The sequence below is a fragment of the Streptomyces sp. NPDC047002 genome (genome assembly GCF_040704505.1).
Lineage (GTDB): Bacteria > Actinomycetota > Actinomycetes > Streptomycetales > Streptomycetaceae > Streptomyces.
The window spans coordinates 1-54238 of the sequence record NZ_JBEYWC010000017.1; the positions used below are offsets into that span (position 1 = coordinate 1).

54 protein-coding genes, 1 rRNA gene and 1 riboswitch (1 of these 56 cut by a window edge) are annotated in these 54238 nt (G+C 74.1%); of the genes, 34 read left to right on the forward strand and 21 right to left on the reverse strand.

Annotated features, from left to right (window positions below; translation table 11 throughout):
• From rrf to AB0910_RS17430, 10 genes are all read left to right on the forward strand, one after another.
• Positions 1-91, forward strand: a 5S ribosomal RNA gene (rrf, locus tag AB0910_RS17385); the annotation flags it as partial.
• A 109-nt stretch (positions 92-200) separates the two neighbouring features.
• Positions 201-845: an HAD family hydrolase gene (locus AB0910_RS17390; protein ID WP_366745460.1), complete on the forward strand. Its 645-nt coding sequence runs from the start codon at positions 201-203 to the stop codon at positions 843-845.
• A gap of 99 nt (positions 846-944) precedes the next feature.
• Positions 945-2159: an MFS transporter gene (locus AB0910_RS17395; protein ID WP_366745461.1), complete on the forward strand. Its 1215-nt coding sequence runs from the start codon at positions 945-947 to the stop codon at positions 2157-2159.
• Positions 2119-3300, forward strand: a complete 1182-nt coding sequence (locus AB0910_RS17400) for an acetoin utilization protein AcuC (protein ID WP_366745462.1) — start codon at positions 2119-2121, stop codon at positions 3298-3300. The genes AB0910_RS17395 and AB0910_RS17400 overlap by 41 nt, the downstream gene beginning before the upstream one ends.
• Before the next feature lie 110 nt (positions 3301-3410).
• Positions 3411-4148, forward strand: coding sequence for a 5-formyltetrahydrofolate cyclo-ligase (locus AB0910_RS17405; RefSeq protein ID WP_366745463.1), 738 nt, complete (start codon positions 3411-3413; stop codon positions 4146-4148).
• Positions 4149-4234: 86 nt separating this feature from the next.
• The gene (locus AB0910_RS17410) at positions 4235-5050 is read left to right on the forward strand and encodes a phosphatase (RefSeq protein WP_366745464.1); all 816 of its coding nucleotides are present in this window, start codon (positions 4235-4237) and stop codon (positions 5048-5050) included.
• Between the two features lie 128 nt (positions 5051-5178).
• Positions 5179-5391, forward strand: coding sequence for a helix-turn-helix domain-containing protein (locus AB0910_RS17415; protein WP_345655864.1), 213 nt, complete (start codon positions 5179-5181; stop codon positions 5389-5391).
• A gap of 131 nt (positions 5392-5522) precedes the next feature.
• Positions 5523-5621 carry an AURKAIP1/COX24 domain-containing protein gene (locus AB0910_RS17420; RefSeq protein ID WP_003948845.1) on the forward strand — a complete coding sequence of 33 codons (99 nt, stop codon included), beginning with the start codon at positions 5523-5525 and terminating at the stop codon, positions 5619-5621.
• Positions 5622-5786: 165 nt separating this feature from the next.
• Positions 5787-6908: an NAD-dependent epimerase/dehydratase family protein gene (locus AB0910_RS17425; RefSeq protein WP_366745562.1), complete on the forward strand. Its 1122-nt coding sequence runs from the start codon at positions 5787-5789 to the stop codon at positions 6906-6908.
• 1 nt (position 6909) lies between these two features.
• Positions 6910-8010 (forward strand): lysophospholipid acyltransferase family protein, encoded by a 1101-nt coding sequence (locus AB0910_RS17430; RefSeq protein WP_366745465.1) that lies wholly within the window; start codon positions 6910-6912, stop codon positions 8008-8010.
• A gap of 93 nt (positions 8011-8103) precedes the next feature.
• Here AB0910_RS17430 and AB0910_RS17435 read toward each other — a convergent pair whose 3' ends face one another.
• From AB0910_RS17435 to AB0910_RS17445, 3 genes are all read right to left on the reverse strand, one after another.
• The gene (locus AB0910_RS17435) at positions 8104-9360 is read right to left on the reverse strand and encodes a DUF5667 domain-containing protein (RefSeq protein ID WP_366745466.1); all 1257 of its coding nucleotides are present in this window, start codon (positions 9358-9360) and stop codon (positions 8104-8106) included.
• Between the two features lie 256 nt (positions 9361-9616).
• On the reverse strand, positions 9617-10414 hold the full coding sequence (locus tag AB0910_RS17440) for an ECF subfamily RNA polymerase sigma factor, BldN family (RefSeq protein WP_366745467.1): 798 nt from the start codon (positions 10412-10414) through the stop codon (positions 9617-9619).
• A gap of 485 nt (positions 10415-10899) precedes the next feature.
• Positions 10900-11859: an HAD-IB family hydrolase gene (locus tag AB0910_RS17445; RefSeq protein ID WP_366745468.1), complete on the reverse strand. Its 960-nt coding sequence runs from the start codon at positions 11857-11859 to the stop codon at positions 10900-10902.
• 159 nt (positions 11860-12018) lie between these two features.
• Between AB0910_RS17445 and AB0910_RS17450 the strand changes: the two genes are divergently transcribed.
• The 7 genes from AB0910_RS17450 to AB0910_RS17480 all read left to right on the forward strand — a co-directional run bounded on the left by AB0910_RS17450 (position 12019) and on the right by AB0910_RS17480 (position 19357).
• Positions 12019-12324: a glutaredoxin family protein gene (locus tag AB0910_RS17450; RefSeq protein WP_366745469.1), complete on the forward strand. Its 306-nt coding sequence runs from the start codon at positions 12019-12021 to the stop codon at positions 12322-12324.
• Between the two features lie 304 nt (positions 12325-12628).
• On the forward strand, positions 12629-13450 hold the full coding sequence (locus AB0910_RS17455) for a redox-sensing transcriptional repressor Rex (RefSeq protein WP_366745470.1): 822 nt from the start codon (positions 12629-12631) through the stop codon (positions 13448-13450).
• A complete protein-coding gene (locus AB0910_RS17460) occupies positions 13447-14784 on the forward strand; it encodes a glutamyl-tRNA reductase (protein WP_366745471.1) in 1338 nt (445 codons plus the stop codon). Before AB0910_RS17455 ends, AB0910_RS17460 begins: the two co-directional genes overlap by 4 nt.
• Positions 14781-15776: a hydroxymethylbilane synthase gene (gene hemC / locus AB0910_RS17465; protein ID WP_366745472.1), complete on the forward strand. Its 996-nt coding sequence runs from the start codon at positions 14781-14783 to the stop codon at positions 15774-15776. The genes AB0910_RS17460 and hemC overlap by 4 nt, the downstream gene beginning before the upstream one ends.
• Positions 15773-17431 carry a bifunctional uroporphyrinogen-III C-methyltransferase/uroporphyrinogen-III synthase gene (locus AB0910_RS17470; protein WP_366745473.1) on the forward strand — a complete coding sequence of 553 codons (1659 nt, stop codon included), beginning with the start codon at positions 15773-15775 and terminating at the stop codon, positions 17429-17431. Before hemC ends, AB0910_RS17470 begins: the two co-directional genes overlap by 4 nt.
• 272 nt (positions 17432-17703) lie before the next feature.
• Positions 17704-18699 carry a porphobilinogen synthase gene (hemB, locus tag AB0910_RS17475; protein ID WP_366745474.1) on the forward strand — a complete coding sequence of 332 codons (996 nt, stop codon included), beginning with the start codon at positions 17704-17706 and terminating at the stop codon, positions 18697-18699.
• A 73-nt stretch (positions 18700-18772) separates the two neighbouring features.
• Entirely contained in the window at positions 18773-19357 is a 585-nt protein-coding gene (locus tag AB0910_RS17480) for a GNAT family N-acetyltransferase (protein ID WP_366745475.1), read from the forward strand.
• A gap of 32 nt (positions 19358-19389) precedes the next feature.
• On the opposite strand, the gene argS is transcribed toward AB0910_RS17480, so the two are convergent.
• The gene (gene argS / locus AB0910_RS17485; protein WP_366745476.1) at positions 19390-21207 is read right to left on the reverse strand and encodes an arginine--tRNA ligase; all 1818 of its coding nucleotides are present in this window, start codon (positions 21205-21207) and stop codon (positions 19390-19392) included.
• A gap of 137 nt (positions 21208-21344) precedes the next feature.
• Here argS and lysS point away from each other — a divergent pair, with 137 nt between their 5' ends.
• Positions 21345-23120 (forward strand): lysine--tRNA ligase, encoded by a 1776-nt coding sequence (gene lysS / locus AB0910_RS17490; protein WP_366745477.1) that lies wholly within the window; start codon positions 21345-21347, stop codon positions 23118-23120.
• Between the two features lie 33 nt (positions 23121-23153).
• On the opposite strand, the gene AB0910_RS17495 is transcribed toward lysS, so the two are convergent.
• The 3 genes from AB0910_RS17495 to AB0910_RS17505 all read right to left on the reverse strand — a co-directional run bounded on the left by AB0910_RS17495 (position 23154) and on the right by AB0910_RS17505 (position 26955).
• Positions 23154-24710 (reverse strand): DUF2637 domain-containing protein, encoded by a 1557-nt coding sequence (locus AB0910_RS17495; RefSeq protein WP_366745478.1) that lies wholly within the window; start codon positions 24708-24710, stop codon positions 23154-23156.
• A 109-nt stretch (positions 24711-24819) separates the two neighbouring features.
• Positions 24820-25788, reverse strand: a complete 969-nt coding sequence (locus tag AB0910_RS17500) for a DUF3558 domain-containing protein (RefSeq protein WP_366745479.1) — start codon at positions 25786-25788, stop codon at positions 24820-24822.
• 207 nt (positions 25789-25995) lie between these two features.
• Positions 25996-26955 (reverse strand): DUF3558 domain-containing protein, encoded by a 960-nt coding sequence (locus AB0910_RS17505; protein WP_366745480.1) that lies wholly within the window; start codon positions 26953-26955, stop codon positions 25996-25998.
• A gap of 214 nt (positions 26956-27169) precedes the next feature.
• Here AB0910_RS17505 and AB0910_RS17510 point away from each other — a divergent pair, with 214 nt between their 5' ends.
• Positions 27170-28363, forward strand: a complete 1194-nt coding sequence (locus AB0910_RS17510; protein WP_366745481.1) for an RtcB family protein — start codon at positions 27170-27172, stop codon at positions 28361-28363.
• A 375-nt stretch (positions 28364-28738) separates the two neighbouring features.
• On the opposite strand, the gene AB0910_RS17515 is transcribed toward AB0910_RS17510, so the two are convergent.
• The 3 genes from AB0910_RS17515 to AB0910_RS17525 all read right to left on the reverse strand — a co-directional run bounded on the left by AB0910_RS17515 (position 28739) and on the right by AB0910_RS17525 (position 30354).
• Positions 28739-28972: a hypothetical protein gene (locus AB0910_RS17515; RefSeq protein ID WP_366745482.1), complete on the reverse strand. Its 234-nt coding sequence runs from the start codon at positions 28970-28972 to the stop codon at positions 28739-28741.
• Between the two features lie 55 nt (positions 28973-29027).
• Positions 29028-29855, reverse strand: a complete 828-nt coding sequence (locus AB0910_RS17520) for an SDR family NAD(P)-dependent oxidoreductase (RefSeq protein WP_366745483.1) — start codon at positions 29853-29855, stop codon at positions 29028-29030.
• 148 nt (positions 29856-30003) lie between these two features.
• Complete coding sequence (locus tag AB0910_RS17525; RefSeq protein WP_366745484.1) at positions 30004-30354, reverse strand: YnfA family protein; 351 nt, start codon at positions 30352-30354, stop codon at positions 30004-30006.
• 105 nt (positions 30355-30459) lie between these two features.
• On the opposite strand from AB0910_RS17525, the gene AB0910_RS17530 reads away from it, so the two are divergent.
• Positions 30460-30948 (forward strand): MarR family transcriptional regulator, encoded by a 489-nt coding sequence (locus AB0910_RS17530; RefSeq protein ID WP_366745485.1) that lies wholly within the window; start codon positions 30460-30462, stop codon positions 30946-30948.
• Between the two features lie 63 nt (positions 30949-31011).
• Here the strand turns inward: AB0910_RS17530 and AB0910_RS17535 are convergent, their stop codons facing one another.
• Together AB0910_RS17535 and AB0910_RS17540 are read right to left on the reverse strand one after the other, a co-directional pair.
• Positions 31012-31593, reverse strand: coding sequence for a GNAT family N-acetyltransferase (locus tag AB0910_RS17535; protein ID WP_366745486.1), 582 nt, complete (start codon positions 31591-31593; stop codon positions 31012-31014).
• Positions 31594-31646: 53 nt separating this feature from the next.
• A complete protein-coding gene (locus AB0910_RS17540) occupies positions 31647-32546 on the reverse strand; it encodes an AraC family transcriptional regulator (RefSeq protein ID WP_366745487.1) in 900 nt (299 codons plus the stop codon).
• Between the two features lie 402 nt (positions 32547-32948).
• Between AB0910_RS17540 and AB0910_RS17545 the strand changes: the two genes are divergently transcribed.
• The 5 genes from AB0910_RS17545 to cobM all read left to right on the forward strand — a co-directional run bounded on the left by AB0910_RS17545 (position 32949) and on the right by cobM (position 36778).
• Positions 32949-33539, forward strand: a complete 591-nt coding sequence (locus AB0910_RS17545) for a TIGR03086 family metal-binding protein (RefSeq protein WP_366745488.1) — start codon at positions 32949-32951, stop codon at positions 33537-33539.
• 87 nt (positions 33540-33626) lie between these two features.
• Complete coding sequence (locus AB0910_RS17550) at positions 33627-34031, forward strand: DUF1992 domain-containing protein (protein ID WP_366745489.1); 405 nt, start codon at positions 33627-33629, stop codon at positions 34029-34031.
• 152 nt (positions 34032-34183) lie between these two features.
• Positions 34184-34450: a GlsB/YeaQ/YmgE family stress response membrane protein gene (locus AB0910_RS17555; RefSeq protein ID WP_366745490.1), complete on the forward strand. Its 267-nt coding sequence runs from the start codon at positions 34184-34186 to the stop codon at positions 34448-34450.
• A 289-nt stretch (positions 34451-34739) separates the two neighbouring features.
• Positions 34740-36035 carry a precorrin-6y C5,15-methyltransferase (decarboxylating) subunit CbiE gene (gene cbiE, locus AB0910_RS17560; RefSeq protein ID WP_366745491.1) on the forward strand — a complete coding sequence of 432 codons (1296 nt, stop codon included), beginning with the start codon at positions 34740-34742 and terminating at the stop codon, positions 36033-36035.
• Positions 36032-36778 (forward strand): precorrin-4 C(11)-methyltransferase, encoded by a 747-nt coding sequence (gene cobM / locus AB0910_RS17565; RefSeq protein WP_366745492.1) that lies wholly within the window; start codon positions 36032-36034, stop codon positions 36776-36778. Before cbiE ends, cobM begins: the two co-directional genes overlap by 4 nt.
• A gap of 308 nt (positions 36779-37086) precedes the next feature.
• Here cobM and AB0910_RS17570 read toward each other — a convergent pair whose 3' ends face one another.
• On the reverse strand, positions 37087-37842 hold the full coding sequence (locus AB0910_RS17570; RefSeq protein ID WP_366745493.1) for an XRE family transcriptional regulator: 756 nt from the start codon (positions 37840-37842) through the stop codon (positions 37087-37089).
• Between the two features lie 535 nt (positions 37843-38377).
• Between AB0910_RS17570 and AB0910_RS17575 the strand changes: the two genes are divergently transcribed.
• Positions 38378-38722 (forward strand): ATP-binding protein, encoded by a 345-nt coding sequence (locus AB0910_RS17575; protein ID WP_366745494.1) that lies wholly within the window; start codon positions 38378-38380, stop codon positions 38720-38722.
• Positions 38719-38985 carry a hypothetical protein gene (locus tag AB0910_RS17580; protein WP_366745495.1) on the forward strand — a complete coding sequence of 89 codons (267 nt, stop codon included), beginning with the start codon at positions 38719-38721 and terminating at the stop codon, positions 38983-38985. The genes AB0910_RS17575 and AB0910_RS17580 overlap by 4 nt, the downstream gene beginning before the upstream one ends.
• A gap of 73 nt (positions 38986-39058) precedes the next feature.
• On the opposite strand, the gene AB0910_RS17585 is transcribed toward AB0910_RS17580, so the two are convergent.
• Positions 39059-40189, reverse strand: a complete 1131-nt coding sequence (locus AB0910_RS17585; RefSeq protein WP_366745496.1) for a cobalt-precorrin-5B (C(1))-methyltransferase — start codon at positions 40187-40189, stop codon at positions 39059-39061.
• 11 nt (positions 40190-40200) lie between these two features.
• Between AB0910_RS17585 and AB0910_RS17590 the strand changes: the two genes are divergently transcribed.
• Complete coding sequence (locus tag AB0910_RS17590) at positions 40201-41061, forward strand: cobalt-precorrin-6A reductase (protein WP_366745497.1); 861 nt, start codon at positions 40201-40203, stop codon at positions 41059-41061.
• A gap of 57 nt (positions 41062-41118) precedes the next feature.
• Here the strand turns inward: AB0910_RS17590 and AB0910_RS17595 are convergent, their stop codons facing one another.
• The 3 genes from AB0910_RS17595 to cobG are packed head-to-tail and all read right to left on the reverse strand — an operon-like array spanning position 41119 to position 44614.
• Entirely contained in the window at positions 41119-42636 is a 1518-nt protein-coding gene (locus AB0910_RS17595) for a precorrin-2 C(20)-methyltransferase (protein WP_366745498.1), read from the reverse strand.
• Positions 42633-43277 (reverse strand): precorrin-8X methylmutase, encoded by a 645-nt coding sequence (locus tag AB0910_RS17600; RefSeq protein ID WP_366745499.1) that lies wholly within the window; start codon positions 43275-43277, stop codon positions 42633-42635. The genes AB0910_RS17595 and AB0910_RS17600 overlap by 4 nt, the downstream gene beginning before the upstream one ends.
• Positions 43274-44614 (reverse strand): precorrin-3B synthase, encoded by a 1341-nt coding sequence (cobG, locus tag AB0910_RS17605; RefSeq protein ID WP_366745500.1) that lies wholly within the window; start codon positions 44612-44614, stop codon positions 43274-43276. The genes AB0910_RS17600 and cobG overlap by 4 nt, the downstream gene beginning before the upstream one ends.
• Positions 44615-44692: 78 nt before the next feature.
• Positions 44693-44822, forward strand: a riboswitch (cobalamin riboswitch).
• Positions 44823-44856: 34 nt separating this feature from the next.
• On the opposite strand from cobG, the gene cobN reads away from it, so the two are divergent.
• Complete coding sequence (gene cobN / locus AB0910_RS17610; RefSeq protein WP_366745501.1) at positions 44857-48540, forward strand: cobaltochelatase subunit CobN; 3684 nt, start codon at positions 44857-44859, stop codon at positions 48538-48540.
• Between the two features lie 22 nt (positions 48541-48562).
• Here cobN and AB0910_RS17615 read toward each other — a convergent pair whose 3' ends face one another.
• Entirely contained in the window at positions 48563-49702 is a 1140-nt protein-coding gene (locus AB0910_RS17615; RefSeq protein ID WP_366745502.1) for an NAD(P)/FAD-dependent oxidoreductase, read from the reverse strand.
• Between the two features lie 81 nt (positions 49703-49783).
• Here AB0910_RS17615 and AB0910_RS17620 point away from each other — a divergent pair, with 81 nt between their 5' ends.
• On the forward strand, positions 49784-50533 hold the full coding sequence (locus AB0910_RS17620) for a TetR/AcrR family transcriptional regulator C-terminal domain-containing protein (protein WP_366745503.1): 750 nt from the start codon (positions 49784-49786) through the stop codon (positions 50531-50533).
• Positions 50534-50546: 13 nt separating this feature from the next.
• Here AB0910_RS17620 and AB0910_RS17625 read toward each other — a convergent pair whose 3' ends face one another.
• Both AB0910_RS17625 and AB0910_RS17630 read right to left on the reverse strand, forming a co-directional pair.
• Positions 50547-51119, reverse strand: coding sequence for an ATP-binding protein (locus tag AB0910_RS17625; protein WP_366745504.1), 573 nt, complete (start codon positions 51117-51119; stop codon positions 50547-50549).
• Entirely contained in the window at positions 51116-51430 is a 315-nt protein-coding gene (locus AB0910_RS17630; protein WP_366745505.1) for a recombinase family protein, read from the reverse strand. The genes AB0910_RS17625 and AB0910_RS17630 overlap by 4 nt, the downstream gene beginning before the upstream one ends.
• A 140-nt stretch (positions 51431-51570) precedes the next feature.
• Here AB0910_RS17630 and AB0910_RS17635 point away from each other — a divergent pair, with 140 nt between their 5' ends.
• Genes AB0910_RS17635 through AB0910_RS17645 form a run of 3 tightly spaced genes read left to right on the forward strand, consistent with a single transcriptional unit; the run spans position 51571 to position 52864 of the window.
• Complete coding sequence (locus AB0910_RS17635) at positions 51571-52473, forward strand: helix-turn-helix transcriptional regulator (RefSeq protein ID WP_366745506.1); 903 nt, start codon at positions 51571-51573, stop codon at positions 52471-52473.
• 2 nt (positions 52474-52475) lie between these two features.
• Positions 52476-52679 carry a DUF397 domain-containing protein gene (locus tag AB0910_RS17640; protein WP_366745507.1) on the forward strand — a complete coding sequence of 68 codons (204 nt, stop codon included), beginning with the start codon at positions 52476-52478 and terminating at the stop codon, positions 52677-52679.
• Positions 52676-52864, forward strand: a complete 189-nt coding sequence (locus AB0910_RS17645; RefSeq protein ID WP_366745508.1) for a DUF397 domain-containing protein — start codon at positions 52676-52678, stop codon at positions 52862-52864. The genes AB0910_RS17640 and AB0910_RS17645 overlap by 4 nt, the downstream gene beginning before the upstream one ends.
• Positions 52865-52922: 58 nt before the next feature.
• On the opposite strand, the gene AB0910_RS17650 is transcribed toward AB0910_RS17645, so the two are convergent.
• Complete coding sequence (locus AB0910_RS17650; RefSeq protein WP_366745509.1) at positions 52923-53210, reverse strand: hypothetical protein; 288 nt, start codon at positions 53208-53210, stop codon at positions 52923-52925.
• Between the two features lie 414 nt (positions 53211-53624).
• Between AB0910_RS17650 and AB0910_RS17655 the strand changes: the two genes are divergently transcribed.
• Positions 53625-54238: the 5' end (the start) of an MFS transporter gene (locus AB0910_RS17655; protein ID WP_366745510.1), read on the forward strand. Its footprint extends 838 nt past the window's final position; 614 of the gene's 1452 nt are visible here — the first part of the coding sequence; the start codon lies at positions 53625-53627; its stop codon lies beyond the right edge, outside the window.

Here is a 54238-nt window from a genome sequence, read left to right on the forward strand (position 1 = left end):
GCCCGGTTACATTCCGAACCCGGAAGCTAAGCCTTATTGCGCCGATGGTACTGCAAGGGGGACCTTGTGGGAGAGTAGGTCGCCGCCGAACAATTGTTGAATAAAGAGGGAGGGCCCGCGCCGGGTGGTGCGGGCCCTTTCTGCGTTCACGGTACGGTCCGCCGGCTCAGCTGGCGCAGCGCACCTCTACTGTCGGATGCATGCGCTATGACCTGATCATCTTCGACAACGACGGCGTCCTCGTCGACAGCGAGCCGATCTCCAACACGATCCTGGCCGCGTACCTGACGGAGCTCGGCCATCCCACCACGTACGAGGAGTCCGTACGGGACTACATGGGGGCGGCCCTGCACCGCGTGCACGATCTGGTCCTTGAGCGCACCGGGCGCAAGCTGCCCGACGACTTCGACGACACTCTTCACACGCGGGTGTTCGGGGCGTTCGAGCGTGAACTGAAGCCGGTGGACGGGGTGGAGGAAGTGCTCGCGGGGCTGCGCGTGGCGGGGGCCGCGTACTGCGTCGCCTCGTCGGGCCATCACGAGCGTATCCGGGTAGGCCACCGCACGACGGGGCTCGACCGGTGGTTCCCCGAAGAGGTCGTGTTCAGCGCGCAGGACGTGGGGCGCGGGAAGCCGGCGCCCGACCTGTTCCTGTATGCGGCGCGCCGCATGGGCGTGGAGCCCGCGCGGTGCGCGGTGGTCGAGGACAGCCCGCTGGGGGTCGCGGCGGCCCGGGCCGCGGGGATGGACGTGTACGGGTTCACGGCGATGACCCCCGAGGAGCGGCTCGCGGGGGCCGATGGCTGGTTCTCCGTGATGGCGGACCTGCCCGCGCTGCTCGCGTAGCGGCCCAGGCACAGGCGCAGGAACAGCGGCGTAACGGCGGCGGATTGCCGCCGCACTCGCTCTACCCATCGGTAGCCAAGCGCTCTAGTGTGTCGCGGCATGACGGATGCGCGGCTGCGGCGGGGCCGGATATCGCTCGGTGTGAGCTTCTTCGCGCAGGGTGCCGCGTTCGCTCTGCTGGTGACCCGTATCCCGGGGATCCAGGACCGCTACGGGATCTCCGACGCGCTGCTGCCCGCGTTCCTGGTCGCGGTGCCGGTGCTCGCGGGCGTCGGCAGCGTGCTGACCGAGCAGGTCGTGGCCCGGGTGCGGCCCGCGCTGCTGCTGCGGTGGCTCCAGCCGATGGTGCTGCTCGCTCTGCTCGGGGTCGGCGCGGGCCGTGCGCTGTGGCAGGTGGCGGTGGCGCTGGGGGCGTTCGGGCTTGCGGTCGGCGGGCTCGACGCGTCGATGAACATGCTGGGCGTCAGTCTCCAGCGGAGGTACGGGCGCAGCATCATGCTCGGCTTCCACGCCGCTTACAGCCTCGGCGGGATCGTCGGGGCGTCGCTCGCCTGGGTCGGTGCGCACTGGGACCTGGGCCTCTTCGTCTCGTACCTGCCGGCGGTCGCGGTGCTGCTGCCCGCGGCGCTCGTCGGCAGCAGGTGGTACGTGGACATGGACGCGGCGGCCGTGCCCGGTGCGGTGGACGGGGGCGGCGGCGCGTCCGGTGTGGTGTTCCGGGCGCTGCTGCCGCTGTGCCTGGTGATGGCGTTCGCCTACATCGGTGACTCGACGGTCTCCAACTGGTCGGCGAAGTACCTCCAGGACACGCTGGGCAGTTCGGCGGAGCTCGCGACCGTGCCGTACAACGCGTACATGGTGACGACGCTGCTGGGGCGGGCGCTCGGGGACTTCGGGGTGCGGCGGTTCGGGCCCGTGGCGGTGGTGCGGTGCGGGTCGCTGCTCGCGGCAGGCGGCTTCGCGGTGGTGGTGGCGGCGCCCGGCGCGTGGATCGGCATTGTCGGCTTCACGCTGCTCGGCTTCGGTCTCTGCGTGCTGGTGCCGCAGTGTTTCGCGGCGGCAGGCCGGCTGTTCCCCGGGGCGAGCGAGGCGGCCGTGGCGCGCGTCAACATCTTCAACTATGTCGGATTTCTGATCGGTGCGCCGCTGGTGGGCGCGTTGGGCGATGCGTGGAACTACCGGGGGGCGATGCTCGTGCCGCTGGGGATGGTCCTGGTCACGCTCGTGTACGCGCGCTCGTTCGGGTGGGCGGGTGGCGGATACGGTGGCGGGCATGACGGGCAAGAGCGGCCGCGCACTGCTGATGTGGGATGAGGCGGTCACGGGATACAGGTTCAGCGCCTCGCACCCGATGGACCCGGTGCGGCTCGCGCTGACCATGGGGCTGGTGCGGGCGTACGGGCTCGACGGCGCGGTCGACGTGCGGGCCGCGCCCCCGGCGGGCGACTCGACGCTGGGTCTTGTGCACCGGCAGGACTATGTGGACGCGGTGCGGGCCGCGTCGGCCGACCCGCGCTCCGCGGACCCCGCGTACGGGCTCGGTACGGTCGACGACCCGGCGTTCGCCGGGATGCACGAGGCGTCGGCGCTGATCGCCGGGCTCTCGGTGGCGGCCGCCGAGGCGGTCTGGGAGGGCGCGAGCGACCACGCGGTGAACTTCACCGGCGGGCTGCACCACGCGATGCCGGGCGAGGCGTCCGGGTTCTGCGTGTACAACGACGCGGCGCTTGCGATCGCGCGGATGCTGGAGCTGGGGGCCGAGCGGGTCGCGTACGTCGACACGGACGTGCACCACGGGGACGGCGTCCAGGCGGTGTTCTGGGAGGACCCGCGGGTGCTGACGGTCTCGCTGCACGAGCACCCGAGGACGCTGTTCCCGCAGACGGGCTGGCCGGAGGAGACGGGCTTCGGCGCGGGCGAGGGCAGCGCGGTCAATGTGGCGCTGCCCGCGGGCACCGGCGACGCGGGGTGGCTGCGGGCGTTCCACGCGGTGGTGCCCGAACTGCTCGCGGAGTTCAGGCCGCAGGTCCTGGTGTCGCAGCACGGCGCCGACACCCACTTCGAGGACCCGCTCGCGCACCTCGCGGTGTCGCTCGACGCGCAGCGCGCCGCCCAGTCGGCCTGCCACGACCTGGCGCACGAGTACGCGGAGGGCGGCAGGTGGCTGGCGCTCGGCGGCGGCGGGTACGCGGTGGTGGACGTGGTGCCGCGCTCGTGGACGCATCTGGTGGGCATCGCGGCGCACCGCCCGGTCGACCCCGAGTCGGTACTCCCGTCCTCGTGGCGCGACGAAGTCTACGCACGCACGCGACAGTTGGGCCCGGGCCGCATGACGGACGGCCGCACGCCCACCTGGCAGCCGTGGGAGTCGGGCTACGACCCCGCCAACCGCCTCGACCAGGCCATCAGAGCCACCCGCACCGCGGCCTTTCCCCTGCGGGGCCTCCTGCCCTGACGCCCCCTTGGCCGGTCGGGAGCTTCGGCGGTGGCGTGGGGAGCCGTGGGCGCAGGACATCAACGACCGTCTGCTTGCCCTGATGGCCGCGATCTGAGACGGGTGGGTACGTGAGCGACATCGACCGGGCCAAGCAGGCGGTTCGTGAGCGGGCATGGCGTCGGCTCATCGACGGCGGCGGTGCTCCGGGCGACTCGTACGGCAAGATCCCCGGTTTCCACGGCAATGAGCGGACCGCGGAGCGGCTGGCCGAACTGGACATGTGGCAGCGCGCGGGGACGGTGAAGGCCAACCCGGACTGGGCGCAGCTGCCGGTGCGTGTCCGTGCGCTGGAGGACGGCAAGTGCCTGTACATGGCGGTGCCGAGGATGGCGGGCCGCGAGCCGTTCTACGAACTCGACCCGCGAACGCTCACCGTGTCCGCAGAGGAGGCCGCGGAGAAGAAGGGCGCGGCGCGGGTCGCACGTCGGCTCGGGGTCGAGTCCATGCGCCCGGTCGACGTGGTGGTGTGCGGCAGTGTCGCCGTGAACCGGGCGGGCGCCCGCATCGGGAAGGGCGCGGGCTACTCCGACCTCGAAGTCGCCCTCCTGATCGAGGCGGGTCTCGTGACCGGGCGGACGGTGATCGTCGCGCCGGTCCACGGCCTCCAGGTGGTCGACGAGGACATCCCGGAGACCGAGCACGATTTCTCGGTGGACTACATCGTCACGCCCGACGAGGTCATCGAGTGCGGCAACCGGCGCCGTCCACGGGGTCTTGTCTGGGGTGACCTGAGCGCCGAGAAGATCGCCTCCATCCCGGTACTGGCGGACCGCCGCCGTGCGCTGGGCCCGGGTGGGGAGGCGTAGCGTTCGTACTGGCGTGTGTTAGGCCAACCGTGGGGGATGTGGGGGAATCCGGGCGGGGGGCGGCGTGGTGCGGAAGCATCGGGCGGGTGCTGACTACCGGGGCGCTGCGTGCGCATCTGCTGGCGGCCCGGCTTGCCGGGCCCGTGGCCACCTCGCGGGAGGCGAGCCTGCGGGCGTACCGGCTGTTCGCGGCGGGGGATCCGCGGGTCACGCTGGGGCTCGCGTCCGAGCGGGGCTGGCAGGAGGGCGACCTGCTGCGGCTGATGGCCCGGCGGTGCGGGGTCTCGGCCGACCCGGGGCAGGTGACGGGGCCCGATGTGATCGACCCCGAGCGGACGTTGGCGGCGCTGGACGCGCTGGCGCGGCGGCTCGCGGTCGCCGTGGCGCGTGGGGCCGCCGTGCTGTTCGGGACGGGCCATCCGCACCGGCTGCTGGGGTTCTACGGCGAGCTCGCAGACGCCTTGTCGACGGCTGGATGTGATGTCCTCATGCCGGCGCAGGGCAGAAGTGTCGACATAGCGACCCGGTTCGGCCTACGCACGCACCGTCTGGACTACGTGCGGGGCGTGGCGTTGGTGCGTGAACCCGGAGCGCGGTGCGCCGGGAGTGAGACCGGCGCACACTCGCACTCCCCGCTGCCCGTACGGGTCGCCCTCGATGCCGCCGCGGCGTCCGGCGGGCCCCTGCCCGAGCTGGTGGTGGGGGACCACGGATGGGTCTGCGGCGCAGGTCAGCTCGGTGTCGAGGCGATCGGTCTCGCGGACACCGACGACCCGGCCGTCTTCGTCGGCGAAGCGGAGGGGCGGGTCTCCCTCGCGGTGCCGCTGGACGACGGCGCGCGCTCCGCCTACTACCGCCCGCTGGTGCGGTATGTACTCAATCGAGCGCATCTGTACCGGTAAGCAGGGGGGAGGTGCTCCTCTTCCCCACTCGTACCACCCGCCCCTACCCTGGTAGTGAGCGCACAGCGACGAAGAGTCACCGGAGGGGAAGCCGGGGGCCGTTGCAGTGCGGAAGGTGCAGGTGGGTCATGGCTGCTTCAGGCGAGAAGCCTCTCAACGAGGTCAAGTTCCTTACCGTGGCGGAAGTCGCCTCGGTGATGCGAGTGTCGAAGATGACCGTGTACCGCTTGGTGCACAGCGGTCATCTGCCGGCGATCCGGGTGGGCAGGTCCTTCCGGGTGCCGGAGCAGGCGGTTCACGAGTACCTCCGCGAGTCCTATGTGGGGGTGGAAACTGCCTGACGGAAGCAGTCGGTAGCCCCTCGATCCCCTCGGATTACGTCCGTCACGCGGTGGCGGGTAGGCTGGCCCGACGTAGGTCGTGTGGGCCCAGACGCCCCGCACCGAGTGAGAAGAAGTGAGCGAGGGTAGTCGTGGGCTCTGTAATCAAGAAGCGGCGCAAGCGGATGGCCAAGAAGAAGCACCGCAAGCTGCTCAAGCGCACGCGCGTTCAGCGCCGCAACAAGAAGTGAGCGGGCCCCCCGCACCCGCGGGGGCGGTCCTGACACGCTGTACGCCGTGGCGGTCCCTTCCACCGGATTCGGTGGAGGGGCCGCCATGTTGCATGTCCTGAGCCCTGTGCCCGCGCGGACCGGCCGGTCCGCGCGGCGTCGGGCCCGTGAGGGAAGGCGGTGTCCGTGGGCAGAGTGGTGCTCGTCACCGGCGCGGCCCGGCAGCTCGGGGGCCGTCTCGTACGGCGCCTGGTGCGCGAGCCGGGCGTGGAGCGGGTGGTCGCGGTCGACGCGGTCGACCCCGCGCACGCCCTCGACGGCGCGGTGTTCGTCCGCGCCGACATCCGCAGGCCCGCGATAGCGCGGGTCCTCGCCGAGCACCGGGCCGACACCGTCGTCCACATGGACGTGACGGGCACACCCCTGGCCGGGGGCAGCCGCGCCTCCGTCAAGGAGAGCAACGTCATCGGCACCATGCAGCTGCTCGGTGCCTGCCAGAAGTCCCCCGCCGTGCGGCGCCTCGTCGTGAAGTCCAGTACGAGCGTGTACGGCGCCGCGCCGCGCGACCCGGCGGTCTTCACCGAGTCGACCCCGCCGAAGTCCCTGCCGTCCGGCGGCTTCGCGAAGGACGCGGTGGAGGTCGAGGGGTATGTGCGCGGCTTCGCGCGCCGCCGCCCCGACGTCGCGGTCTCGGTGCTGCGGTTCGCGAACATCCTCGGCCCGACCGCCGACACCCCGCTCGGCGAGTACTTCTCGCTGCCGGTGCTGCCCACGGTCTTCGGGTACGACCCCAGACTCCAGTTCGTGCACGAGGACGACGTGCTCGGCGTCCTGCTGCTCGTCGCCGACGAGGAGCGCAGCGGCGCCCTCGGCAGCGGCACGTTCAATGTGGCGGGCGACGGGGTGCTGCTGCTCTCGCAGTGCGCGCGGCGCCTCGGCAGGCCCACGGTCCCCGTGCTGCTGCCCGCGGTGACCTGGATGGGCAGCGCGCTGCGCACGGCGGGGATGACGGACTTCGCGCCGGAGCAGATCCGGCTGCTGACGCACGGCAGGGTCGTCAGCACGGACCGGCTGCGCGAGGCGCTCGGGTTCACGCCCGCGTACACGACGGCGGCGGCGTTCGACGCGTTCGCCGCGGGCCGCGGCGCCGGGCTGCTGCCGCCCGAGGCGGTGGGCGCGGCCGTGGACCGGCTGTCCGCCGGGGCGCTGCGCGCGGCGCGGTTCGCCGGTGAACGCCTCGCGGACGTGGTGGAGTACGGCGGAACCGGGCAGGCGCCCGGTGCGGAAGCGGGCGAGGAGCGCGACTGACATGGCCGATGCCAAGGTGATCCCCTTCGGCGAGGGCGGCGGCAGGCGGCCGCGCGGGCGGAGCGCGGGCCGCGGCGGCCACGAGCGGCAGCCGGGCGCCGACCGCCCGCCGCTGCGGCCGGTCCCCGAGCCGGGCCAGGAGCCGGGCTTCGGCGGCGCGGCGGGCGCGGACAGCGCGGGCGGCCCCGGCGACGGCAACCACGGCTCCGGCGGCGCGGGCGCCCCCGGCGGCACGCAGGAGCCCGGAGACCCGGCGGGCCGCCCCGGCTGGGAGGAGCGCCTGGCGAGCGGCCTCGCCTTTCTGCGGCGCCGGGTGACGGGCGAGTACGAGGTCGACGACTTCGGCTACGACGAGGAGCTCACCGAGCAGGTCCTGATGTCCCTGATCAGGCCCGTGTACGAGAAGTACTTCCGGGTCGAGGTCAAGGGCGTCGAGAACATCCCCGCCGAGGGCGGCGCGCTGGTGGTGGCGAACCACTCGGGCACCCTGCCGCTCGACGGGCTGATGATGCAGGTCGCCGTGCACGACCACCACCCGGCGGGCAGGCATCTGCGGCTGCTCGCCGCCGACCTGGTCTTCATGCTCCCCGTCGTCAACGAGCTGGCCCGCAAGGCCGGCCACACGCTGGCGTGCACCGAGGACGCGGCGGAGCTGCTCGGGCGGGGCGAGGTCGTCGGGGTGATGCCCGAGGGCTTCAAGGGGCTCGGGAAGCCGTTCGGCGAGCGGTACAAGCTCCAGCGCTTCGGCCGGGGCGGCTTCGTGTCGACGGCGCTGCGCACGGGCGTGCCGATCGTGCCGTGCTCGATCGTGGGCGCGGAGGAGATCTACCCGATGCTGGGGAACGCGAAGACACTGGCGCGGCTGCTGGGGATCCCGTACTTCCCGCTGACGCCGACCTTCCCCTGGCTGGGGCCGCTCGGCGCGGTGCCGCTGCCGACGAAGTGGACGATCCAGTTCGGGGCGCCGATCGCGACGGACGGCCATCCGCCGGAGGCGGCGGAGGACCCGATGCTGATGTTCAACCTGACAGACCAGGTGCGGGAGCAGATCCAGCACACCCTGTACAAGCTGCTGGTGCAGCGCAGGTCGGTCTTCTTCTGACGGGGAGCGCGGCCGCGCGAGGGCCGCGGGGACAGGACGGCGAGGAGGGGGTCCCCGGTCAGGGGACCCCCTCCCCGCTTCGTACGGCGTCGGCTACTGTCCCTGGTCGGCGTCGTGCCCCTGGATGCCGAGGCCAGGCAGGAGGCCGGGCAGCAGCGGCGGGAGCGTGACGTCGGGCGCGGGGTCGTCCTGGCCCTGGTCCTGCGGCGGGGACGCCGGGTCGGACGCGCCGGCGGACGGCGGGTCGACGAGGCCGCCGGCCGCGCCGCCGATCAGGCCGCCGTCGTGGGCGCCGCCGATGAGCCCGCCGTCGCCCTTGGACGGGGAGGGCGAGCCGTGGCCCGCGGAACCGTGCTTGCCGCTGCTCTCGTCCGAGCTCGGGGTGGCGGACGAGGGCTTGCGGTGCTTGCCCGTGCCGGGAGTCGCGTCCTGGGCGCTGGGCGCCGAGGCGCCCGACTGCCCGCCCTGGGGCGGCTGGAGCCGGGACTTGAGCGGGGCGACGTCCTCGTCTATGGCGACGAAGACCGAGTTGACCTGGTCGCCGACGTCGGTGAGCTGGACGGGCAGCCGGCCGCGCAGCCCGTCCCACGCCTGCCGGTGGGAGGCGGCGAACGACGACAGGGTCGCCATCGGCGCGAGCGAGCCGTCCCTCTGGTACGCGGCGTGCAGGAGGCGGTGGCCCTCCGACGCGTCGTTCCGCATCCCGGTCAGGGTGCGGCGGATCTCGTTGAGCGACTCGTGGTCGAGGTGTCCGCTGCGGCCGCGCTCCATGAGTCTTCGCGCCTCGGTCAGCCGCGCGGAGGCGTGGTCGAGGTAGAGGCCGCCGCGCGCGGAGTCGTTGTCCGCCAGGTCGAGCCTGATGTCCTCCATCCCGCGCTTGAGGCCGTAGAGCGAATCACCGGGCAGTGCGTCCGAGCTGGCAGCGGCGACTCCGCTGAAGGCGCCCGCCGCCACACCGACCGTGAGGCCGCCCGCTGCGAGACTCTTCGACCAGCGGGACCTCGGCCGCAGCCGCCCGAGGGGGGACGCCCGGTGGGCGCCCCGCGACGTGCGCTGCTCCGGCACCGTAGGGCCCGGGGAGCCCTGGCCTGCGGTGCCTTCCTGAAGCATGGCCTCCATGGCGGCCACGAGCTGGGCTCGCTGCACCACCTTGACCTCGGGGTCCAGCGTGGGTTTCGGCAGTTCGCCGAGACCGCTCACCAGGCCCAACAGCCGCCTCTGGTCGGCTGTTTCGGTCGGTTCGGCGGCCGGCTCGGCCGACTGCGCCGTCGCCGAGCCCCGGTCGGTCCTGTCTTCCAGGGCCTGGGCGAAGGCGTTCGCCCGCCGGTGTGCCGAGACGTTCGCGATCACTGGCGGCACCTCCTCTCGTCATGACGGTCGACTCCCCTGGGGGTCCGGTGAGGATCGGCCCGCGTGCGCGGGGGTCACAGGGAGCCTGCATCCCGCACAACGAGCGGCGCGGCACTTCGGTTACGCGCGGAAAGTGTTCGGACCGCAGCGTGACCACGCTGTCAACACAGCGTGATGAAAAGGGGGTTGAGGACTGTTCTGCCGTGGGGGTGCGGCGGGCGCCGCCCGGTGGGCCCGGGCGGCGTCGGGGGCGGGGTCAGCGGGCGTCGTCGGGCAGCAGCCTGGCGAGTGTCCGTACGGCGCGGTACTGGAGGGTCTTGATCGCGCCCTCGTTCTTGCCCATGACGCGGGCGGTCTCGGCGACCGAGAGGCCCTGCAGGAACCGGAGCGTGACGCACTCCTGCTGCTGCGGGTTGAGCTTGCGGACGGCTTCGAGGAGCGCCGCGTTGGACAGGGACTCCAGGACGGAGTCCTCGGGGCTGCGCTCGACCTCGTTCGCGTCGAGCATCTCGCCGGTGGTGACCTCAAGGCGGAATCTGCTCGACTTGAAGTGGTCGGCGACCAGGTTGCGGGCGATGGTGACGAGCCACGCGCCGAAGTCGCGGCCCTGGTAGGTGAAGGTGGAGATCCGGCGCAGGGCGCGCAGGAAGGTCTCGCTGGTGAGGTCCTCGGCGGTGGCCCGGCCGCCCACCCGGTAGTAGATGTAGCGGTAGACCGTGTCGCTGTACTGGTCGTACAGCTTGCCGAAGGCGTCGGCCTCGCCCGCCTGGGCGCGCTCGACGAGCTCCATCATGCGCGCGCTGTCGCTGTCGGCGGTGGGGCGGCGGGCGGTGGCCTGGCCGGCGGCGGCGCGGGCGCGGCCGCTCCTTCTGCCGACCGCGGCGCCGCCGCTCGCCAGGGCGTAGCAGGGTCCGATCGGGCCGCTCACGGCAGGGGCCGGTGCGGCGAGTGCGGGTACGGCGTACGCGGTGGGGACAAGACCGCGCAAGTGGTCGAGGACCGTTGCGCGCAGCGTAGCCAGGCCCGAGGCGTCAACCCCGACGTGTGAGTACACGGGTCTCCCAGAGGCAGAGCTTCCATCACGTGCAGTGCGGGACCTCTCACCCGCTGTCGCGGTGGGAGGGGTCCGATGTGCGTCTGAGGAGAATAACGCTTCGTACAGGCCGTGCTACACCGAGTTGCTCAAATCATCGATTACGTCGCTTCGGTGATGGCTCGCCGATGGTTCGGATAGCGGATGGTGACCGCTTGTTGATCGTATGGCGACAGGATCTGATCACTGTGGTGGTGCTGAGGGGGCCCTGGAGGCGCGGCGAATCGGACAGACCGCCGATATTCGCACGAGTGGTGTGACCCTCGGCACAGGAGAGGTGCGGATTCTGTGACCGCGGCCGTGTCACGCGCCGCGCGGCGCGCTCGCGGCGGGTACGGACCGTGGCCGTACGCCCCGTGACGGCCCGGCCGTACGGAGGTCACGCAGCGCAGCCGCCCGGCGTACGAATCCGGCCGCGCGCCGGCCCGGGCGCCGGCCACGCGGGGTCAGCGGCGCCTGCGGTGCAGCGCGACCGCGGCCGCCGTGCCGCCGGCGAGCGCCCCGACGCCCGCTGCCGCGGGGATGCCGACCTTCGCCGCCTTGCGGCCCGTGCGGTAGTCCCGCAGCCGCCAGCCGCGTTCGCGCGCGTGCCTGCGGAGCTTGGCGTCGGGGTTGATCGCGTGCGGGTGGCCGACGAGCGACAGCATCGGGATGTCGTTGTGCGAGTCGCTGTAGGCGGCGCAGCGCGCGAGGTCGAAGCCCTCGGCCGCGGCGAGCGCCCGTACGGCCTCGGCCTTCGCGGGGCCGTGCAGCGGCTCGCCGACCAGGCGGCCGGTGTAGACGCCGTCCACGGACTCGGCGACCGTGCCGAGCGCGCCGGTCAGGCCGAGCCTGCGGGCGATGATCGTCGCGGTCTCCACGGGCGCCGCGGTCACCAGCCAGACCTGCTGGCCCGCGTCGAGGTGGGCCTGGGCGAGCGCGCGGGTGCCGGCCCAGATGCGGCCGGCCATGTACTCGTCGTAGATCTCGTCGCTGATCGACATCAGCTCGGCGACGCGGTGCCCCTTGACGATGGAGAGCGCGGAGTCCCGCACGTCCTGCATGTGGTCGGGGTCCTCGACGCCCGCGAGCCTGAACCACGCCTGCTGCCAGGCGAAGCGGGCCAGCTCGCGGCGCTGGAAGAACTTCCGCTTGTACAGGCCCTTGCTGAGGTGGTAGATCGCGGCGCCCTGCATGACGGTGTTGTCGAGGTCGAAGAAGGCGGCGGCGCGCTCGTCGCCGAAGACCGGGAAGTCGGGGAGCTGCTCGGCGGGCTCCGGGTGCGCGCCGTCCGCCTGCCCCGCTTCCTCCGCGAGCGCCGCGTCGGCGCTCGACCTGCGCGCTGCCTCGGCTGCGGCCTCGCCCGCAAGGACGCTCCTGGCTGTCGCGGAGCGCCTGCGCGGAGTGAGCCATCCCAGTGCGGCCATGTGGCGAGCATAGCCAAGTCCGTTGGGTGTTCCCGGCGCTCGGGGGCGCCCCTGGCATGAACACTGGCCCACCGATGTGTTGATCCGCACACCGCGCCCGCCCCGCGGGGTGGCGCGGGTGGGGCTCGGGGGCGGGCGCGCGGGCGGACAATGGCACCCATGACCCCTCTGCTGCGGCGTACGAAGAAGGAAGCGAAGGGCGCGGCCCCGGAGCGCGGGCCCGGGGGTGCGCACCGGGTCACACTGATCGCGAAACCCGGCTGCCACCTGTGCGACGACGCCCGCGCGGTGGTGGAGAAGGTGTGCGCCGAGACGGGCGCCGCCTTCGAGGAGAAGGACATCACCGGGGACGAGGCGCTGCGTGACGCGTACTGGGAGCAGATCCCGGTGGTTCTCGTCGACGGTGAGCAGCACACCTTCTGGCGGGTGGACGAGGCGCGGCTGCGGCGCGAACTGGCCCGCTGAGCGCCCTCGCGCGCGGACGTGGCCCAGGGGAAAGGCGGTTACGATCGTGGGCGCTTTGCCGGTGTTCTCGACGGGGGCGTGAGGGTGAGAGGTGTGTGCCGACGTGCGCCCTGGCCTGATGCAACGGCCTGACCTGGTGGTTGGTTCCGGCGCAGCGCGATCCGAGCGCGTGACCCCGGTCACTTTGGTCGGACAAAGCGGACACCATCTTTGTGCACGCGTTCACAAAGACATAGCCTGCATGCGACGGGGCGGCCACGAAACGCACGACCGCCTGCAACCCCGCTCATCCCGCAGGAGCACCGTGGCAACTGGCCGAACGCACCGACCGGCGACTCGCAGCCGAGGCATTCCCGAGGCCACCGTCGCCAGGCTCCCGCTGTACCTGCGGGCCCTCACCGGCCTCTCCGAGCGCTCGGTGCCCACGGTCTCCTCCGAGGAGCTGGCGGCGGCGGCGGGCGTCAACTCGGCGAAGCTGCGCAAGGACTTCTCGTACCTCGGCTCGTACGGCACCCGCGGTGTCGGCTACGACGTCGAGTACCTCGTCTACCAGATCTCCCGCGAGCTGGGCCTCACCCAGGACTGGCCCGTCGTCATCGTCGGTATCGGCAACCTCGGCGCCGCGCTCGCCAACTACGGCGGGTTCGCCTCCCGGGGCTTCCGCGTCGCGGCGCTGATAGACGCCGACCCCGCGATGGCGGGCAAGCCCGTCGCCGGCATCCCGGTCCGCCACTCCGACCAGCTGGAGGCGATCGTCCGGGACAACGGGGTCTCCATCGGCGTCATCGCCACCCCGGCGGGCGCCGCCCAGCAGGTGTGCGACCGCCTCGTGGCCGCCGGGGTCACCTCGATCCTCAACTTCGCGCCGACCGTGCTGACCGTCCCCGACGGGGTCGATGTGCGCAAGGTCGACCTCTCCATCGAACTCCAGATCCTCGCCTTCCACGAGCAGCGCAAGGCGGGCGAGGACGTGCCCGAGGTGCCGCCGCCACCGCCGACGACCGTCGCGCAGGACGGCGCGGCCCCCGCCGCAGCCGACGACGGCGGGGCCGCCGCCCCGGCGCCCGCAGGCCGCCGCGACCACAAGGGCCCCGACGACGAACTGCCCGCGGTGATGCCGGCATGAGCCTCCTGGTCGTGGGCCTGAGCCACCGCAGCGCACCCGTCAGCGTGCTGGAGCGCGCCTCGCTCCCCGCCGACGCGCAGGTCAAGCTCCTGCAGGACACCCTCGCCGCGGAACCCGCCACCGAGGCCGCCGTGCTCGCCACCTGCAACCGCATCGAGCTGTACGCCGACGTCGACAAGTTCCACGCGGGCGTCGCCGAGCTCTCCACCCTGCTCGCCCTGCACAGCGGCGTCGGGCTCGACGAGCTCACCCCGTACCTCTACGTCCACTACGAGGACCGGGCCGTCCACCACCTGCTCTCGGTGGCCTGCGGCCTCGACTCGATGGTCATAGGGGAGGGGCAGATCCTCGGCCAGATCAAGGACGCCCTCGCCCTCGGCCAGGACCTGCACACCGCGGGCCGCCTGCTCAACGACCTGTTCCAGCAGGCCCTGCGGGTCGGCAAGCGCGCCCACAGCGAGACCGGCATCGACCGCGCGGGACAGTCCCTCGTCACCTTCGGACTCCAGCAGCTCGCCGGCGCCGACGGCGTAAACGCGTGGGCGGCCGGGAAGCGGGCCCTGGTGATCGGCGCGGGCTCCATGTCGTCCCTCGCCGCCGCGACCCTCGCCCGCGCGGGCGTCGCCGAGATCGTCATCGCCAACCGCACCACCGCGCGCGCCGAGCGCCTCGCGGAGATCCTCACGCAGCCCGGCTCCACCGGTGTGCGCGCCCGCGCCGTCGAGATGTCCGCCGTGCCGGGCGAGCTCGCGGGCGCCGACATCGCCGTCTCCTGCACGGGCGCCACCGGCCTCGTCCTGACCGGCGACGCGGTCCGCGCGGCCGCCGCGGGCCGGCCGCGGGGAACCCGCCTCGCCCTGCTCGACCTCGCCATGCCGCGCGACATCGACGCCGAGGCGCACCGCGTCGACGGCGTCGCCTTCGCCGACATCGAGACCCTCGCGGAGGCGTCCGCCGACGCGCCGATGGCCGCCGACGTCGACCAGGTGCGCGCGATCGTGTCCGAGGAGGTCGCCGCGTTCGGCGCCGCCCAGCGCGCCGCGCACATCACCCCGACCGTCGTCGCGCTGCGCGCCATGGCCGCCGACGTGGTCGCGGGCGAGATCGCCCGCCTCGACAGCCGCCTGCCGGGGCTCGACGACAAGGAGCGCGAGGAGATCACCCGCACCGTGCGGCGCGTCGTCGACAAGCTCCTTCACGCGCCGACCGTGCGGGTCAAGCAGCTCGCCGCCGAGCCGGGCGGCGCCGGGTACGCGGACGCGCTGCGCGAACTCTTCGACCTCGACCCGCAGACGGTCGCCGCCGTCAGCCGCGCCGACAGAGGCCAGGCATGACGGCCGCGGCGGCACCCAGGACACCGGCGGGCCCCGGCGCAGCGCCGCTGCGGCTCGGCACCCGGCGCAGCGCCCTCGCGACGACGCAGTCCCGCCTCGTCGCCGACGCCGTCGCCGCGCGCGCGGGCCGCGCCGTCGAGCTGGTCGAGATCACCACGTACGGCGACACCTCGCGGGCGCACCTCGCGCAGATCGGCGGCACCGGCGTCTTCGTCACCGCGCTGCGCGACGCGTTGCTGCGCGGTGAGATCGACATCGCCGTGCACTCGCTGAAGGACCTGCCGACGGCGCAGCCCGACGGGCTCGTGCTCGCGGCGGTGCCGCGCCGCGAGGACCCGCGCGACGTGCTCGTCGCCCGCGACGGGCTGACCCTGGCGCGGCTGCCGGACGGAGCCCGCGTGGGCACCGGCTCCGCGCGCCGCTCCGCGCAGCTCCTCGCGCACGCGCGCGGCCGCGGCCGCGGCATACAGATCGTGCCGGTCCGGGGGAACATCGACACCCGGATCGGGTACGTCCGCGAGGGGGAGCTCGACGCCGTCGTGCTCGCCGCCGCGGGCCTGAACCGCCTCGGCAGGAGCGGCGAGGTGACCGACACCCTGTCGGCCGACACCGTCCTGCCCGCTCCCGGCCAGGGGGCGCTCGCTGTAGAGTGCGCCGCGGTCAACGGAGACCTCGCCGCCTTGCTCGCCGAGCTCGACGACCCGGGCACCCGGGCCGCCGTGACCGCCGAGCGGTCCCTGCTCGCCGCCCTGGAGGCCGGCTGCAGCGCTCCCGTGGGAGCCCTCGCCGACCTGCTGGCCGACGGGCAGATTGTCAACGAAATGCGCCTGCGTGGCGTCGTCGGCACCGCCGACGGCTCGACGCTGGTGCAGCTGTCCACCACCGGTCCCGTACCCGCGTCGCACCAGCACGCCGTCGCGCTCGGGCGCGAACTCGCGTCCGAGATGCTGGCCAAGGGTGCGGCCGGTCTTATGGGGGAGCGAGCACTTTGAGCCCCACCACCACTGACCTTCCGGCCCACTCCGCATCGGGGTTCGTCACCTTCCTCGGTGCCGGACCCGGTGACCCGGGTTTGCTGACTCTGCGCGCCGTGGAGGCGCTCGCGGGGGCCGACGTACTGATCGCCGAGCCCGAGGTGCTCGACGTCGTACGCGCGCATGCCCGCGACAGTGTGAGCACGCCGACCCTGACGGTCGTCGATGACGCGTCAACAGCCGCCGGTATCCCCGCGATCAGGGATGCCGCCAATCTTGTCATGGAGGCCGCGCGGGGCGGCAAGCGGGTCGTCCGTGCGGTCTCGGGCGACCCGGGGCTCGACGGCGACGCGGGCCGCGAGATGCTCGCCTGCGCCTCCGCCGGCATCCGCTTCGAGGTCGTGCCGGGCATCGCGGCGGCGGTCGGGGTGCCCGCCTACGCGGGCGTTCCGCTGCGCGACCCCGAGGGCACCGACGTGCGGTTCGTCGACGCGCGCACCGCGAGCGAGCGGTGCTGGAGCGAGGTCGGCGCGAGCGACGGCACGGCCGTCGTCTCCACGACCCTCGACACGGTCGCGGCGGCGGCCGGCGAACTCGTCGCCGCGGGCCGCAAGCCCGACACCCCGATGACCGTAACCGTCGCGGGCACCACCACCCGCCAGCGCACCTGGACGGCGACCCTCGGCACCATCGCGGGCACCCTCAAGCAGGCCAAGGTGCTGCCGTCGCCCGACGGGCACCAGCCCGTCATAGCCGTCGTCGGGGAGCGCAGCGCGGCGGCGCAGCGCGACCAGCTCGCCTGGTTCGAGTCCAAGCCGCTGTTCGGCTGGAAGGTGCTCGTGCCGCGCACCAAGGAGCAGGCGGCCTCGCTGTCCGACCAGCTCAGGTCGTACGGCGCGGTGCCGCACGAGGTGCCGACCATCGCCGTGGAGCCGCCGCGCACCCCGCAGCAGATGGAGCGCGCGGTCAAGGGCCTCGTCACCGGGCGCTACGAGTGGATCGCCTTCACGTCGGTCAACGCCGTCAAGGCCGTGCGGGAGAAGTTCGAGGAGTACGGGCTCGACGCCCGCGCCTTCGCCGGGATCAAGGTCGCCGCGGTCGGCGAGGCCACGGCCGCCTCCCTGGTGGACTTCGGCGTCAAGCCCGACCTGGTGCCGAGCGGCGAGCAGTCGGCCGCGGGGCTGCTGGAGGACTGGCCGCCGTACGACCCGGTCTTCGACCCGATCGACCGGGTGTTCCTGCCGCGCGCCGACATCGCGACGGAGACCCTGGTCGCCGGCCTCATCGAACTGGGCTGGGAGGTCGACGACGTCACCGCGTACCGCACGGTGCGCGCCTCGCCGCCGCCGGCCGAGACCCGCGAGGCGATCAAGGGCGGTGGGTTCGACGCGGTGCTGTTCACGTCGTCCTCCACGGTCCGCAACCTTGTCGGCATCGCGGGCAAGCCGCACAACGTGACGGTGATCGCCTGTATCGGCCCCGCCACCGCGAAGACGGCGGAGGAGCACGGGCTGCGCGTGGACGTCCTCTCGCCCGAGCCCTCCGTGCACAAGCTCGCAGAGGCGCTCGCCGCGTTCGGCGCCGCACGGCGCAGGGCGGCGCTCGACGCGGGCGACCCGGTCACCCGGCCGAGCGAGCGCAGGCCGGGAGCGCGGCGGCGGCGCACGACCTGACAGACACAGGCCCGCAAGGGCGGCGGGCGCGGGACGCGGGAGCGTGCCGCGCCCTTCGTGTCGCTGCCTCCGCCAGGCGGCGTCCGCCGCTCGGTGCGTTCGGTGCGTTCGGTGCGTTCGGTGAGGAGGCCCGCTTCCCGCCGTCGTGCGCCGACGCCACGTCGGTAAGGGCCGGGCCCGCGCGGGCGTAGCGTGGAGAGGGCGGCGCGCCACGCCGCCCGGGCCCGGCCACCGGGCCTCCACCCGACTCGACTCCGCACGAGGCGACTTCCATGACTGTGTACGGTTCGTTCCCCGGCTCGCGCCCCCGTCGGCTGCGCACCACGCCCGCCATGCGGCGGATGGTCGCCGAGACGCGCCTCGACCCCGCGGACCTGATCCTGCCCGCGTTCGTGCGCGAGGGCGTGGAGGCGCCCGTGCCGATCGCCGCGATGCCCGGTGTCGTCCAGCACACCCTGGACACCCTCAGGAAGGCCGCGGTGGAGGCCGCGGAGTCGGGGGTCTCAGGGATCATGCTGTTCGGGGTGCCGGAGGACGCGAAGAAGGACGCCGTCGGCACCGCGGGCACCGACCCCGACGGGATCCTCCAGCAGGCGATCCGCGCGGTGCGCTCGGAGACGGGCGACGACCTGCTCGTCATGTCGGACCTGTGCCTCGACGAGTACACCGACCACGGCCACTGCGGCGTGCTGACGGACGACGGCCGCGTCGACAACGACGCGACGCTGGAGCGGTACGCGGAGATGGCGCGGGTGCAGGCGGAGGCGGGCGTTCACGTCGTCGGGCCGAGCGGCATGATGGACGGCCAGGTCGGCGTCGTCCGCGGGGCGCTCGACGCGATCGGCCGGCAGGACGTGGCGATCCTCGCGTACACGGCGAAGTACTCGTCCGCGTTCTACGGGCCGTTCCGCGAGGCGGTCGGCTCGTCGCTGCGCGGCGACCGCAAGACGTACCAGCAGGACCCGGCGAACGTCCGCGAGTCCCTGCGGGAGCTGGCGCTCGACCTGGCGGAGGGCGCCGACATGGTGATGGTCAAGCCCGCCCTGCCGTACCTGGACGTCCTGGCGCGCGTCGCCGACGCGTCGGACGTGCCGGTGTGCGCGTACCAGATCTCCGGCGAGTACGCGATGGTCGAGGCGGCGGCGGAGAAGGGCTGGATCGACCGGGACGCGGCGATCCTGGAGACCCTGACCGGGATCAGGCGCGCGGGCGCGGGGATGATCCTCACGTACTGGGCGACGGAGGTCGCGCGGCGCCTGCGGGGCTGACCGCACGGCGGTCCGTGGCACGATCGGCCGCGTACGCACCCCGTACGCGCGGGTGCGCAGGAGGGAGCCCGCCGTGACAGGTCGAGAGGCCGAGCCCGCCGCAGGGGCGCACCCGCGCTTCCCCGGGCCCGGCACCCGTGTGCGGCTGGTGGGCGAGGGGCTGGTGCTGCGGGAGTGGGCGGCCGCCGACGTGCCGGCGATGACCGCGCTCTTCGACGACCCGGACACCGCCAGGTTCACGCCGCTCGCCTCGCCGTTCGACGAGGCGGCGGCCCGCGCCTACCTGGCACGCGCCGCCGAATCACGCGCAGCCGGGCGCAAGCTCCAGCTCGCGGTGACCGAGGACGGCGGGGCGCCGCTCGGCGAGGTGCTGCTGTTCACGGCGGTCGACTACCCGCTCGCCGTGGAGGCCGGCTACGCCATCGGCCCGCGCCACCGCGGCCGCGGCCTCGCCGCGCGCGCCCTGCGCCCGGCCGTCGCGTACGCGTACGGGACGCTCGGCGCGCAGCGGGTCCTGCTGCGGATCGTCGCGGAGAACGCGGCGAGCCGCGCCGTCGCCCGCGCCACGGGCTTCTCCCTCACGGACCAGCCCCCGGTCGCCGCGCCGGGCGGCGCGCTGCTCCAGACCTGGCAGCACGCGGGCCCGCCGGGTCCCTGACACGCGGCGCGGGGCGCGCCCCCCGGTGGTGCTCAGAGCCGCTCGGGCGCCCTGATGCCCAGCAGCGCCAGGCCCTTCTCCAGCGTGCGCGCGGTGATCGCGCACAGGAAGAGGCGGTTCTCGACCTGCTCGGGGGTGTCCGCCTTCAGCACGGGGCACTGGTCGTAGAACGCGGTGAACAGGGAGGCCAGCTGGTAGAGGTACGCGGCCAGCTTGTGCGGCTCGTAGTTCTCCGCGACCTCGGCGAGCGTCTCGCCGAACCGGTCGGCGTGCAGGCCGAGCGCGCGCTCCGCGGGCGCCAGCGCGACCTCCGGGTGCGGCACGGGCGCCGCCGACCCCTCGGCCCTGCGCAGGATGGACTGGATCCGCGCGTACGCGTACTGCAGGTACACGGACGTGTCGCCGCTCAGCGACACCATCTGGTCGAGGTCGAACTTGTAGTCGCGGACCGCGGACGTCGACAGGTCGGCGTACTTGACCGCGCCGATGCCCACGTACCGGCCGTTCTCCTCGATCTCCCGCTCGCCGAGCCCGGCCTTCTCCGCCTTCTCGCGGACGACGGCCGTGGCACGCTCGACGGCCTCGTCGAGCAGGTCCTCCAGGCGCACGGTCTCGCCCTCGCGGGTCTTGAACGGCTTGCCGTCCTTGCCGAGGACCGTGCCGAAGGCGAGCTGGACCGTCCGCACGTCGTCGCCGAGCCAGCCCGCCCTGCGCGCCGTCTCGAAGACCATCCTGAAGTGCAGGGACTGCCGGACGTCGACCACGTAGAGCAGGGTCGTCGCGCCCAGGTTGCCGACCCGGTCCCGGACCGCGGACAGGTCGCTCGCCGCGTAGCCGAAGCCGCCGTTGGACTTCTGCACGATCAGCGGGACCTGCTTGCCATCCGGGCCCTTGACGTCGTCGAAGAACACGCACAGCGCGCCCTCGGAGCGCACGGCGACGCCGCTCTCCTCCAGCAGCCTGCACGTCTCCGTCAGCATGTGGTTGTAGCCGGACTCGCCGACGATGTCCTCGTCGTGGATCTCCATGTCGAGCTTGCCGAAGACCGAGTAGAAGTAGACCTTCGACTCGTCCACGAACCGCTGCCACAGCGCCAGCGTCTCCGGGTCGCCCGCCTGGAGCGCCACCACCCGGTCCCTGGCCCGGGCCTTGAACTCCTCGTCGGAGTCGAAGAGGGTGCGCGACGCCTTGTAGAGGCGGTTCAGGTTGGACATGGCGGCCTCGCCCGCGTCCCCGCCCGGCCCGCCCGCCGTGCTCGCGCCGCTCGCACCGTTCTCGGGGGAGTGCTCCGCGCCACGGTCCAGCTCGTGCGGGTGCTCGATCAGGTACTGGACGAGCATGCCGAACTGGGTGCCCCAGTCGCCGATGTGGTGGCGCCTGACCACCTTCTCGCCCATGAACTCCAGGATCTCCACCACCGCGGCGCCGATGACCGCCGACCGCAGGTGGCCGACGTGCATCTCCTTCGCCACGTTCGGCTGGGCGTAGTCGATGACCGTGGTGCCCGCGTCCCGGGCGGGCGCCACGCCGAGCCGCTCGTCGGCGAGCCGGGCGGCCAGCGTCTCCACGATGGCCCGGTCGGCGACCGTCACATTGAGGAAGCCGGGACCCGACACCTCGACGTCCGCGATCACCCCGGGCGCGGAGAGCGCCCCTGCGACCTGGGCCGCCAGGTCGCGCGGGTTGCCCTTGAGCTTCTTGGCGAGCGCCAGGATGCCGTTGGCCTGGAAGTCCGCACGGTCGCTGCGTCGCAGCAGGACATCGGCGGTACCGGCCTCCGGCAGGGCTGCCGAGAGGGCGTCCGCGATGCGCTGATCGACGGTCGAAGCGAGTGAGGGAACCGAGGCCATGAGCCGGCTGCCGTTTCTGTAGAGGTCAAGTTTTGTGTGTCATTCTCCCACGCCCGCGAAAGCGATTTTCCAGCTGCCGCGGGCACCTGGGACAATGGCGGTCGCCGCTTTTCCCGACGGCCTGGAGAAAGAAGGACGTGCCGACCGTGGCTCAGAGCACCGAGACCGACTGGGTCTCCCGTTTCGCCGACGACGTCATCGCCGAGTCGCAGCGGCGTGCGCCCGGCAAACCGGTGGTCGTCGCGTCGGGACTCTCGCCGTCAGGCCCCATCCACCTGGGCAACCTCCGCGAGGTCATGACCCCGCACCTGGTCGCGGACGAGATCCGCCGCCGCGGCTACGAGGTGCGCCACCTGATCTCCTGGGACGACTACGACCGCTACCGCAAGGTGCCCGGCGGCGTCCCCGGCGTGGACGAATCCTGGGCCGAGCACATCGGCAGGCCGCTGACCTCGGTGCCCGCGCCCGCCGGGTCCCCGCACCCGAACTGGGCCGAGCACTTCAAGTCCGCGATGGCGGCGGCGCTCGCCGAGCTCGGCGTCGAGTACGACGGCATCAGCCAGACCGCGCAGTACACGTCGGGCGCGTACCGCGAGCAGGTCCTGTTCGCGATGCGCCACCGCGCCGAGATCGACGCGATCCTCGACCGCTACCGCACCAAGGACAAGTCCGCGGGCACGCCGGGCGCGAAGGCCCAGGGCGCGCCCCAGGGCAAGCAGGGCAAGCAGCAGAAGCCCGTCGACGAGGCGGAGATCGAGGCCGCGGAGGGCTCGGGCGCGGCGGACGAGGACGACGGCAGCGGCGGCGCGGGCGGCTACTACCCGTACAAGCCCTACTGCGGGCAGTGCGGCAAGGACCTCACCGCCGTCACCGCGTACGACGACGAGACGACCGAGCTCACCTACACCTGCACGGCGTGCGGCTTCACCGAGACGGTGCTGCTGCGCGAGTTCGACCGCGGCAAGCTGGTGTGGAAGGTCGACTGGCCGATGCGGTGGGCGTACGAGGGCGTGGTCTTCGAGCCCTCGGGCGTCGACCACTCCTCGCCCGGCTCCTCGTACGTCGTCGGCGGGCAGATCGTGCGGGAGATCTTCGGCGGGGTGCAGCCCATCGGCCCGATGTACGCCTTCGTCGGGATCTCCGGCATGGCGAAGATGTCCAGCAGCAAGGGCGGCGTGCCCACGCCCGCCGACGCGCTGAAGATCATGGAGGCGCCGCTGCTGCGCTGGCTGTACGCGCGCCGCAGGCCCAACCAGTCCTTCAAGATCGCCTTCGACCAGGAGATCCAGCGGCTCTACGACGAGTGGGACGCCCTGTCGAAGAAGGTCGCCGACGGGGTCGCGCTGCCCGCGGACGCCGCGGCGCACTCCCGCGCCGTCCGCACGGCGGCGGGCGAGCTGCCGAGCACGCCGCGCCCGCTGCCGTACCGCACCCTCGCGTCCGTCGCGGACATCACCGCGGGTGCCGAGGAGCAGACCCTGCGCATCCTCGGCGAGCTCGACCCCGAGCGGCCGCTCGCCTCGCTGGACGAGGTGCGGCCCCGGCTCGACCGGGCCGAGTACTGGATCAGCAGCCAGGTACCCGCCGAGGCCCGCACCGTCGTGCGGACCGAGCCGGACAAGGACCTGCTGGGCTCGCTGGACGAGCAGGCACGCGAGTCGCTGCGGCTGCTGGTCGAGGGCCTGGACGAGCACTGGTCGCTCGACGGCCTGACGAGCCTGGTCTACGGGGTGCCGAAGGTCCTCGCGGGCTTCGCGCCGGACGCCAAGCCGACGCCCGAACTCAAGGCGCGGCAGCGGTCGTTCTTCGCCCTGCTGTACCAGCTCCTGGTGGGCAGGGACACCGGCCCCCGGCTGCCCACGCTGCTGCTCGCCGTGGGTGCTGAGCGGGTGCGGAGGCTGCTCGGCGCGTGAGGTGGCGCGGGGCGCGCGGGCGCCGGGCAGCGGCTACGCGATGTGCTCGGCGTCCAGGTCCTCCTGGAACCTGCGCTGGGCCTCGCGCAGCGGCCCGCGCAGGGTGCTCTCGCGCAGCGGGCCGCCGTCGCGCCCCCTGAAGTCGTACAGGTCGAGCAGATAGCGGGCGAACTGCCGCTCGTTGGGCATCTCGTTGTTCTCGCTTATGTACTTGCGGAAGGCGGCGTAGTACGCCTCGTCGCGCGGGACGTCCACGGTCGTGGCGGCCGCCGCGCGCTCGTCGGCCGGGGCGCCGGCGGGCTCCGCCGCCTCCCGCCCGGCGCCCTGCGGGAGTTCGGGCTCCTGCGGCTGCGGCTGCGGCTGCTGCTCGGGGACCGGCACGCCCGGCCCGCCGCCGAGCGGGCGGCCGCGGCCCGCGGCCTGCTGCGGGCCGGGGGCCTGGCCCGGGGCCTCCTGGGGGCCTTGCGCGGCGGGCGGGCCGTAGGAGGCGCCGCCGCCGGGGCCGTTGGGGGCCGCGACCGCGGTGGGTTCGAGGCCCTCGACGTAACGGGGGTTGTACGTCCCGTTGTACGCGCCCTCGGGGATGCGCCGCCCGGCGAACCAGGGGCTGCCCTCGTCCTGCGACGGATACCCGTACTGCTCCGCCTGCTCCTGCGACATCCCGTCGCCGTCGGCGAACTCCTGCTGTTGCGCCGCCTGCTGGGGCACCCCGTCCTCGTACGGGCCCTGCTGCGGGCCGCGTTGGTGCGGCAGCTGCGCCCGTACCCGCGGCCCCTGCCGGGCGCCCTCGTCCGCGGGCCGGCCCTGCTCCCCGGCGCGGGGCTTCGCCAGGTCGACCCGGCCGGCGGTCAACTCGCGGCCACCGCCCCGGCCTTCGAGCGCGGCACCCGCGGAGGGCGCCGGGTCGATACCGGCCGCGGCGAGGCCCGCGTCCGCCGTGTCCGCGAGCGGCACCCCGTACCGCGCGAGCCGCAGCGGCATCAGCGCCTCCACCGGGGCCTTCCTGCGCCAGCCTCGCCCGAACCGCGCCTGCAGCCTCGACTGGTAGATGAGCCGGTCCTGTTCGAGCTTGATGACCTGCTCGTAGCTGCGCAGCTCCCACAGCTTCATCCGCCGCCACAGCTTGAACGTGGGCACCGGGGACAGCAGCCAGCGCGTCAGCCGCACGCCCTCCATGTGCTTGTCGGCCGTGATGTCGGCGATCCTGCCGACCGCGTGCCGCGCCGCCTCGACCGTGACGATGAACAGCAGTGGGATGACGGCGTGCATGCCGACGCCGAGCGGATCGGGCCACGCGGCGGCGCCGTTGAAGGCGATCGTCGCGGCCGTCAGCACCCACGCCGCCTGCCGCAGCAGCGGGAACGGGATACGGATCCAGGTCAGCAGCAGGTCGAGCGCCAGCAGCACGCAGATGCCCGCGTCGATGCCGATCGGGAAGACCAGCGAGAACGCGCCGAAGCCCTTGCTCTCGGCGAGCGCGCGCACGGCGGCGTACGAACCGGCGAAGCCGATCCCGGCGATGACGACCGCGCCGGTGACGACGACGCCGACCAGTATCCGATGCGTCCGTGACAGCTGCATCGCGGCCACGCGCGATCCCTCCCGTACTGGTGCTCAGGTGTCGACTGCCGCCCCGTGGGCGGGCCCGGCGGGTGCCGGCGGGGCAACAGCCTTGCACATGTGTACGGGAGGCGCGGGCTCAGCCCGCGACGCTGCCGCCGGACGGCGAGTCGGCGGGGTCGGCGCCTGCGGCGGCCTTCGACGCCGAGGGGGAGGCCGCGGAGCCCGGCTTGCCCGGGTCGTGGCCCGTGCTGCCGGACGGCGAGGCCGACGTGCTCGGCCTGGCCGAGGACGTGCCGGAGCCCTTTCCCGAACCGGAGCCCTTGCTCGAACCCGAACCCGCACCCGAGTCCGCACCGGAGGATCCTGACCCCGAGGCGGCCGGGGTGCCGCCGTCCTCGATGGCGCCGAGCGCGCTCTTGGCCGCCTTCACGGCGCCCTTGGCGATGTCGTCCTTGCTCGGCGTCTTCTGGCCCTCGAAGCCCGCGCCGTTGAAGGTGAGCGACACCACCACGTTGTCGGCGCGCGCCACGACCGTCGCGTACCTGAAGTCCTCACCGGACTTGTGCAGTTCGTACGACACCTGGGTGGCCTGGTCGCCCGCGCCCGTCACCGGCGACGTCATCACGCTCTTGGCGTCCTGCGTGGTCTGCGCCGCGTCGATCTCGGTCGCGTACTGCTTGGACGCCTGGGCGTTCCCGCTGCCGAGCGCCGTCTGCGAGTCGAAGCGCGAGAGCGACACCTCGAGCCAGCGGTACTGCGAGCCGTCGACGCCCTTGTCCTTGAGGCCGTTCCAGGCGCAGCTGCTGTGCGCGTTGACGTCGGTGGACGTGCCGGCCGTGCCGCCCTTCGGCTTGGCGTTCGGCACCAGCGACTTCACCGTCCCCGCGTCGATCGCCTTGCAGGCGTCGGGCAGGCTGCGGTACTTCGCAGGCGCCACCGTCGGCGTGTGCGCCGCGGACGGGGAGCTCGAACCCCCGGCGGCGCCGTCCGCGCCGTCCGAGCCGCTCCCGCCGTCCGAGCCGGACGAGCAGCCGGCGACGACGAGCAGCGCAGGAACGGCCGCGGCGGCGAGGATGCGGGGGAGTCGCGAGGCTGATCGGCGCATGGTTCCTTCAGTCATAGCTTTCGGTCACGGATCGTGGGCGTTCGGGTACCGGCGGGGCGTCGTGGATCGGTTGTCGTCACGGACCGTGCGCACGGGTCGGTGCGTACGGTCCGAGCCGCCACGGTAACCGCAGCGGCGCCGCCGCAGGACCCGCACGGCCCGTCCCGCGCCCCGCGGCGTGCCCCCGCGGCGGCGGCCGCGCGGCCGCTACTGGTCGAACTCGTCGGCCAGCTCGCTCGCCAGCGCCTGGGCCCTGTCCTGGAGTTCTTTGCTGTCCGGGACCTCGTCGGGGTGGGTCGGCTGGGCCGTGTACGTGACCGTGACGATCACATTGGATGTGCGGAACACCACGCTCACGGTCCGGTTCTTCGTCGCGGATCCGGACTGGGTCAGCACGTCGTCCACGAACGCCGCGTCGCCGAGCCCGCTCAGCTTGCGCGGCTGCAGGTCGGGCTCCGCGCCGCCCGCACCGGGATCGCCCGATTCATCCGAACTGTCGGCGCTGTCCGAGCCGCTCGGGGAGCCGGACGCCGCGCCGGACGGGTTGGCGGGGTCGGCCGAGTCCGGCGAGTCCGCGGGGTCGGGGGCGCCGGGGGTGCCGTCGTCCGACGCGGTCGCCGAGGCCGAGGCCGAGGCCGGGGGCGATGCCGAGGACGACGGCGAGGACGTCGACGGCGAGGCGGAACCCGAGTCCGGGATGTGCGCCGCCTGCTGCTTCTCCCCGTAGACCTGCTTCGCGCGGTCGGCGTCGCTGACCGTCGAGTCGTACGAGACGACCCGCTCGATGTCCACGGACAGCCGGTGCGACGCGTCCGGCGCGTCCGCGCGCCAGCTGCACCCGACGCGGCGGTCCGTGTCGTACGTCACCGCGGGCGTGCCCTGGAGGGCGCGCTCCTGCTGGTCGGGGGCGAGTGAGGCCACCCCTGGCAGCATGTCCTTCAGCAGGGACCTGGGCGCGGCGCCGCACGGTTCGAGCAGCGTGCGGTACTTGCCGGGCGCCGGCAGCGACAGCGCGGGGTCGCCCTGCTTGGCGTCGGTGGGCGACCCGCCCGCGCTCCCGCCCGCCGTGCAGCCGCCGGCCGCCAGCGCGACGAGCAGCGCCGCGAGGCCGGACCCGTACGCCGTGCGGCGGGCGCCGCGGTGCCACGTCTGCCGGAATCCCTGCACGGTCCTGAGCCTCCTGGAAGACGGTCCACGGGGCGCAAAAGTGTTTGCTGCCCCGGGGCGGTGGATGGACACAATGTGTACCGCACACGTCCCCGACGCCGCTGGTCGGTCCGGGTGTCGGCCACTTCGCCGCGCCGCGCGCCCCGCGCGCCGGGTCTCGGCGCGCGCCGTGTGCATCGTAGTTCTTCACGCAGAACCGGGGGATGAGGAAAACATGGCATACGAGGAGATTCCGGGCGAGAGGGTGCCGATCCGGATGTGGGCCGACCCCGCGTCCGTCGAGGAGTCCGCGATGCGCCAGCTGCGCAACGTCGCGACCCTCCCGTGGATCAGGGGCCTCGCCGTGATGCCCGACGTCCACTACGGCAAGGGCGCCACGGTCGGCTCGGTCATCGCGATGGAGGGCGCGGTCTGCCCAGCGGCGGTCGGCGTGGACATCGGCTGCGGCATGTCCGCCGTGCGCACGTCGCTGACCGCGGGCGACCTCCCCGACGACCTCTCGCGCCTCCGCTCCCGCATCGAGGGCGCGATCCCCGTCGGCCGCGGCCTGCACGACGAGCCCGTGGACCCGGCCGCCCTGCACGGCCTCCCCGCCGCCCCCTGGCGCGACCTGTGGTCCCGCTTCCCCGGCGTGGCCCAGGCGGTCCACTTCCGCGAGGACCGCGCCCGCAAGCAACTGGGGACGCTGGGATCCGGGAATCATTTTGTCGAAGTGTGTATAGATAAGTCAGATTCAGTGTGGCTCATGCTGCACTCGGGCTCCCGCAACATCGGCAAGGAGCTGGCGGAGCACCACATGGGCATCGCCCGTGACCTCCCGTACAACCAGGGCCTCGTCGACCGCGACCTCGCGGTGTTCGTCGCGGACACGCCGCAGATGCGGGACTACCGCAACGACCTCTTCTGGGCCCAGGAGTACGCGAAGCACAACCGCGAGCTCATGATGCGCCTGCTCCAGGGCGTCGTGGCGCGGGAGTTCAGGAAGGCGAAGGTCGCCTTCGACCCGGTGATCTCCTGCCACCACAACTACGTGGCGGAGGAGCGCTACGACGGCGTGGACCTGCTCGTCACCCGCAAGGGCGCGATCCGCGCGGGCGGCGGCGACCTCGGCATCATCCCGGGGTCCATGGGCACGGGCTCGTACATCGTGCGGGGCCTCGGCAACGCCGCGGCCTTCAACTCCGCCTCGCACGGCGCGGGCCGCCGCATGAGCCGCACCGCGGCGAAGCGCCGCTTCTCCGCGCACGACCTCGCGGAGCAGACCCGGGGCGTCGAGTGCCGCAAGGACTCGGGCGTGGTCGACGAGATCCCCGGCGCGTACAAGCCCATCGAACAGGTCATGGCCCGCCAGAGCGACCTCGTCGAAGTGGTCGCCCGACTCCGCCAGGTCGTCTGCGTCAAGGGCTGAGCCACCCTGTGGCGGACGCGCGGAGGCGCCGGCCCCCCGTGTGGGGGCCGGCGCCTGGGCTCGCGGGTGTCAGACCAGCCAGCCGACGAGGTGGACGAGGCCGGCGAGGACACCAGTGAGGATGTTCATGTTCTTCTCTCCTTGCTGTGTGCGCCCTGAGGACGCACGTCGTGGGACTGTTCCCGCCTTGTGGGACAAGGGCGGGGGCGCCGTGACGGTCCGCGGCCGGTCACCTGCGCACCATGAGCATCAGCCGTACGGGGGGTCGCACGCCAGGAGATTGCCGTCCGGCCACCTGAACTGATGATCTTTCGATCAGGCGTTCAGTTCATCCGGTTCATATGCTGATCGGTGGCGTGTGTGCGGGGGCGTGCCTCACAGCTCGGTGTCGTGCAGCTTCCGCGCACGCTCCAGCGCCCGGTCGAAGTCGCGCTGGGTGTCGTCGGCCCAGTGCAGCAGGTCGGCGAGGAGCCTCGTCAGCGTCTCGCCCGGGCTCGAACGCCAGCTCTGCCCGCTGCTGGTGTGGCCGGAGTACGTGTACGACTCGATGGCCTCGCCGCCGCGCTTGGCGCCCTCGTCGTGGGCGCGCGTGGTGAAGTTGTCGCTCATCGGATGCTCCTCGCGTGGATCGTTCCGGCGGGGGCCGGGGGAGTGGCCGCCCGCATCACGGCTCCCTGTGGATCTTGGTGTTGGACGCCTGGGCGCGCGGCCTGACCACCAGCAGGTCGATGTTGACGTGGCTCGGCCTGGTGACCGCCCAGGCGATCGTGTCGGCCACGTCCTCCGCCGTGAGGGGCTCGGCGACGCCCTCGTAGACCTTGGCCGCCCGCTCCTCGTCGCCGCGGAAGCGGGTGGTGGCGAAGCCCTCGGTCCTGACCAGGCCGGGCGCGACCTCGATCACCCTGACCGGCGTGCCGACGATCTCCAGGCGCAGCGTCTCGGCGAGCACGTGCGCGCCGTGCTTGGCGGCGACGTACCCCGCGCCGCCCTCGTACGTGCCGTGCCCCGCGGTGGAGGAGACCACGACGACCGTGCCGTCGCCGCTCGCGGTGAGCGCGGGCAGCAGGGCCTGCGTGACGTTGAGGGTGCCGAGCACGTTCGTCTCGTACATCTGCCGCCACTCGCCGACGTCGCCCTCGGCGACCGGGTCGAGCCCGAGCGCGCCGCCCGCGTTGTTCACGAGCACCTGGACCGGGCGCCGGTGGGCCGCGCGCTGGGCCTCGGCGAGGCCGGCGGCGAAGGCGTCGACCGCGGCCCGGTCGGTCACGTCGAGCACGTGGGCCTCGGCGCTGCCGCCCGCCGCGCCGATCTCCTCGGCGAGCGCGGTGACGCGGTCGCCGCGGCGCGCGGTGACGACGACGTGGTACCCGGCGGCGGCGAGCTGCCGGGCGGTCGCCGCGCCGATCCCGCCGCTGGCTCCGGTGACGACGGCGGTGGCGGCGGGCTCTGCGGCGGCCGCGGTGGGACGGTCCGCGGCGGCTGCGGCGGTCATGGGGTCTCCTCGCACAGGTGGATCGGGGGGCCGCCCTGCGGCCCATGCGCCCCAGGATAGGCAGCCGCCTCCGGCCCTTCGGCGGCGCGTTCTCCCGGCCGGGCGGGCATGGATTCCCCGGTCGTCGGCCAAGCCCAAGGGGCCGGCGTCAGCGGCCGCGGGGGCCGAACATGATGACGCCCATGCCCGCGAGGCAGATGACCGCGCCCGCGATGTCCCAGCGGTCCGGGCGGTAGCCGTCGGCGATCGTGCCCCAGACGATCGAGCCGGCGACGAAGACCCCGCCGTACGCGGCCAGGATGCGGCCGAACTGCCCGTCCGGCTGGAGCGTCGCGACGAAGCCGTACGCGCCGAGCGCCGCGACGCCCGCGACGATCCAGGGCCAGCCGCGGCCGCCGGAACCGCCGTCGCCGCGCACCCCTTGCCAGACCAGCCAGGCGCCGCCGATCTCGAAGAGGGCGGCGAGGACGAACAGGGCGGCGGAGCGCAGCACGAACATGGGCACAGCGTGCCATGGGGGAGGCGGGGCCCGAGATGCCGTCTGAGGTGCTGGTGGACCGCTGGTGCCCTTGGGGCGCCTGGTGCGCACCCGTACGCTGGGGGCATGGCGCAGGAGGCGGAGCAGGGGGGCCCGGCGCCGGGGCGTGCGGCGCTGGTCGCCGAGGCCGCGGCCGTCTCGCGCCGCTGCATGGCCTCGTACGCGCTGCTCGCGCAGGCCGTCGCCGACCGGCTGCGGCTGCACCCCACCGACGTGCAGTGCCTGAGCCTGCTCGGCCTGGAGACGGGGTCCGTCACCACGGGCCGCATCGCCGAGCTGACCGGTCTCACCACCGGTTCTGCGACCCGCCTCGTGGACCGGCTCGAACGCGCGGGGTACGTCGTACGGCGCAGGGACACCGAGGACAGGCGGCGCGTCCTGGTGGCGGGCGTGCCGGAGCGCATGCGCGGCTTCGCCGCGGTGTGGGAGGAGTCGCGCGGCCCGTGGGACGAGCTGTTCCAGGCGTACGACGAGGCGGAACTCGCCCTCCTGGTACGGCACATGAACCGCACGGTCGAGCTGAACGAGTCACGGGGCGCGCGGCTGCGCGGGTGACCGCGGCCGGATTCGGGCCGTGGGACCGCGGCCGGGTTCGGGGCCGTGGGACCGCGTACGGGGTCAGGTCCCCGTGGCCGGGGCCGCCCCCAGGTTCATCCACCAGTCGTTGCAGCGCAGGACCGTGCCCGGCGGGTACTCGAAGGCGCACTCGCCGCGCGGGGTGTAACCCGCCCTGCGGCAGACCGCGTTGGAGGCCGGGTTGGCCACCGAGGGGAACGCGTGGAGTTCGCGGTGCGTCCGCTGGGCGCGGGCCTGCGCGGCGGCGGCGCGGGCCGCCGCCGCCGCGATGCCACGGCCCTGGAACGCGGCGAGCAGGCCCCAGCCCGACTCGTAGATCTCCCGGCCGTCCCAGACGTTCTCCCAGAAGCCGACCGTCCCCACGGACGGCGCGAGTCCGCCGCCCGGCCCGCCTGCGGCCTCCTGCTCAGGCAGCAGCACGATCCGGTACAGCCGGCCCTTGCGGGGGCTGTCGCCGCTGAGCGCCACGTACCGCCGGTGCCGCGCGAGCAGTTGCTCGTCCGTCTCGGGGCCGCCGAGGTGGACCATCAGCTCCGGCGCGTTGAGGGCGCGCAGCAGCCCGAGGTCGGCCTCCGACCACGGTTCGAGCCGTACGCGCGGCGCCCGGGATGCCTTCTTCTCCATGCGGAGCCACTGTAGGAGCGCGGGCGATGAAGCGGGGGCGGCAGGTGCGGGGCTCAGGCGGCGCCCGTGCGCCCGTACGCCGTGGGCGGCACGCCCACCGTCGCGGTGAAGTCCCGTACGAGGTGCGCCTGGTCGCTGTAGCCGAGCTCGGCGGCGAGCGCCGCCCAGTCGACCGCGCCGCCTGGGCCCGCCGACTCGGCGCGCTCCAGCGCCTCGTGGATGCGGTAGCGCAGGATGACCCACTTCGGGCCGACGCCGACGTACCCGCAGAAGAGGCGTTGCAGCGAGCGGGGCGAGAGGCCCGCGGCCGTGGCGAGCCGGTCGGCTCGCCGCACGCCCCGGTCGTGCCGCACCAGCTCCACGAGGCGCACGGCGCGCGCGGCCTGCCGCGTCACGGCGTCCGGCGCCGCGCCGCTGACCACGCCAAGCAGGTACGCGTCGAGCGCGGCGACCCGCTCGTCCTCCGCGTCGGGCCCGAGGACCGCCGCGATGTCGCGGTCCGTGACCGGCAGGGCGTCGGCGAGCGGTACGTGCAGGTCCGTCCAGTACGCGACGGGCTTCGCGGGCGAGAACGGCCGGAAGCCGCCGGGCCTGAACTGCACCCCGCACACCCGGCCGCGGCCCGCGAGCCGCTGCGTGAACAGCCGGTTGCGGGCCCCGGCGACCTCGGCGAAGTCCGGGGACGCCGGGGGCCGCGCCGGCCCGGGCCGCCGCTCGGCGGAATGCTCGGCGTACGGCTCGGCGGACCGGTCGAAGGACTGGAAGACCACGTTGACCGAGGGGTGCGGGACGACGCGGGAGGCGTACGGCTCGTCCAGGTCCCAGTCGATCAGCCAGTAGTGCTCCACCCAGGGGCGCAGCGCGGGCGCGGGCTCGCGGCGCCTGAACCGTACGCGGGCCAGCAGACCCGCGGCATCGACGATGCCGCGGGTGTCCCGCCGTGGACCGGCCATGGTCCGATCGTAGGCCGCAGGAGGAGGGGCGGCCCGCGCACGGACGGGCAGGTCCTGTGACCCCCGCGAGACGGTGCCGGTCCTCGCGGGGGCCACGCTCGGATGCGTCGCACGACCCATTGGACAGGCGCCGGGGCCCGCGCCGCCAGGGGGCGCGGCCGCGATCACCCGGTCGTGCGGTGGTACACGGCGAGGGGCGCCGCAAGGCCGCTCCCGCGCGCTCCCGTGCGGCCCCGGACGCCTCGGTCACCCTCCGTGTTCGAGTTTGGCGGCGGTGCGCGCGGATCGGCCGAGGACGGCGGAGGCTCATGTCCAGGAGGTGGCCGGGACGGCGGGTTCGTTCTCCCGGAGGTGGCGGGTTTCTTCAAGACGCGGCGGTGCGGCGCGCCTAGCGTCGGCGGCATGAGCGAGAAGATCAGCGACCTGTTGGAGCGCGCGGCGGCCCGCACGGTGCCGGTGGTCCGCGCCATCGACGACGAGCAGCTCGGGCTGCCCACGCCGTGCGGCGCGTACGACGTCCGCACGCTGGCCGGCCACCTCTACCGGGTGGTGCTCACCTTCCAGGGCCTGGCGGCCAAGGAGGCGGCCGACATGGGCGCGGGCCCCCTGGAGCTGACGGGCGACTGGCGCGGCGGCTTCGCGGGCGAGGCGCGTGCCCTGGCCGCCGCGTGGGCGCGCCCCGGCGCCGAGGACGGCACGACCGGCGCGATGGGCATGCCCGCGCGCACGGTCGGCGCGATGGTCCTCGGGGACCTGGTCGTGCACGGCTGGGACCTGGCGCGGGCCACGGGCAGGCCGTACGCGTACGCGCCGGACGGCGACGTGGTCGCGGCCGTCGCCGCGCAGTTCGCCGAACTCGCGCCCCTGGCACGGTCGATGGGCGCCTTCGGGCCCGAGGTGGCGGTGCCGCCCGGCGCGCCTGCCCTGGACCGGCTGCTCGGTGTGACGGGCCGCGACCCGGGGTGGCGGGCGCCCGCGCGGGCGGGGGACTGAGGGGCGGCGGCCCGTACGCTGGAAGCGGCGGCCCCGCGCGACCGGCGCGCCCCCGCCCGCCGCCACTCGCGCACGAGGAGGCCCACGATGACCGAACGCAAGCCGCCGGGTGTCGACTTCGAGACGTGGGTCGACCGGCAGATCCGCGAGGCGCAGGACCGCGGTGTCTTCGACGGGCTGACCGGGGCGGGCAGGCCGCTCGCCGGGCTCGACAAGCCGTACGACGAGCTGTGGTGGGTCAAGGACAAGATGCGCCGCGAAGAACTGTCGTACCTCCCGCCCACGCTCGCGCTGCGCAAGGAGGCGGAGGACGCGCTCGTCGCCGCGAAGCGCGCGCCGTCCGAGGGCAAGGTGCGGCGGATCGTCGCCGCGATCAACGAGAAGATCGGCGCGGCGCTTGCGAAGCCGCCGCCGGGGCCGCCGCTGGGCATCGGGCCGTTCGACGTCGAGGAGGTCGTGGCCGACTGGCGCCTGCGCAGGCGGGCAGGCTGACGCGCGCGTCCCGGCCGACCCGCGCGGCCGGGACCCGGTCCGCCCGTTCCGCCCGTTCCGCCCGTTCCGCCCGTGGAGTGAACGCCCGCCGGGAGGGCACAAGCTCCGGCGTAACCCACTGTCAGCACCAGTGTGGCGAAAAGGGGACGGACATGGGTATTTCAGTCATTCTTTCGGCGATCGTCATCGGCATCATCGTCGGTGTCCTGGGGCGGCTCGTCGTGCCCGGCAGGCAGCACATCGGCGTGCTGTGGACGATCGTCATCGGCATCGTCGCCGCGCTGGTCGGTGGCGCCATCGCCTCGGCGATCGGGGTCGCCGACACGAACGGCATCGACTGGATCGAGTGGATCATCCAGGTCGCGCTCGCGGCGCTGGGCATCGCGGCGCTCGACCGCCCGCGGACGCACCGGCGCTAGTGCGCGCCGTCCGGCGCGCGCCCCGCGCGGATCCGTACGGGGCGGCGGGGCGGAACCGCCCCGCACCGGCAGGCAGACGGCCGTCGAAGGACCCCCTTCGGCGGCCGCCGCGCTGTGCGGGGGCGGACGCGGGCGGCGGACGCGGGCGCTGGGCGCGGGTGCGCGCCGGGTCACAGGGGGGAACGCCCCAGCCCCCGGAAGGAGCCCCCGGGTAGATTGGCCGGGGTCCGCCGTGCCCCGCGCCCGCCGGACCCGCAGCCCCGCCCCCCGCGCCCCAAGGTGACCCCGTATGACGACGCCGACACCGACGCCGATACCCAGGCAGGCCCCGCAGGCCGAGCCGCCCCTCACCGTCGTCGGGGTCGGCGCCGACGGCTGGGCAGGGCTGGCAGGGCCCGCGCGCGAGGCTCTGCTCGCCGCCGAGGTCGTGATCGGCGCGCCCCGCCAACTCGGCCTGCTGCCGCCCGAGGTGGCCGCCGAGCGGGTGCAGTGGCCCTCGCCGCTGCGGCCCGCGGTGCCGGGGCTGCTCGCCGCGCACGCGGGCCGCGCGGTGGCCGTGCTGGCCAGCGGAGACCCGTTCCACCACGGCATCGGCAGGGCGCTCGCCGAGACGGCCGGGGCCGGGCGGCTGCGCGTCCTGCCGCACCCGTCGTCGGTCGCGTACGCGTGCGCGCGGCTCGGCTGGCCGCAGGAGGACACCGAGGTCGTCTCGGCGGTCGGCAGGCCGCTGGAACGGGTCGCCGCCGCGCTGCACGACGGCCGGCGCCTGCTCGTCCTCAGCGCCGACGCGGCGACGCCCGCCGCGGTGGCCGCGCTGCTGCGGGAGCGCGGCTACGGGCCGAGCGAGCTGCACGTGCTCGAACGCCTCGGCGACGGCGGGCGCGAGCGCCGGCTGAGCGGCACGGCCCAGACCTGGGACGAGGCGCAGGGCGACCCGCTCAACCTCGTCGCCGTCGTCTGCCGCCGCGCGCCGGGTGCGCAGCGGCTCGGCGCCGTACCCGGCCTGCCGGACACGGCGTACGAGCACGACGGGCAGCTCACCAAGCGCCCGGTGCGCGCCGCCACGCTCGCGGCCCTCGCGCCCGCGCCCGGCGAACTCCTCTGGGACGTCGGCGGCGGCTCGGGCTCCATCGGCATCGAGTGGATGCGCACGCACCCGGCGTGCCGCGCCGTCGCCGTCGAGCGCGACCCCGTGCGGGCCGAGCGCATCGGCCGCAACGCGCGCGCCCTCGGCGTCCCGGGACTCGCCGTCGCCACCGGCGCGGCGCCCGCGGCCCTCGCGGGCCTGCCGGGGCCGCCCGACGCGGTGTTCGTGGGCGGCGGCCTCACCGCGCCCGGCCTCCTCGACGCGTGCTGGGACGCGCTGCCCGAGGGCGGCAGGCTCGTCGCGAACACCGTGACGCTGGAGTCCGAGGCGCTGCTCGCCCGCTGGTACGGGCGCCACGGCGGCGAACTCGTACGGCTCGCCGTCGCCTCAGCGGTCCCTGTGGGCGGGTTCACCGGCTGGCGGCAGGCGATGCCGGTGACGCAGTGGTCCGTCACCAAGACGTCAACCACCCACCCCGGAAAGGGAGTCACGTCATGACGGTCTACTTCATCGGGGCGGGGCCGGGCGCCGCGGACCTGATCACCCTGCGCGGCGCGCGGCTGCTCGCCCGCTGCCGCGTGTGCCTGTACGCGGGCAGCCTGGTGCCGCGCGACCTGCTGGCCGAGTGCCCGGCGGACGCCCGCCTCGTGGACACCGCCGACCTCGACCTCGACCGGATCACGGAGGAGCTCGTACGGGCCCACCGCGCGGGGCACGACGTGGCGCGCCTGCACTCCGGGGACCCGTCGGTCTTCAGCGCGGTCGCCGAGCAGATGCGCAGGCTGGACGCGGAGTCGGTGCCGTACCAGATGGTGCCGGGGGTGCCGGCGTTCGCCGCGGCGGCGGCCGCGCTCGGCCGGGAGCTCACCGTCCCCACGGTCGGCCAGACCGTCGTCCTCACCCGCCTCGCCCAGCAGGCCACCCCGATGCCCCCGGGCGAGGACCTCGCCACCCTCGGCGCGAGCGGCGCCCTCCTCGTGCTCCACCTCGCGGCGCGCTACGCCGACCGCGTCGCCGCCGAACTCCTCCCGCACTACGGCCCCGACTGCCCCGCCGCCGTCGTCGCCTTCGCGAGCCGCCCCGGGGAACTCGTCATCCGCGGCACCCTCGACTCCATCGCCGACCAGGTCAGAACCGCGGGCATCACCAAGACAGCGGTCATCCTCGTGGGCCGCGTCCTCACCGCCACCCCCTTCCGCGACAGCCACCTCTACTCGACCACCCGCGAACGGGGGGCCTGAGCGGGGGCCCTGGCGGGGCCGGTACCGTCTCACCCGCCGCGCACTTCGGCTGCCTCCCGGCTGACGTCTGCACGGTGCCACACAGCACCGTCAACGGCCCCTGCTTGCCGGAAGGATCAAGCTCTGTTGCTCAGAACGGGGCCGTGCGCAGATAAAGCCCCTGTTCGGCAAGTGTGCTCCCCGCGCATGCGGGGGTGGCCCCCTGGAGCGTTTCGCGCGCTCTATGGGCCTGACGTGCTCCCCGCGCATGCGGGGGTGGCCCCGCATGGCCTCATGCCACGGCGGGGTGGTCTTGGGGACGTCCGGACTCAGGCGTCGGGACGCCGGTTGTATGCGTTGAGGGTTGCCCGGCCGGTGGAGGCGTCCTGGAAGATCAGTTCCCAAGGGCCTGTGTTGATGTCGAACTCCTTGCCGAAACCTACCCACTTGCCGCGCATCCTGCGCCCGGTCGGCTCGACGAGGAGTTGGATGGCCCCGTGGTAGCGGGCGCCTCGGTAGTACCCCTCCTTGGCTGTCTGCTCGGTCCACGTCCCTGTCGCGACGTGGCCGTCCAGCTCCATGCCCATCGTCAAAGGGGAGTCGGACGACCCCGGCAGGCTGCGGATGGACAGCCGATGTCCGTGTTGCAGGAGCACGACGTAGTGCAGGCCGGTGAGCGCCGTGTCCCGGCCGCTGGAGAAGTACTCGTAGCGGGAGAGCCACACCCCTGAGTACGCGGCCCGGGCCTCGGGTTGGGGCCCGGTTCCGGCGGAGGCCGTGAGCGAGGGCCGCTCCTCCATGTCGTGGCCGCCGTGTCCGTCGTCAGAGACCCGCGCGGTCGGCACGACGGAGAAGCCCAGAGCTTCGATCGGGAGACCGGTGACGGCTTCCAGAGCGCGGGCGTAGACCGGCCTCGGGGCGGTTGTACTGCCGGACTCCCAGCGCTGCACCAGCCGCTTGTTCGCGTCGTTGGGCTGTCCTGCTCTGGTGCCGGCGTCGCGCACGGCGCGGGCAAGGTCGTCCTGCGACATCATCATCCCCATGCGCACGGCACGGAGTGAGGTGTTCGGTGCGTTCATGGACATTACGGTAGCCCTCAACCCGCGCTCAATGACACCGAAATGACCTCCCCTCTGTCGCCGCTTTGACGTCTTGTCGGACGTCGCGCAACTCTCTGTGTTCAGGGGATCGTGTTCTGGTGGCGACGGCAGGTGGCGGGGCGTGAGCCCCATGTGGGACGACGAGCCGCAACGGGCCGGTCGCGTCTGTGCGCTCTGCGGCCGGGAGACCGGTGACGACATCGTTGCGTCGGTGCCCAGGGCCACCGCGGCGGTTGTCCGCCCCGTCGTGCACGTCGACCCAGCCGTGCGCCGGAATCCGGCCCGACCCCAGGAATGTGCCATGCCTGAAACCTGTCCCCGGCCACCGAGTGTGGGGCCGGCCGTCGATGAGCCGTGCGGCGGAGATGGCTCCGAGACCGTGAGGAGTCCCGAGTGCGGTGAACACTGTCTGGACCGTCTCGACAGAACCGGTGGAGCGGGCCGGGCTGCTGCAGCCCTGTTTCCGGGGTATCGCACGGCTTACGACGTAACACTGCCGCGCATCGCCGAGAGTGCGCGGGTGGCGCGCAGCCTGGTGCGGAGGGCGCTGTCCGTCTGGGGGCAGGAGGAGTTGATCAGGGACGGTGCTGGTGTGGTGTCGGAACTGGTCGCCAACGCCGTACAGCACGCGCGAGGTTGTCAGATCCGGGTGAGCGTGAGCGTCGACCGGTCTGTTCCTGGTTGCGTACGTATCGCCGTCACTGACATGGACCGCAGCATCCCGTGCCTCCGCTCGGCTTCCGATGAGGAGGAGAGCGGCAGAGGCTTGCTGCTGGTCGATGCTCTCACCGAGTGTTGGGGAACCGACATCCTGGCCCAGGGCAAGCGAATTTGGGCAGACCTGAAGCCCGGGGCCACGCCATGACCCGGCAACGTGCCCGGCTCTCCGTGCAAGGAATCGACCGTCAGAACACCTGGACCGACCTCCCCGTGTGCGAGATCTGCGAGGACCCGAGGACGACGTACGCGGGCAGCATCGAGCGGGGCTCGACCGTACGGGTGCTGTGGGCCTGCGACAGTCACCTCAATACGCTGTCCGCGCAAGTGCGCATGGCCGAGGAGCAGGAGGAGTTCCTGCTCGGCTTGGTCGCACGCCGTCCTCCGGGACGTAAGCCGCCCGCCCCTTGAACGGCTCCGCACGACGGTGAGGCCGCCAGGGGACCGGAACGGAACTGCCGGACCGCATCGGGACGCCGGTCCTTCAGGCCGGTTCTGCGCGGCCGACGACCGTGCCGGCACGGTCGATGCAGACGACGTCGGCCCGTACGCGGGAGCCGCGGAGGACTCCGAGGGCCTCGTCGCGGGCGCGGGCGGCCACGGCGTCGCCCAGGGGGACGTCGGCGGCCTGGCAGAGGCGGAGGGCTTCGAGGCCGGTGTTGGCGGCGGCGACCCTGGCGGCGAGCGCGGGGGAGGCGCCCGCGGCGCGGGCGAGGCCGGCGAGGAGGGACTTGTCGACCTGGGAGCGCGCGGAGTGCAGGTCGAGGTGGCCCGCGGCGAGCTTGGAGAGCTTCGCGAAGCCGCCGCAGAGGGTGAGGCGGTCGACGGGGTGGCGGCGCACGTACTTGAGGACCGCGCCCGCGAAGTCGCCCATGTCGAGCAGGGCGTCCTGCGGGAGGCCGTACAGCGCGGTGACGGTCTTCTCCGAGGTGGACCCCGTGCAGCCGGCGAGGTGCGTGCGGCCGGCGGCGCGGGCGACGTCGACGCCGCGGCGGATCGAGTCGATCCACGCCGAGCAGGAGTACGGCACGACGACGCCGGTCGTGCCGAGGATGGACAGGCCGCCGAGGATGCCGAGCCGGGGGTTCCAGGTGGAGCGGGCGATCTCCTCGCCTTCGTCCACGGAGACGGTGATCTCGGCGTCCGCGGTGCCGCCGCCGTGGGCCGCGGCGACCGCGTCGAGGTGCTCGGTCATCAGCCGCCGCGGCACGGGGTTGACGGCGGGCTCGCCCACGTCGAGCGGGAGGCCGGGCCGCGTCACCGTGCCCACGCCGGGGCCCGCCCTGAACACCACGCCCGCGCCGGGCGCGAGCGGGCGGACCGTGGCGCGGATCAGGGCGCCGTGGGTGACGTCCGGGTCGTCGCCCGCGTCCTTGACGACACCGGCCGTGGCGGCGGTGCCGCCCGCCGCGAGGTCCTCGAAGGCGAGCGCGAACGCGGGCCGCTGCCCGCGCGGCAGGGTGATGGTCACGGGGTCGGGGAACTCCCCGAAGAGCAGCGCCGTGTACGCGGCGGTCGCCGCGGCCGTCGCGCAGGCCCCGGTCGTCCAGCCGGGCCGCAGACCCGTGTGTTTGAGTTGGGCGTCCCGCCCGCCGCTCCCGGCCGGCCTAGCCATGGAGGCTCCCGATGCGCCACGTGCTGATCCTCGGCGGCACCACCGAGGGCCGGCGCCTCGCCGAGGCCCTGGCCGCGGCGGCGGAGACGGGCCCCGCGGAGGGGGCCCCGGGGGAGCGGGCTGCTCCCGGGACCCAAGGGGCTCCCTGGGCACAGGCGGCTCCGGGGACGCGAGGGGCCCCCGCCGCGCGCGCCCCCCGGCTGCGGGTGACCAGTTCGCTCGCCGGTCGGGTGGCCAGGCCCGTGCTGCCGCCGGGCGACGTGCGCGTGGGCGGCTTCGGCGGTGCGGAGGGGCTCGCGGCCTGGCTGCGCGAGCACCGTGTGGACGCGGTCATCGACGCCACCCATCCCTTCGCTGAGACCATCACGTACAACGCGGCCCGTGCCGCCGCCGCCTGCCATGTTCCCCTGCTCCTGCTGCGGCGGCCCGGCTGGGTCCCGCGGCCGGGCGACGACTGGCGGCCCGCCGCCTCCCTGGCCGCCGCCGCCGGGCTGCTCGCGGCCGGTCCCTGGGAGCGGGTGTTCCTCACCACGGGCCGCACGGGGCTCGGCGCGTTCGCGCACCTGGACCGGCCGCGGTTCCTCGTACGGTCCGTCGATCCGCCGGAGCCGCCCGTCCCGCCGCGGCTCGACGTCCTCGTCGACCGCGGCCCCTTCACCCTGGAGGGCGAGCGCGAGGTGCTGCGGCGGTACGCGGTCGACGTCCTCGTCACCAAGGACAGCGGCGGCGCCGCCACCGCGCCCAAGCTCACCGCCGCCCGCGAGACCGGCATCCCGGTGATCGTCGTCACCCGCCCCGCGACCCCCGAGGGCGTCGAGACCGCCGACACGGTCGAGGCCGCGACGGCCTGGGCCCTGCGCCGGGCGCGGTGAGCCGCGAAGCCGCACAGCCCACGCCGCACGCGGCCCACGGCCCGCGCCCGCCGGGCCTCAGCCGCCCTCCGGGTACCGCCGGGGCGTCCACGCGATCTCGCCGCCCGCGCGGTGCACGGCGACCGTCTGGGACGAGCCGATCAGCAGGATCGTCCGCATGTCGACCTGGGCGGGGTCGAGGTCGGCGAGGCGGACGATGCGGACGCGCTCCTCGGGGCCGCCGACGTCCCGGGCGAGGACGACAGGGGTGTCGGGGGCGCGGTGTTCGAGGAGGAGTTCGCGTGCCTTGCCCACCTGCCAGGTGCGGGACCTGGAACCGGGGTTGTACAGCGCCATCGCGAGGTCGGCGGCGGCCGCGGCGTGCAGCCGGGCCGCGACCGCCTCCCACGGCTTGAGCCGGTCGGAGAGCGAGATGACCGCGTAGTCGTGGCCGAGCGGCGCACCGGCGCGCGCGGCGGCCGCGTTGGCCGCTGTCACGCCGGGCACGATCCGTACCGGCACGTCCCTGTACGGGTCGGACGACGCGACTTCGAGTACCGCGGTCGCCATGGCGAACACCCCGGGGTCGCCCGAGGAGACCACGGCGACGCGGCGGCCGCCGCGGGCGAGGTCGAGGGCGAAGTCGGCGCGCTCCGACTCGACCTTGTTGTCGGAGGCGTGGCGCCGCTGGCCCGGGCGCTCCGGCACCCGGGCCAGGTAGGTCGTGTAGCCCACCAGGTCGTCGGCGGCGGCCAGTTCGCCCCGGGCCTCGGGGGTGAGCCAGAGCGGACCCGCGGGCCCGGTGCCGACGACCACGACCTCGCCGCGCCCGTGCCGCCGCGCCCCGCGCCCCTGGCCGCCGGGCGCGCCCACGCGGCTCGGCAGCACCGCCACCGCGAAGTACGGCACCGCCTTGGGGTCGGCGTCCGCGAGCGCGCCGGTGCGCTCGTCCGGCATGGTGGCGCGCTCCACGTACCGGGCGTCGTCGAGCCGCCCGGCGCGCTCGACCGCGCGCCGCACGGCGGGGAAGGTGCGGCCGAGCTTCATCACGACCGCGGAGTCCGCGGCGGCGAGCCGGGCCGCGAGTTCCTCCTCGGGGAGCGTGCCCGGCAGGACCGTCAGCACCTCCTCGCCCTCGACCAGCGGCGTCCCGAGCCGCGCGGCCGCGGCGCTCACCGAGGTCACGCCGGGGACGACCTCGGTCGGGTAGCGGTGCGCGAGGCGCTTGTGCATGTGCATGTACGAGCCGTAGAACAGCGGGTCGCCCTCGGCGAGCACCGCGACGGTGCGCCCTGCGTCCAGGTGCGCGGCGAGCCGCGCCGCCGCCTCCTCGTAGAAGGCGTCGAGGGCGCCGCGGTAGCCGTCGGGGTGGTCGGTCGTGCCGGTCGTGACCGGGTAGACAAGCGCCTCCTCGATGTGGTCGGGGCGCAGGTGCGGGGCGGCGATGGCGCGCGCGATGGACCTGCCGTGCCCGGCGCTGTGGTACGCGACGACGTCGGCCTCCGCGATCGCGCGCACCGCGCGCACGGTCATCAGCTCAGGGTCCCCGGGGCCGAGCCCGACGCCGTACAGCCTGCCCCTCTCGCCCGCGCTCATCGCTCGTCCTCGCTGGCGAGCGCGTTGAGCGCGGCCGCCGCGATGGCGCTGCCGCCGCGCCTGCCGCGTACGACCAGGTGGTCGAGGCCCGCGGGGTGCGCGGCGAGCGCGTCCTTGGACTCGGCTGCGCCGATGAAGCCGACCGGCACGCCGATCACGGCGGCCGGGCGCGGCGCGCCCTGCTCGACCATTTCGAGCAGCCGGAACAGCGCGGTCGGCGCGTTGCCGACGGCGACGACCGCGCCGCCGAGGCGGTCGCGCCACAGTTCGAGCGCGGCGGCGCTGCGGGTGGTGCCCAGCTCGGCGGCGAGCGCGGGGACGGCCGGGTCGCCGAGGGTGCACACCACCTCGTTGCCGGCGGGCAGCCGCCTGCGGGTGACGCCGCTCACGACCATCTGCACGTCGCAGAGGATCGGCGCGCCCGCGCGCAGGGCGGCGCGGGCGCGGGCGACGACGCCGGGGCTGTGGGCGACGTCGGCGGCCAGGTCGACCATGCCGCACGCGTGGATCATGCGGACGACGACCTGGGCCACGTCGGCGGGCAGGCCGCTGAGGTCGGCCTCGTCACGGATGGTGGCGAAGGAGCGGCGGTATATCTCGGAGCCGTCCTTCTCGTAGTCGAAGCCAGTGGTCGTCGTCATCTCGTCACCGTTGTCGTCGTGGGGTGCGTGGGGTGCGTGGGGTGCGTGGGGTGCGTGGGGTGTGTGGGGTGCGTGGGGTGTGCTGCGGGTGGCGCCGCCGGGTCCCGGGGCGCGACCGTGGTCGTCGTGTACGTGCCGTCGGCCGTGGCGACCTTGTCGAGGTGCGGGCCGCGCGGGTGCCCGCAGCGGCGCGCGCAGCCGGAGAAGTAGACGGGCAGCCGCGCCGGGGGCCCCGCCGCGGCGGCCGCCGCGTCGGCCCGTACGTCCGCGAGCGACTTCGCACAGCCTGGCCTGCCGGTGCAGGCGCCGACGCGGGTCCAGGGCGAGTCCGCGCGCGTCACGAGGCCCGCGTCCGCGGCCCGCGCGAGCAGCGCGTCGGCCGCCGCCGGGGCGAGGCCGGGCACGACGAGGCCGCGCCAGGGCGTGACCCGCAGCCCTTCGCCCGCGCCCGCGAGCAGCCGCCACTGCGCGGTGCTCAGCCGCCCGAGCGGCGGCTGCACGCAGACGGCGGCGCGCCGACCGCCCGGCGCGCGCACCGCGCCGAGCGCGGGCGGGCCGCAGCGCGGCGTGGCGTACGGGTCCGCCACGTGCTCCGCGCGCACACCGCCCGCGCCGAGCGCGTCGCGCAGCCCGGCGGCCAGGCGCGCGGCGCCGTCCCCCGGCAGTTCCCGTACGCGCCAGGCGCCACAGGCCGCGGCCGCCGTACGGAACGCCTCGGCGGCGAGCAGCGCGGCGCGGGGCGCCTCGGCGGCCCGTACGCGCAGCCGCCCAGGACCGACGAGCAGCACGGCGCCCCCGGACTCCGGTTCTGCGAGCAACGTCACATCGGCGCCGAGCGACGCCACGTCGCCCCGGCCGTCGTCGAGCGCGAAGAGGAAGCGCCCCGACAGGTCCGCCGCCGCGTCGCTCGCGCAGACCAGCGCGTCCAGCTCGCGCACCCACAACCGCACGTCGGCGAAGGGGAGTCCGTCCTCCCCGGCGAGCGGGGACGCGACGATGTTGCGGGCGCGCTCGTGCCGCTCGGAGGGCAGCAGGCCCGCCTCGTGCAGCCGCGCGGCGAGCGGCGCCGCGCAGGACTCCGCGAGGCCCCGCAGCTGGACGTTTCCGCGCGAGGTGAGGTCGAGGTGCCCGTCCCCGAGCCGCTCGGCCGCGTCGGCGACCACCTCGGCCTGACGAGCCGTCAAAAGACCGCCGGGCAGCCGCAGCCTGGCCAGCCGCCCGTCGTCGGCGGCGTGCAGCCGCAGCGCTCCGGGGCAGGCGTCACCGCGGTCGCGCACGGGCGGATCACCCCGGTACGTTCCGTTTGGTGGCATGGGTAGGGACACGGCGGCGAGCATACCCACGCCCCGGGCCCCCACCCCAGACCTCGCGCGCTCCGGGCCCCCGCCCGGCACGCGCCCTCCCCACCCCGACCAGCACCGCTTAGTATCGAGGGACCAGCGACGGCGTCTGGGAGGAAGGCCGGTGAGAATCCGGCACGGTCCCGCCACTGTGAGCCCGGCACTCTCCGGGTGAGTCAGGAACTCCCGCCGTCCTCCCACTGCCCGGGGCGCGGACCCCGAGGAAGGCGAGCCGCCGCATGCTGCTGCTCCTGTCGACGTCCGACACCGATCTGCTCTCGGCCCGCGCCGCGCACGCGGCGGGCGCGCCCGTGCCGTTCCGGTTCGCCAACCCGGCGCGGCTGCCGCTCGACGACCTGCCGGGGCTGCTGGACGGTGCGGACCTGGTCGTCGTGCGGCTGCTCGGCGGGGTGCGCGCCTGGCAGGAGGGGATCGACGCGCTGCGGGCGAGCGGCGTGCCGCTGGTGGTCCTCACCGGCGAGCAGGCCCCCGACGCGCAGCTGATGGAGGCGTCGACGGTCCCCATCGGCATCGCGGCAGAGGCGCACGCCTACCTCGCGCACGGCGGCCCCGCCAACCTCGACCAGCTGGCCCGCTTCCTCTCCGACACCGTGCTGCTCACCGGCCACGGCTTCGAACCGCCCGCGCCCGCCCCTACCTGGGGGCACCTGGAGCGCGCGGCAGCGCCCGGCGCGACCGGGCCGCTCGTCGCGGTGCTCTACTACCGCGCGCACCACATGAGTGGCAACACCGGCTTCGTGGACGCCCTGTGTGCGGCGATCGAGGCGGCGGGCGGGCGGCCGCTGCCGCTGTACGTGGCGTCGCTTCGCACCCCTGAGCCCGACCTGCTCGACGCGCTCGGCGCGGCGGACGCGCTGGTCACGACGGTCCTCGCGGCGGGCGGCACCCGCCCGGCCGGGGCCTCGGCCGGCGAGGACGACGAGTCGTGGGACGCGGGCGCGCTGGCCGCGCTCGGCGTGCCGATCCTCCAGGCGCTGTGCCTGACCGGCTCGCGCGCCGACTGGGAGGCCAACGACGAGGGGCTCTCGCCGCTCGACGCGGCCGGGCAGATCGCGGTGCCCGAGTTCGACGGGCGGCTGATCACCGTGCCGTTCTCGTTCAAGGAGATCGACGAGGACGGCCTGCCGTCGTACGTCGCCGACCCGGAGCGCGCCGCACGCGTCGCCGGGATCGCGGTGCGCCACGCGCGCCTGCGCCACATACCGAACGCCGAGAAGCGCCTCGCGCTGGTGCTGTCCGCGTACCCGACGAAGCACTCGCGCATCGGCAACGCCGTCGGCCTCGACACCCCGGCGAGCGCCGTCGCGCTGCTGCGCCGCCTCGTCGCCGAGGGGTACGACTTCGGCCCGGCCGCGGCGCCCGCGGACGGCACGCCCGCGGCCGACGGCACCCCCGCCGCCGGCGCCCTGCCCGACGTCCCCGGCCTCGTCTCCGGTGACGGCGACGAGCTGATCCGCGCGCTCATCGACGCGGGCGGCCACGACCAGGAGTGGCTGACCGAGGAGCAGCTCGCGCGCAACCCGGTGCGCGTCCCGGCCGCCGACTACCGCCGCTGGTTCGCCGAACTCCCCGCCCAGCTGCGGGAGTCGGTGGAGGAGCACTGGGGCCCCGCGCCCGGTGAGATGTTCGTGGACCGCACGCACAACCCGGAGGGCGACATCGTCCTCGCGGCGCTGCGGCACGGCAATCTGCTGATCCTCATCCAGCCGCCGCGCGGCTTCGGTGAGAACCCGATCGCGATCTACCACGACCCGGACCTGCCGCCCTCGCACCACTACCTCGCCGCGTACCGCTGGATCCAGGCGCCGCGCTCCGAGGGCGGGTTCGGCGCCGACGCCATGGTCCACCTGGGCAAGCACGGCAATCTGGAGTGGCTGCCGGGCAAGAACGCGGGCCTGTCCGCCGCCTGCGCGCCCGACGCGGCACTGGGCGACCTGCCGCTGGTCTACCCCTTCCTCGTCAACGACCCGGGCGAGGGCACCCAGGCCAAGCGCCGCGTGCACGCCACCCTCGTGGACCACCTGGTGCCGCCGATGGCCCGCGCCGAGTCGTACGGCGACATCGCGCGCCTCGAACAACTCCTCGACGAGCACGCGCAGATCGCCTCGATGGACCCGGCGAAGCTGCCCGCGATCCGCGCGCAGATCTGGACGCTGATCCAGGCGGCGAAGCTCGACCACGACCTCGGGCTCGACCCCGACGAGCGGCCCGACGACGAGGGCTTCGACGAGTTCGTGCTGCACATCGACGGCTGGCTCTGCGAGATCAAGGACGCGCAGATCCGCGACGGCCTGCACGTGCTGGGCGGCGCGCCCACCGGCGAGGCCCGGGTCAACCTCGTCCTCGCGGTGCTGCGGGCCCGGCAGATCTGGGGCGGCACGCAGTCGCTGCCCGGCCTGCGCGAGGCGCTCGGCCTGGACGAGTCGGCCGCCACCCGCACCGCCGCCGACGCGGTGGAGGCGCAGGCACGCGCCCTGGTGCAGGCGATGGAGGACGCCGACTGGGCGCCGTCCGCGGTCGCCGAGGTCGCCGCGGGCCGGCCGGAAGCGGTCGGCCGCATCCTCGACTTCGCGGCGCGCGAGGTCGTGCCGCGCCTCGCGGGCACCACCGACGAGGTCGACCACGCGGTGCTCGCACTCAACGGCGGCTTCGTGCCCGCGGGCCCCTCGGGCTCGCCGCTGCGCGGCCTGGTCAACGTCCTGCCGACCGGGCGCAACTTCTACTCCGTCGACCCGAAGGCCGTGCCGAGCCGGCTCGCCTGGGAGACCGGCCAGGCGCTCGCCGACTCGCTGCTGACCCGCTACCGCGAGGACAACGGCGAGTGGCCGCAGTCCGTGGGCCTCTCCCTGTGGGGCACGAGCGCGATGCGCACCGCGGGCGACGACATCGCGGAGGCGCTCGCGCTGCTCGGCGTGCGGCCGGTGTGGGACGACGCGTCGCGCCGGGTCACCGGCCTCGAAGCGATCGGGGCGGCCGAGCTCGGTCGCCCCCGCATCGATGTGACGCTGCGCATCAGCGGTTTCTTCCGGGACGCGTTCCCGCACGCCATCGGGCTGCTCGACGACGCCGTGCGGCTCGCCGCCTCGCTGGACGAGAGCGCGGAGGACAACCACGTACGGGCGCACGCGCAGGCCGACATGGCGGCGGGCGCCGACGAACGCCGGGCCACCACCCGCATCTTCGGCTCGCGCCCCGGCACGTACGGCGCGGGCCTGCTCCAGCTGATCGACAGCCGCGACTGGCGCACCGACGCCGACCTCGCCGAGGTCTACACCGTGTGGGGTGGCTACGCGTACGGGCGCGAGCTCGAAGGCCGCCCGGCGCGCGGGGAGATGGAGAGCGCGTACAAGCGGATCGCGGTCGCGGCGAAGAACACCGACACCCGCGAGCACGACATCGCCGACTCGGACGACTACTTCCAGTACCACGGCGGCATGGTCGCCACGGTCCGCGCGCTCAAGGGCGCCGCGCCCGAGGCGTACATCGGCGACTCCACCCGGCCGGAGACGGTACGCACCCGCACCCTGGTCGAGGAGACCTCCCGCGTCTTCCGCGCGCGTGTCGTCAACCCCCGCTGGATCGAGGCGATGCGCCGCCACGGCTACAAGGGCGCCTTCGAACTCGCCGCGACCGTGGACTACTTGTTCGGCTACGACGCGACGACCGGCGTGGTCGCCGACTGGATGTACGACAAGCTGACGCAGACGTACGTCCTCGACGAGGAGAACCGCGCGTTCCTCCAGGAGGCCAACCCCTGGGCCCTGCACGGCATGGCGGAGCGCCTGCTGGAGGCCGAGTCGCGCGGCATGTGGGCCAAGCCCGACCCGCAGGTGCTCGCCGAGCTGCGCCAGGTCTTCCTCGACACGGAGGGCGACCTGGAGTCCGACGCCGAGGACGCCTGAGCCCCCCACCCGAGGGGCGGGCTCACGCGCCCCGGAGGTGGCCCGCCAGCAGCGTGATCATGCTGTGCGGGGAGTCGGGGCCGTACATGATGGTGTGGAGGCGCTCCGCGTCCGCGGCCTCTGCGGCGCTGCGGGGGAACATCTCCCGCTCGTACGCGGCGAGTGCGGACTCGATGTCGCCGGGGTGCTCGACGAGGGCCCCGGCGAGTTCCGCGCCGTCGTACATGGCCAGGTTGGCGCCCTCGCCCGAGGGGATCATGAGGTGCGCGGCGTCGCCGATCAGGGTGACGCCCGGCACCCGCTCCCAGCGGTGCTCCGCGGGCAGGGTGTGCAGGGGGCGCAGGACGGGCGCGGTGTCCGTGTCGGTGATCAGCGCGGTCAGCTCGGGCGCCCAGCCGGCGAACTCGGCCGCGACGCGCGCCACCCCCGCGGGGTCCGCGAGGTCGACGCCGTCGAACCACGCGCGGGGCCTGGTGAGCGCCGCGTAGGTGTGGAGGGTCCCGTGGGTCTCCCGGTGCGCGGCGATGCCCTTGCCGGGCGCCAGCGCGAACATCGAGCCGCCGCCGACGGCCTTCGCGGTCGCGGGGTGCCGGTTGTCCGCGTCGTGGAGGTAGGTCTCGACGTAGGTCGTGCCGGTGTACGCGGGTACGGCGTCGGAGACCAGCGGCCGCACCCTGGACCAGGCGCCGTCCGCGCCGACCAGCAGGTCCGTGGCCGCGGCGGTCCCGTCGGCGAAGGTGATCTCGTGGCGCCCGCCGCCGAGTGGCCGTACGGCGGCGACCTTGTGCCCCCACCGGACGGTGCCCTCGGGGAGCGACTCCAGCAGGATGCGCCGCAGCTCGCCGCGGTGGACCTCGGGGCGCCCGCCGGTGCCGTCGTCGGGGTGGTCGATCAGGACCGTGCCGTCCGTGGCGAGGCCCCTGGTCGCCTGGTGGCCGTGGAGGACGAGGGAGCGGAACGCGTCGAGCAGGCCGGCCGCCGCGAGGGCGGGCTGGCCGTTGTTCTCGTGGATGTCGAGCAGGCCGCCCTGGGAGCGGGCCGTGGGGGAGGCCTCGGCCTCGTAGACGGTGGCGGAGACGCCGTTGACGTGCAGGATCCGGGCGAGCGTGAGGCCGCCGAGCCCCGCGCCGACGATCGTGACATGGAGAGGTGAGGTGTTCATGGCGGACTCCTCGGGGTCGCTGACTGGAATGCTGTTCCAGTCGATTGTGGAACGTCATTCCAGTCGTGTCAAAATGGCCGCATGGCACCGCGGAAGAACACCGGCAGTACGGGTACGGGACGGCGCGCCGACGCGCTCTCCCGTGAGCGCATCGTCGAGGCGGCCGTCGAGCTGCTCGACACGGCGGGCGAGGGCGGGCTGACCTTCCGGGTGCTGACCGAGCGCCTCGCCACCGGCGCGGGGGCGATCTACTGGCACGTGGCGAACAAGGGCGAGCTGCTCGCCGCCGCCACCGAGGCCGTGGTCGCCGCCGCCCTCGCGGGCGCCCCCGCCCGCCCCCAGCGCACGCCGCGTGACGCCGTGCGCGCGGTGGCGCTCGGCCTGTTCGACGCGCTCGACGCGCATCCGTGGCTCGGCCCGCAGCTCGCCACCCAGATGCCGAGGGACCCGGCGCGGTCGGTGACCCCGCTGCTCTACGAGGCCGTCGGCCGCCAGGTGCGCGCGCTGGGCGTCCCCGAGGCCGCCTGGTTCACCGGGACGTCGGCGCTGGTGCACTACATCCTGGGCGCGGCGGGCCAGAACGCCGCGAACGGCCGCGCGGCCCGCGCCCATGTCGGCACGGACCGCGGCGCGTTCCTCGACTCCGTCTCGACGGCGTGGGAGGCGCTCGACCCGGGCGAGTACCCCTTCGTGCGCGCCGTCGCGAACCAGCTGCGCGACCACGACGACACGGAGCAGTTCCTCGCCGGGGTCGATCTGATCCTCGCCGGCATCACGGCCCTGCACGCCCCGGACACCCCGCACAGTCCGGACGCCCCGGCGGCCGGCTGACGCGCGGCGGGCCTCAGTCCGCGGCTGCCAGGCGTACGAGCCCGGTCAGCACGCGGGTCAGGACGGCGGCGTCCACGCGGTGGCGCACCGCCGCGAGCAGGGCGGGCGCGCCGGCGCCCGCGGGGCGCGAGGGCAGCGGCGGAAGCGTGGGCAAGGGCCGCGGTGCGGGGGGCAGTTCGGCCCACACGACCTTGCCTGGCGACCCGGCGCCGTCGCGGACGCCCCAGCTGCGGCTGAGCGCCTCCACGAGGAAGAGGCCGCGGCCGCTCTCCGCGTCCTCGCTCTGGTCGGGCACGCCGGGCCTGCCGCCCGCCGCGTCCCGCACCTCCACCAGCAGCCCCGCGTCCCGCAGGGCGAGCCGCACGCCGACCTCGCGGTCCGCGCGCGCCGCCTGGCGCGCCGCGTGGGTGACGGCGTTGGCCACCAGCTCGGAGACGATCAGCTCGGCGTCGTCGCGGTGCGCCGGCAGGTCCCAGGCCGTCAGCGTGTGCCGGGTGAACTCCCGCGCCATGGAGGCCGCCTCGGGGATCGCGGGCAGGCAGACCCCGGCCGCGTAGGACACCGTGCGGGCGAAGGGCTCGGTCACCTGGGGCCTCCCGTGCTGTGGATCTCGGCACCCGTGGTGCACAGGAGGTGGTCGACGACCTGGGCCTGGAGCACGAGGTGGGCGCCGAGGTGCAGGAAGCTCGGTACGAGCACATGGCGCCCGCCCGACTCCCGTAACGCGCCCACCAGTTCGTCCAGCGCGGTGAAGGCGCCCTCGGTGTCCTCCTCGTGCACCCCGGCCAGCCGCCACCCGCGTGCCGCGGCCCAGTGCCGCATGCGGTCCTGTTCCGCCTCGATCTCCTCGTCCCCGGCGTCGTGGGTCCGCATGTAGCCGTGGGCGGTTTCTGGCATGGCTGTCTCCTCGGACGGGGGTGGACGCTGCGTGTCGACGCCGTCGCGTACCGCAGTGATGGGTACAGCATGCAGAGTCGTCGGTGAGTAGTGTCAAGTCAACACTTCCTGGATAAGTGCTATTACTTGCGAGCATGGTGATGGCGCGTCACACTGAGGCTCCCGCGAGCTTCGAGGAGGCCCCCGCCATGCCGCTCAACCAGAACCCGACGATCCGCCAGCGCCGACTCGCGCGTCGGCTGCGCGAGTTGCGGATCGGCGCGGGGCTGACGCACGCGGACGCCTCGGTGGTGCTCGACGCGGACAAGTCCAAGGTGGGCCGCATCGAGAACGCCCAGTCCGGCGTCCGCCTCCCCGACCTGCGCGCCCTGCTCGACCTCTACGGCGTCACCGACCCCGCCGAGCGCGCCGAGATCGAGAAGCTGAACCGCGAGTCGAAGCAGAAGGGCTGGTGGTCGCGGTTCGCCGTCGACGGCTCGTACGCCACGTACGTCGCCGTCGAACACGACGCGAGCACGCTGTACAACGTGGAGACCCACCTCGTCCCCGGGCTGTTGCAGACCCCGGAGTACACGCGGGCGCTCATCGAGCTCCAGGTCCCGAACGCCACCGAGGAGCATGTCGCGACACAGGTCGCGGTGCGCGGCGAGCGCCGTCAGCTCCTCACCAAGGAGGACCCGCTCCAGCTGTGGGTGATCGTCTCCGAGAGCGTCCTGCGCCACCGGGTCGGCACGGCCGCGGTCATGAAGGAGCAGCTGGAGTCGCTGCTCGTGGACAGCCGCCGCTCCAACGTCCAGCTCCAGGTGCTGCCGAGCGACGACCCGATGAACGCCTGCCTCTACGGCCCGTTCGTCGTGATGAGCTTCCCCGCCGCGGCCGAAACCGACATCGCCTATAGCGACCTGCCCACGGGGACGCTGTACTACGAGGAGGCGGCCGAGGTGGAGGAGTACACCAAGCTCTTCCGGCGCCTCAACATGGCCGCTGCTAACGTCAGGGCATCGCGGGCGTTGATCTCGGACGCCGCACGGGAGATGGGTTAGATATGAAGCGGTACACCGAGCCGGTGCCGGCGACCGGGCTGGCCTGGGTGAAGTCGTCGTACTCCGGCAACAACAACAACTGCGTGGAGGTCGCCGTGCTGCCGCGCGGTGGGCGTGCGGTGCGTGACAGCAAGGACCCGCAGGGTCCCGCGCTGGCCTTCGCGCCGGGCGCCTTCGACGCGTTCATCGGAGCGGTCGTCCGGTGAACGATCCGATCGCCGAGTCGGCCTGGGTGAAGTCGTCGTACTCCGGCACCAATAACAACTGCGTGGAGGTCGCCGTGCTGCCGCGCGGTGGGCGTGCGGTGCGTGACAGCAAGGACCCGCAGGGTCCCGCGCTGGCCTTCGCGCCGGGCGCCTTCGACGCGTTCATCGGAGCGGTCGTGCGCTGAGCGGCATGCGGCGGCGCCCCGTCCCCCGCCGGCGCGGGGGCGGGGCGCCTTCGTGCGCTCAGCGGCGCCCGGCGAGCGCCTGCTCCGGCACGTCGTGGACGTACGTGTTGGGGTGCTTGCCGGTGAAGCGGCCGGCCGGCGGGCCCGTCGCGGTGACCGGGGCGTCCACGCCGGTGTGGCCGCCGGTCGTCCAGTCGACGTAGAACTCCTTGTCGCTGCCGCGGATCGTGAACGGCCCGTCCTCCTGGGGGAGATCGCCGGGCCCCGTGCCCGACTCGTCGGTGTCGTCGGCCTCTTCGACGGCCAGGCCGCCCGTCTCGTGGTCGGCCGTGACGACGAGCCTCATTCGAGAAGAGGCCGAGCAGCTTGCCGCCGTTCCTCGCCTTCGCGAGCTGACTGCCGTCGGTGACGTACTGGTATCCGGCCTTCTTCGCCCGCTCGACGAGATGGCCCTCGGTGCTGCTTCGCATGGTCCGCGCCGTTGGCGAAGAACGCGGCTGGGGAACGCGTCGGTGACCTGCGCGGTCGTGACGAGTCCTGTCGCCAGGCCCGCGGCCTTCGCCTGCTGCCCGAGGGTGGGCGGCCTGGTGCCATCCGGTGTCGACGCGGATCGCGCCGTTGTGCGTCCTCGGAGAGGCATGGGGTGCCTCCGGTGAACGGCGTGTGACGTCTCCGCGCGGGCGGTGCGCCCCGTGCCCGGTGGCCACCAGAAGATCCGACGCCCTCCGAATATTTCGGTGTCCGTTGTAATCTGGACGGCATGACCGCCCGTACGCCGATCCGCCCGCGCGCACCGCGCCTGCCCGCCCTGCTCACCACCGAGCGCGCGCGCCCCGACGGCGTCAGGTCACGGCCGAACGCCTGGTGGCTCGCGGTGCTCACGGTCTGCTTCGGCGCCTTCATGGGGCAGCTCGACGCGAGCATCGTCACGCTGACCTACGGCAGCCTGCGCACCGGATTCCACGCCTCGCTCGCCGCCGTCGAGTGGGTGTCCCTCGCGTATCTGCTGGCGCTCGTCGCCCTGCTCGTACCGGCCGGGCGGCTCGCCGACGCGCACGGCCGCAAGCTGCTCTACCTGTACGGCTTCGCGGTGTTCACGGCCGCGTCCGTCGCCTGCGGGCTCGCCCCCTCGCTCGGCGCGCTCGTCGCCTTCCGCGTCGTCCAGGCGGCGGGCGCCGCGATGATGCAGGCCAACAGCGTCGCGCTGGTCACCACGAGCGCGCCGCGCGAGCGGATGCGCGCCGCGCTCGGCGTGCAGGCCGCGGCGCAGGCCCTCGGCCTCGCGCTCGGACCCACCGTCGGCGGCGCGCTCGTCTCCGCGCTCGACTGGCGCTGGGTGTTCTGGGTCAATGTGCCGGTCGGGCTGATCGCCCT

Coding starts and splice junctions, on each gene's coding strand:
- AB0910_RS17390 (WP_366745460.1), top strand. CDS start 201: ATGCGCTATGACCTGATCATCTTCGACAACGACGGCGTCCTCGTCGAC.
- AB0910_RS17395 (WP_366745461.1), top strand. CDS start 945: ATGACGGATGCGCGGCTGCGGCGGGGCCGGATATCGCTCGGTGTGAGC.
- AB0910_RS17400 (WP_366745462.1), top strand. CDS start 2,119: ATGACGGGCAAGAGCGGCCGCGCACTGCTGATGTGGGATGAGGCGGTC.
- AB0910_RS17415 (WP_345655864.1), top strand. CDS start 5,179: ATGGCTGCTTCAGGCGAGAAGCCTCTCAACGAGGTCAAGTTCCTTACC.
- AB0910_RS17430 (WP_366745465.1), top strand. CDS start 6,910: ATGGCCGATGCCAAGGTGATCCCCTTCGGCGAGGGCGGCGGCAGGCGG.
- AB0910_RS17445 (WP_366745468.1), bottom strand. CDS start 11,859: ATGGCCGCACTGGGATGGCTCACTCCGCGCAGGCGCTCCGCGACAGCC.
- AB0910_RS17450 (WP_366745469.1), top strand. CDS start 12,019: ATGACCCCTCTGCTGCGGCGTACGAAGAAGGAAGCGAAGGGCGCGGCC.
- AB0910_RS17460 (WP_366745471.1), top strand. CDS start 13,447: ATGAGCCTCCTGGTCGTGGGCCTGAGCCACCGCAGCGCACCCGTCAGC.
- hemC (WP_366745472.1), top strand. CDS start 14,781: ATGACGGCCGCGGCGGCACCCAGGACACCGGCGGGCCCCGGCGCAGCG.
- hemB (WP_366745474.1), top strand. CDS start 17,704: ATGACTGTGTACGGTTCGTTCCCCGGCTCGCGCCCCCGTCGGCTGCGC.
- argS (WP_366745476.1), bottom strand. CDS start 21,207: ATGGCCTCGGTTCCCTCACTCGCTTCGACCGTCGATCAGCGCATCGCG.
- AB0910_RS17500 (WP_366745479.1), bottom strand. CDS start 25,788: ATGCGCCGATCAGCCTCGCGACTCCCCCGCATCCTCGCCGCCGCGGCC.
- AB0910_RS17510 (WP_366745481.1), top strand. CDS start 27,170: ATGGCATACGAGGAGATTCCGGGCGAGAGGGTGCCGATCCGGATGTGG.
- AB0910_RS17515 (WP_366745482.1), bottom strand. CDS start 28,972: ATGAGCGACAACTTCACCACGCGCGCCCACGACGAGGGCGCCAAGCGC.
- AB0910_RS17520 (WP_366745483.1), bottom strand. CDS start 29,855: ATGACCGCCGCAGCCGCCGCGGACCGTCCCACCGCGGCCGCCGCAGAG.
- AB0910_RS17525 (WP_366745484.1), bottom strand. CDS start 30,354: ATGTTCGTGCTGCGCTCCGCCGCCCTGTTCGTCCTCGCCGCCCTCTTC.
- AB0910_RS17530 (WP_366745485.1), top strand. CDS start 30,460: ATGGCGCAGGAGGCGGAGCAGGGGGGCCCGGCGCCGGGGCGTGCGGCG.
- AB0910_RS17535 (WP_366745486.1), bottom strand. CDS start 31,593: ATGGAGAAGAAGGCATCCCGGGCGCCGCGCGTACGGCTCGAACCGTGG.
- AB0910_RS17540 (WP_366745487.1), bottom strand. CDS start 32,546: ATGGCCGGTCCACGGCGGGACACCCGCGGCATCGTCGATGCCGCGGGT.
- AB0910_RS17545 (WP_366745488.1), top strand. CDS start 32,949: ATGAGCGAGAAGATCAGCGACCTGTTGGAGCGCGCGGCGGCCCGCACG.
- AB0910_RS17550 (WP_366745489.1), top strand. CDS start 33,627: ATGACCGAACGCAAGCCGCCGGGTGTCGACTTCGAGACGTGGGTCGAC.
- AB0910_RS17555 (WP_366745490.1), top strand. CDS start 34,184: ATGGGTATTTCAGTCATTCTTTCGGCGATCGTCATCGGCATCATCGTC.
- cbiE (WP_366745491.1), top strand. CDS start 34,740: ATGACGACGCCGACACCGACGCCGATACCCAGGCAGGCCCCGCAGGCC.
- cobM (WP_366745492.1), top strand. CDS start 36,032: ATGACGGTCTACTTCATCGGGGCGGGGCCGGGCGCCGCGGACCTGATC.
- AB0910_RS17570 (WP_366745493.1), bottom strand. CDS start 37,842: ATGTCCATGAACGCACCGAACACCTCACTCCGTGCCGTGCGCATGGGG.
- AB0910_RS17580 (WP_366745495.1), top strand. CDS start 38,719: ATGACCCGGCAACGTGCCCGGCTCTCCGTGCAAGGAATCGACCGTCAG.
- AB0910_RS17585 (WP_366745496.1), bottom strand. CDS start 40,189: ATGGCTAGGCCGGCCGGGAGCGGCGGGCGGGACGCCCAACTCAAACAC.
- AB0910_RS17590 (WP_366745497.1), top strand. CDS start 40,201: ATGCGCCACGTGCTGATCCTCGGCGGCACCACCGAGGGCCGGCGCCTC.
- AB0910_RS17595 (WP_366745498.1), bottom strand. CDS start 42,636: ATGAGCGCGGGCGAGAGGGGCAGGCTGTACGGCGTCGGGCTCGGCCCC.
- AB0910_RS17600 (WP_366745499.1), bottom strand. CDS start 43,277: ATGACGACGACCACTGGCTTCGACTACGAGAAGGACGGCTCCGAGATA.
- cobG (WP_366745500.1), bottom strand. CDS start 44,614: ATGCTCGCCGCCGTGTCCCTACCCATGCCACCAAACGGAACGTACCGG.
- cobN (WP_366745501.1), top strand. CDS start 44,857: ATGCTGCTGCTCCTGTCGACGTCCGACACCGATCTGCTCTCGGCCCGC.
- AB0910_RS17615 (WP_366745502.1), bottom strand. CDS start 49,702: ATGAACACCTCACCTCTCCATGTCACGATCGTCGGCGCGGGGCTCGGC.
- AB0910_RS17620 (WP_366745503.1), top strand. CDS start 49,784: ATGGCACCGCGGAAGAACACCGGCAGTACGGGTACGGGACGGCGCGCC.
- AB0910_RS17630 (WP_366745505.1), bottom strand. CDS start 51,430: ATGCCAGAAACCGCCCACGGCTACATGCGGACCCACGACGCCGGGGAC.
- AB0910_RS17635 (WP_366745506.1), top strand. CDS start 51,571: ATGGCGCGTCACACTGAGGCTCCCGCGAGCTTCGAGGAGGCCCCCGCC.
- AB0910_RS17640 (WP_366745507.1), top strand. CDS start 52,476: ATGAAGCGGTACACCGAGCCGGTGCCGGCGACCGGGCTGGCCTGGGTG.
- AB0910_RS17650 (WP_366745509.1), bottom strand. CDS start 53,210: ATGAGGCTCGTCGTCACGGCCGACCACGAGACGGGCGGCCTGGCCGTC.